Origin of the sequence: Mesorhizobium sp. KACC 23794, from assembly GCF_052180275.1 — a bacterium.
In the GTDB taxonomy this organism is placed as follows: Bacteria; Pseudomonadota; Alphaproteobacteria; order Rhizobiales; family Rhizobiaceae; genus Kumtagia.
This window is the reverse complement of record NZ_CP197465.1, coordinates 5,364,353-5,418,988: the sequence shown is the minus strand read 5'-3', so window position 1 is coordinate 5,418,988 and position 54,636 is coordinate 5,364,353. Positions and strand designations below refer to the sequence as shown.

Annotated in this window: 52 protein-coding genes, 1 tRNA gene and 1 pseudogene (2 of these 54 only partly in view); 25 read left to right on the top strand and 29 right to left on the bottom strand. The window is 64.5% G+C overall.

The features are described from left to right. From ACSBOB_RS26560 to ACSBOB_RS26535, 6 genes are all read right to left on the bottom strand, one after another. Window positions 1-1,034, bottom strand: the 5' portion of a protein-coding gene (locus ACSBOB_RS26560; RefSeq protein WP_442579049.1) for an NAD(P)/FAD-dependent oxidoreductase. 253 nt of this gene lie to the left of the window's left edge; 1,034 of the gene's 1,287 nt are visible here — the first part of the coding sequence; its start codon is at window positions 1,032-1,034; its stop codon lies off the left edge, out of view. 28 nt (window positions 1,035-1,062) lie between these two features. Next, window positions 1,063-1,350, bottom strand: coding sequence for a type II toxin-antitoxin system RelE/ParE family toxin (locus ACSBOB_RS26555; RefSeq protein WP_442583836.1), 288 nt, complete (start codon window positions 1,348-1,350; stop codon window positions 1,063-1,065). Next, window positions 1,350-1,586 (bottom strand): CopG family ribbon-helix-helix protein, encoded by a 237-nt coding sequence (locus ACSBOB_RS26550; protein ID WP_442579048.1) that lies wholly within the window; start codon window positions 1,584-1,586, stop codon window positions 1,350-1,352. Before ACSBOB_RS26550 ends, ACSBOB_RS26555 begins: the two co-directional genes overlap by 1 nt. A 58-nt stretch (window positions 1,587-1,644) precedes the next feature. Beyond that, on the bottom strand, window positions 1,645-3,078 hold the full coding sequence (locus ACSBOB_RS26545) for a glutamine synthetase family protein (RefSeq protein ID WP_442579047.1): 1,434 nt from the start codon (window positions 3,076-3,078) through the stop codon (window positions 1,645-1,647). A 63-nt stretch (window positions 3,079-3,141) separates the two neighbouring features. After that, window positions 3,142-3,471, bottom strand: coding sequence for a DMT family transporter (locus tag ACSBOB_RS26540; protein ID WP_442579046.1), 330 nt, complete (start codon window positions 3,469-3,471; stop codon window positions 3,142-3,144). Between the two features lie 7 nt (window positions 3,472-3,478). Further along, window positions 3,479-4,204, bottom strand: a complete 726-nt coding sequence (locus ACSBOB_RS26535) for a glutathione S-transferase family protein (RefSeq protein WP_442579045.1) — start codon at window positions 4,202-4,204, stop codon at window positions 3,479-3,481. A gap of 82 nt (window positions 4,205-4,286) precedes the next feature. Here ACSBOB_RS26535 and ACSBOB_RS26530 point away from each other — a divergent pair, with 82 nt between their 5' ends. Beyond that, entirely contained in the window at window positions 4,287-4,748 is a 462-nt protein-coding gene (locus tag ACSBOB_RS26530; protein WP_442579044.1) for a MarR family winged helix-turn-helix transcriptional regulator, read from the top strand. A 110-nt stretch (window positions 4,749-4,858) separates the two neighbouring features. Here ACSBOB_RS26530 and ACSBOB_RS26525 read toward each other — a convergent pair whose 3' ends face one another. The 3 genes from ACSBOB_RS26525 to aceA form a co-directional block, all read right to left on the bottom strand. Next, the gene (locus ACSBOB_RS26525; RefSeq protein ID WP_442579043.1) at window positions 4,859-5,320 is read right to left on the bottom strand and encodes a response regulator; all 462 of its coding nucleotides are present in this window, start codon (window positions 5,318-5,320) and stop codon (window positions 4,859-4,861) included. Window positions 5,321-5,504: 184 nt separating this feature from the next. Then, on the bottom strand, window positions 5,505-5,771 hold the full coding sequence (locus ACSBOB_RS26520) for an SMc00767 family acetate metabolism repressor (protein ID WP_442579042.1): 267 nt from the start codon (window positions 5,769-5,771) through the stop codon (window positions 5,505-5,507). Window positions 5,772-5,886: 115 nt separating this feature from the next. Beyond that, window positions 5,887-7,176 carry an isocitrate lyase gene (aceA, locus tag ACSBOB_RS26515; RefSeq protein WP_442579041.1) on the bottom strand — a complete coding sequence of 430 codons (1,290 nt, stop codon included), beginning with the start codon at window positions 7,174-7,176 and terminating at the stop codon, window positions 5,887-5,889. Window positions 7,177-7,596: 420 nt separating this feature from the next. On the opposite strand from aceA, the gene ACSBOB_RS26510 reads away from it, so the two are divergent. The 9 genes from ACSBOB_RS26510 to ACSBOB_RS26470 all read left to right on the top strand — a co-directional run bounded on the left by ACSBOB_RS26510 (window position 7,597) and on the right by ACSBOB_RS26470 (window position 18,502). Then, on the top strand, window positions 7,597-9,054 hold the full coding sequence (locus tag ACSBOB_RS26510; RefSeq protein ID WP_442579040.1) for a helix-turn-helix domain-containing protein: 1,458 nt from the start codon (window positions 7,597-7,599) through the stop codon (window positions 9,052-9,054). A 112-nt stretch (window positions 9,055-9,166) separates the two neighbouring features. Beyond that, the gene (locus ACSBOB_RS26505) at window positions 9,167-10,066 is read left to right on the top strand and encodes a DUF2167 domain-containing protein (protein ID WP_442579039.1); all 900 of its coding nucleotides are present in this window, start codon (window positions 9,167-9,169) and stop codon (window positions 10,064-10,066) included. A 201-nt stretch (window positions 10,067-10,267) separates the two neighbouring features. Beyond that, window positions 10,268-12,400, top strand: coding sequence for an adenylate/guanylate cyclase domain-containing protein (locus ACSBOB_RS26500; protein WP_442579038.1), 2,133 nt, complete (start codon window positions 10,268-10,270; stop codon window positions 12,398-12,400). A gap of 356 nt (window positions 12,401-12,756) precedes the next feature. Next, entirely contained in the window at window positions 12,757-12,936 is a 180-nt protein-coding gene (locus ACSBOB_RS26495) for a hypothetical protein (protein ID WP_442579037.1), read from the top strand. Window positions 12,937-13,104: 168 nt separating this feature from the next. Beyond that, the gene (locus tag ACSBOB_RS26490; protein WP_442579036.1) at window positions 13,105-14,058 is read left to right on the top strand and encodes a DMT family transporter; all 954 of its coding nucleotides are present in this window, start codon (window positions 13,105-13,107) and stop codon (window positions 14,056-14,058) included. A gap of 351 nt (window positions 14,059-14,409) precedes the next feature. After that, window positions 14,410-15,507 carry a polyamine ABC transporter substrate-binding protein gene (locus ACSBOB_RS26485; protein WP_442579035.1) on the top strand — a complete coding sequence of 366 codons (1,098 nt, stop codon included), beginning with the start codon at window positions 14,410-14,412 and terminating at the stop codon, window positions 15,505-15,507. Window positions 15,508-15,570: 63 nt separating this feature from the next. Further along, window positions 15,571-16,710: an ABC transporter ATP-binding protein gene (locus ACSBOB_RS26480; protein ID WP_442579034.1), complete on the top strand. Its 1,140-nt coding sequence runs from the start codon at window positions 15,571-15,573 to the stop codon at window positions 16,708-16,710. A gap of 9 nt (window positions 16,711-16,719) precedes the next feature. Beyond that, window positions 16,720-17,682, top strand: a complete 963-nt coding sequence (locus ACSBOB_RS26475) for an ABC transporter permease subunit (RefSeq protein WP_442579033.1) — start codon at window positions 16,720-16,722, stop codon at window positions 17,680-17,682. A 1-nt stretch (window position 17,683) separates the two neighbouring features. Beyond that, a complete protein-coding gene (locus ACSBOB_RS26470) occupies window positions 17,684-18,502 on the top strand; it encodes an ABC transporter permease (RefSeq protein ID WP_442579032.1) in 819 nt (272 codons plus the stop codon). Window positions 18,503-18,507: 5 nt separating this feature from the next. On the opposite strand, the gene ACSBOB_RS26465 is transcribed toward ACSBOB_RS26470, so the two are convergent. The 3 genes from ACSBOB_RS26465 to ACSBOB_RS26455 form a co-directional block, all read right to left on the bottom strand. Continuing rightward, window positions 18,508-20,337: an AsmA family protein gene (locus tag ACSBOB_RS26465; RefSeq protein ID WP_442579031.1), complete on the bottom strand. Its 1,830-nt coding sequence runs from the start codon at window positions 20,335-20,337 to the stop codon at window positions 18,508-18,510. A 381-nt stretch (window positions 20,338-20,718) separates the two neighbouring features. Next, window positions 20,719-21,072 (bottom strand): type II toxin-antitoxin system HicB family antitoxin, encoded by a 354-nt coding sequence (locus ACSBOB_RS26460; protein ID WP_442579030.1) that lies wholly within the window; start codon window positions 21,070-21,072, stop codon window positions 20,719-20,721. Continuing rightward, window positions 21,065-21,310 carry a hypothetical protein gene (locus ACSBOB_RS26455; RefSeq protein WP_442579029.1) on the bottom strand — a complete coding sequence of 82 codons (246 nt, stop codon included), beginning with the start codon at window positions 21,308-21,310 and terminating at the stop codon, window positions 21,065-21,067. Before ACSBOB_RS26455 ends, ACSBOB_RS26460 begins: the two co-directional genes overlap by 8 nt. A gap of 260 nt (window positions 21,311-21,570) precedes the next feature. Here ACSBOB_RS26455 and ACSBOB_RS26450 point away from each other — a divergent pair, with 260 nt between their 5' ends. After that, complete coding sequence (locus ACSBOB_RS26450; protein ID WP_442579028.1) at window positions 21,571-23,529, top strand: acetoacetate--CoA ligase; 1,959 nt, start codon at window positions 21,571-21,573, stop codon at window positions 23,527-23,529. A 576-nt stretch (window positions 23,530-24,105) separates the two neighbouring features. Here ACSBOB_RS26450 and ACSBOB_RS26445 read toward each other — a convergent pair. The 3 genes from ACSBOB_RS26445 to ACSBOB_RS26435 form a co-directional block, all read right to left on the bottom strand. After that, window positions 24,106-25,806: an ABC transporter permease gene (locus tag ACSBOB_RS26445; protein ID WP_442579027.1), complete on the bottom strand. Its 1,701-nt coding sequence runs from the start codon at window positions 25,804-25,806 to the stop codon at window positions 24,106-24,108. Between the two features lie 77 nt (window positions 25,807-25,883). Further along, window positions 25,884-26,933 (bottom strand): Fe(3+) ABC transporter substrate-binding protein, encoded by a 1,050-nt coding sequence (locus tag ACSBOB_RS26440; protein WP_442579026.1) that lies wholly within the window; start codon window positions 26,931-26,933, stop codon window positions 25,884-25,886. A gap of 244 nt (window positions 26,934-27,177) precedes the next feature. After that, window positions 27,178-31,815, bottom strand: a complete 4,638-nt coding sequence (locus tag ACSBOB_RS26435) for an ATP-binding protein (RefSeq protein WP_442579025.1) — start codon at window positions 31,813-31,815, stop codon at window positions 27,178-27,180. 278 nt (window positions 31,816-32,093) lie between these two features. Here ACSBOB_RS26435 and ACSBOB_RS26430 point away from each other — a divergent pair, with 278 nt between their 5' ends. Together ACSBOB_RS26430 and ACSBOB_RS26425 are read left to right on the top strand one after the other, a co-directional pair. Beyond that, the gene (locus tag ACSBOB_RS26430) at window positions 32,094-32,558 is read left to right on the top strand and encodes a phasin (protein WP_442579024.1); all 465 of its coding nucleotides are present in this window, start codon (window positions 32,094-32,096) and stop codon (window positions 32,556-32,558) included. A gap of 232 nt (window positions 32,559-32,790) precedes the next feature. After that, a tRNA-His gene (locus ACSBOB_RS26425) sits at window positions 32,791-32,867 on the top strand. Window positions 32,868-33,079: 212 nt separating this feature from the next. On the opposite strand, the gene ACSBOB_RS26420 is transcribed toward ACSBOB_RS26425, so the two are convergent. Beyond that, window positions 33,080-33,289, bottom strand: coding sequence for a hypothetical protein (locus ACSBOB_RS26420; protein ID WP_442579023.1), 210 nt, complete (start codon window positions 33,287-33,289; stop codon window positions 33,080-33,082). 74 nt (window positions 33,290-33,363) lie between these two features. On the opposite strand from ACSBOB_RS26420, the gene ACSBOB_RS26415 reads away from it, so the two are divergent. Continuing rightward, the gene (locus ACSBOB_RS26415; protein ID WP_442579022.1) at window positions 33,364-33,825 is read left to right on the top strand and encodes a toxin-activating lysine-acyltransferase; all 462 of its coding nucleotides are present in this window, start codon (window positions 33,364-33,366) and stop codon (window positions 33,823-33,825) included. A gap of 126 nt (window positions 33,826-33,951) precedes the next feature. After that, window positions 33,952-35,724, top strand: a complete 1,773-nt coding sequence (locus ACSBOB_RS26410; RefSeq protein ID WP_442579021.1) for a calcium-binding protein — start codon at window positions 33,952-33,954, stop codon at window positions 35,722-35,724. Between the two features lie 105 nt (window positions 35,725-35,829). Here ACSBOB_RS26410 and xseA read toward each other — a convergent pair whose 3' ends face one another. After that, window positions 35,830-37,407: an exodeoxyribonuclease VII large subunit gene (gene xseA / locus ACSBOB_RS26405; RefSeq protein WP_442579020.1), complete on the bottom strand. Its 1,578-nt coding sequence runs from the start codon at window positions 37,405-37,407 to the stop codon at window positions 35,830-35,832. A 269-nt stretch (window positions 37,408-37,676) separates the two neighbouring features. Here xseA and ACSBOB_RS26400 point away from each other — a divergent pair, with 269 nt between their 5' ends. Beyond that, window positions 37,677-38,972: an adenylate/guanylate cyclase domain-containing protein gene (locus ACSBOB_RS26400; protein WP_442579019.1), complete on the top strand. Its 1,296-nt coding sequence runs from the start codon at window positions 37,677-37,679 to the stop codon at window positions 38,970-38,972. Between the two features lie 29 nt (window positions 38,973-39,001). Here ACSBOB_RS26400 and ACSBOB_RS26395 read toward each other — a convergent pair whose 3' ends face one another. Beyond that, window positions 39,002-39,958 (bottom strand): LysR substrate-binding domain-containing protein, encoded by a 957-nt coding sequence (locus ACSBOB_RS26395; protein ID WP_442579018.1) that lies wholly within the window; start codon window positions 39,956-39,958, stop codon window positions 39,002-39,004. Window positions 39,959-40,121: 163 nt separating this feature from the next. Here ACSBOB_RS26395 and ACSBOB_RS26390 point away from each other — a divergent pair, with 163 nt between their 5' ends. Further along, window positions 40,122-40,388, top strand: a complete 267-nt coding sequence (locus ACSBOB_RS26390) for a DUF1127 domain-containing protein (protein WP_442579017.1) — start codon at window positions 40,122-40,124, stop codon at window positions 40,386-40,388. Between the two features lie 130 nt (window positions 40,389-40,518). Here the strand turns inward: ACSBOB_RS26390 and ACSBOB_RS26385 are convergent, their stop codons facing one another. Next, the gene (locus ACSBOB_RS26385; RefSeq protein ID WP_442579016.1) at window positions 40,519-41,283 is read right to left on the bottom strand and encodes a class I SAM-dependent methyltransferase; all 765 of its coding nucleotides are present in this window, start codon (window positions 41,281-41,283) and stop codon (window positions 40,519-40,521) included. 81 nt (window positions 41,284-41,364) lie between these two features. Between ACSBOB_RS26385 and ACSBOB_RS26380 the strand changes: the two genes are divergently transcribed. Beyond that, complete coding sequence (locus ACSBOB_RS26380; RefSeq protein WP_442579015.1) at window positions 41,365-42,135, top strand: helix-turn-helix domain-containing protein; 771 nt, start codon at window positions 41,365-41,367, stop codon at window positions 42,133-42,135. A 47-nt stretch (window positions 42,136-42,182) separates the two neighbouring features. Here the strand turns inward: ACSBOB_RS26380 and ACSBOB_RS26375 are convergent. The 4 genes and pseudogenes from ACSBOB_RS26375 to ACSBOB_RS26360 form a co-directional block, all read right to left on the bottom strand. Beyond that, window positions 42,183-42,347 (bottom strand): annotated as a pseudogene (locus ACSBOB_RS26375) (DUF937 domain-containing protein); the annotation flags it as partial. 45 nt (window positions 42,348-42,392) lie between these two features. Next, window positions 42,393-42,650: a toxin-antitoxin system HicB family antitoxin gene (locus ACSBOB_RS26370; protein WP_442579014.1), complete on the bottom strand. Its 258-nt coding sequence runs from the start codon at window positions 42,648-42,650 to the stop codon at window positions 42,393-42,395. Then, a complete protein-coding gene (locus tag ACSBOB_RS26365) occupies window positions 42,647-43,066 on the bottom strand; it encodes a putative toxin-antitoxin system toxin component, PIN family (RefSeq protein ID WP_442579013.1) in 420 nt (139 codons plus the stop codon). The genes ACSBOB_RS26370 and ACSBOB_RS26365 overlap by 4 nt, the downstream gene beginning before the upstream one ends. A gap of 46 nt (window positions 43,067-43,112) precedes the next feature. Further along, complete coding sequence (locus tag ACSBOB_RS26360; protein WP_442579012.1) at window positions 43,113-44,183, bottom strand: DUF937 domain-containing protein; 1,071 nt, start codon at window positions 44,181-44,183, stop codon at window positions 43,113-43,115. 131 nt (window positions 44,184-44,314) lie between these two features. Between ACSBOB_RS26360 and ACSBOB_RS26355 the strand changes: the two genes are divergently transcribed. The 3 genes from ACSBOB_RS26355 (at window position 44,315) to ACSBOB_RS26345 (ending at window position 45,852) form a co-directional block, all read left to right on the top strand. Then, window positions 44,315-44,560 (top strand): type II toxin-antitoxin system Phd/YefM family antitoxin, encoded by a 246-nt coding sequence (locus ACSBOB_RS26355; RefSeq protein ID WP_442579011.1) that lies wholly within the window; start codon window positions 44,315-44,317, stop codon window positions 44,558-44,560. A 2-nt stretch (window positions 44,561-44,562) separates the two neighbouring features. Further along, entirely contained in the window at window positions 44,563-45,003 is a 441-nt protein-coding gene (locus tag ACSBOB_RS26350; RefSeq protein ID WP_442579010.1) for a type II toxin-antitoxin system VapC family toxin, read from the top strand. Window positions 45,004-45,150: 147 nt separating this feature from the next. Further along, the gene (locus ACSBOB_RS26345; RefSeq protein WP_442579009.1) at window positions 45,151-45,852 is read left to right on the top strand and encodes a TrmH family RNA methyltransferase; all 702 of its coding nucleotides are present in this window, start codon (window positions 45,151-45,153) and stop codon (window positions 45,850-45,852) included. Here the strand turns inward: ACSBOB_RS26345 and ACSBOB_RS26340 are convergent. Next, on the bottom strand, window positions 45,849-47,222 hold the full coding sequence (locus ACSBOB_RS26340) for a glutamate--cysteine ligase (protein ID WP_442579008.1): 1,374 nt from the start codon (window positions 47,220-47,222) through the stop codon (window positions 45,849-45,851). The two genes, ACSBOB_RS26345 and ACSBOB_RS26340, sit on opposite strands and share 4 nt — an antisense overlap. A gap of 161 nt (window positions 47,223-47,383) precedes the next feature. Next, on the bottom strand, window positions 47,384-48,886 hold the full coding sequence (locus tag ACSBOB_RS26335; protein WP_442579007.1) for an arylsulfatase B: 1,503 nt from the start codon (window positions 48,884-48,886) through the stop codon (window positions 47,384-47,386). Window positions 48,887-49,311: 425 nt separating this feature from the next. On the opposite strand from ACSBOB_RS26335, the gene ACSBOB_RS26330 reads away from it, so the two are divergent. Continuing rightward, entirely contained in the window at window positions 49,312-49,965 is a 654-nt protein-coding gene (locus tag ACSBOB_RS26330; protein WP_442579006.1) for a TerC family protein, read from the top strand. Between the two features lie 45 nt (window positions 49,966-50,010). Here ACSBOB_RS26330 and ACSBOB_RS26325 read toward each other — a convergent pair whose 3' ends face one another. Further along, the gene (locus tag ACSBOB_RS26325; RefSeq protein ID WP_442579005.1) at window positions 50,011-50,745 is read right to left on the bottom strand and encodes a 16S rRNA (uracil(1498)-N(3))-methyltransferase; all 735 of its coding nucleotides are present in this window, start codon (window positions 50,743-50,745) and stop codon (window positions 50,011-50,013) included. Between the two features lie 252 nt (window positions 50,746-50,997). On the opposite strand from ACSBOB_RS26325, the gene ACSBOB_RS26320 reads away from it, so the two are divergent. Together ACSBOB_RS26320 and ACSBOB_RS26315 are read left to right on the top strand one after the other, a co-directional pair. Beyond that, the gene (locus ACSBOB_RS26320; protein ID WP_442579004.1) at window positions 50,998-51,702 is read left to right on the top strand and encodes a PspA/IM30 family protein; all 705 of its coding nucleotides are present in this window, start codon (window positions 50,998-51,000) and stop codon (window positions 51,700-51,702) included. Window positions 51,703-51,739: 37 nt separating this feature from the next. Next, complete coding sequence (locus ACSBOB_RS26315) at window positions 51,740-52,027, top strand: YiaA/YiaB family inner membrane protein (RefSeq protein ID WP_442579003.1); 288 nt, start codon at window positions 51,740-51,742, stop codon at window positions 52,025-52,027. Between the two features lie 91 nt (window positions 52,028-52,118). Here the strand turns inward: ACSBOB_RS26315 and ACSBOB_RS26310 are convergent, their stop codons facing one another. From ACSBOB_RS26310 to ACSBOB_RS26300, 3 genes are read right to left on the bottom strand one after another with little or no spacing between them, the layout of a single operon-like run. Next, window positions 52,119-53,009, bottom strand: a complete 891-nt coding sequence (locus ACSBOB_RS26310; RefSeq protein WP_442579002.1) for an NAD(P)/FAD-dependent oxidoreductase — start codon at window positions 53,007-53,009, stop codon at window positions 52,119-52,121. Continuing rightward, the gene (locus ACSBOB_RS26305) at window positions 53,006-53,458 is read right to left on the bottom strand and encodes an RrF2 family transcriptional regulator (RefSeq protein WP_442579001.1); all 453 of its coding nucleotides are present in this window, start codon (window positions 53,456-53,458) and stop codon (window positions 53,006-53,008) included. The genes ACSBOB_RS26310 and ACSBOB_RS26305 overlap by 4 nt, the downstream gene beginning before the upstream one ends. Before the next feature lie 55 nt (window positions 53,459-53,513). After that, entirely contained in the window at window positions 53,514-54,152 is a 639-nt protein-coding gene (locus ACSBOB_RS26300; RefSeq protein ID WP_442583835.1) for a hypothetical protein, read from the bottom strand. 87 nt (window positions 54,153-54,239) lie between these two features. On the opposite strand from ACSBOB_RS26300, the gene ACSBOB_RS26295 reads away from it, so the two are divergent. Beyond that, window positions 54,240-54,636: the 5' portion of a type 1 glutamine amidotransferase gene (locus tag ACSBOB_RS26295; RefSeq protein WP_442579000.1), read on the top strand. It continues 302 nt past the right edge of the window; 397 of the gene's 699 nt are visible here — the first part of the coding sequence; its start codon is at window positions 54,240-54,242; its stop codon lies beyond the right edge, outside the window.

Genomic DNA, 54,636 nt, shown 5'->3' with positions numbered 1-54,636 from the left:
CCGACATAGCCGCCCCAGCCATGGGTGATCTCGACGTCGCTCAGCGCCGGGTAGAGTTCGGTGATCTGCTTGCGGATGTGGATGTGGATATCCTTCGGATCCTGGACCGAATAGATCTCCCGCCCGCCGAACAGCAACTCGCCGGTCTTTGCCCGGCGGAAGTAGCGCACGACGAAACGCGAATCCGCGACCGATTCGCCGCCCGGCAGCACCGGACTGTCTTCGCCGAGCGGCACGGTTGCAGCGATGAACGAGCCGATCGGCATGATATGCGAGGCGGTCGATTTTTCCAGGTCGCCGGAATAGGCGTCGATCGCCAGCAGGCATTTCTGCGCCGTCACGGTGCCGCGTGCGGTCGAAACGATCACCTTGCCGCCATTGGTCGCGACGCTGTTGACCTTGCTGTTCTCGAACAGTTTTGCGCCGGCCTCCGCCGCGACCCGCGCCGTGCCGGCCACCAGTTTCAGCGGATGGATATGGCCGGTTCCGGTGTCGCGCACCCCGCCGAAATAATGCGTCGACCCCAGCCGCTCGGCGGTTTCGGCGGCGTCCATGTAGGTCATGTGCGGATAGTTGAAACGCGTCGTCATCGCTTCCGCGTGTTCGAGGAATTCCGGCAGTTCGCGCTTCTTGTGGGCGACGTTCATGTGGCCGGGACGGAAGTCGATGTCGATATCGTTGACCGAGGCGAACTCCAGCAGGTGCGCCTTGGCTTCCTCGGCGAGGTCGAACAGCACCTTGGCGCGCTCGAATCCATACTCGGCCTCAAGCTCCTCGGCACCCGCCCGCTGCCCGGTGCCGAGTTGCCCGCCATTGCGGCCGGACGCCCCGTCGCCGAAGCGGCAGGCTTCCAGAAGCACGACATTCGTACCCGTTTTGGCAAGATGCACGGCCGCCGACAGCCCGGTGAACCCGCCGCCGACGATGACCACGTCGCACGTCCGGTCGCCGTCGAGCGCCGGATATTCGGTCCGCCGGCCGGCCGTCGCCTCGTACCAGGAATAGCCGGGGGAAATGGGGGATTGGTAGGTCATTGCGGGGTCTTGCTTGAAGGGTGCATGGCTAATCGAATTTCTCTGGCCATTCGCGCGCGGCGTGAACAACGGCAAGAATTTCGACGCTGTCGAGTATCCGATAGACGACGATGTAGGATGTGCAAGCAACCACCAGTTCGCGCGTGCCCGCCACACGCCCCGTGCGACCGATGTTGGGATTTATCGACAGCATCTGTTCCGTGCGATCGATCAGGCTGTTGACGAACCGGTGGGCTGCTTTTGGACTTTCCTTGGCAATGTGATCCTGGACGTCGTCGAGATGGTTGAGTGCCGGAAGCGTCCAGACGACCAGCATCACGACGGGCGATATTTGTTTCGTATCCTCTGGACATCGGCGGGCGCAGCAAATTCCCCACGTTCGGCCGCAGCGATCCCCTCGGCCACCTTGTCCAGGAACTGCTCCTGCCAATCGAGCGAGTGACCGTGCTCCAAAGCGTCGGCGATCACTTCTGCCGCGGTCAGATTGGATCGAGCAGCGATCGTATCGACGCGAGCACGCAGTTCGGGTGCGATTTCGAGCTTGGATGCCATTAATAATCTATCGCATTATCTGTTCGGTTTGGGAATAACGTCACGGGCTCAGGCATTCTCACACATTCAGCAATAGATACTCCCGCTCCCACGGGCTGATCACTTCCATGAACGTCTCGAACTCGGCGCGCTTGATCGCCGCGTAGGTCGCGCCGAAGGCGGCGCCCAGCATCTCGCGCAGATCCTCGTCCGCCTCGAACAGGTCGACGGCTTCCAGCAGTCCGCGCGGCAGGTCGATCTCGTCCTCGTTGGCGGTGGTGAGGATCGGCGCGTCGGGCTCGATCTTCTTGGTCATGCCGATCAGCCCGCAGGCGAGCGATGCGGCGAGCGCCAGATAGGGATTGGCGTCGGACGACGGGATGCGGTTCTCGACGCGCCGCGCCGCCGGATCGGAGCGCGGCACGCGGAACGCCGTGGTGCGGTTGTCGTAGCCCCATTTCGTATTGACCGGCGCTGAGGCGGCCTGCGTCAGCCGGCGGTACGAGTTCACATAGGGCGCAAACATCACCAGCGCACTCGGCACGTGCTTCTGCATGCCGCCGATGAAATGGCGGAAGGCTTCGGTTTCGCTGCCGTCCTCGCCGGTGAAGATGTTCCTGCCGGTCTTCTTGTCGACGATCGACTGGTGGATGTGCATGGCCGACCCCGGCTGGCCCTGGATCGGCTTGGCCATGAAGGTGGCGTACATGTCGTGCTTCAGCGCCGCCTCGCGCAGCGTGCGCTTGAACAGGAATACCTGGTCGGCAAGCTCGATCGGATCGCCGTGGCGCAGGTTGATCTCCAACTGCCCCGCACCTTCCTCATGGATCAGCGTGTCGATCTCCAGCCCTTGCGCCTCGGAGAAATGGTAGATGTCGTCGATCAGCTCGTCATATTCGTTGACGCCGGCGATGGAATAGCCGGAGCCGCCGGCGATCGGCCGACCCGAGCGACCGACCGGCGGCTGAAGCGGGTAGTCCGGGTCCGGGTTCTTGCGCACGAGGTAGAACTCGATCTCCGGCGCCACCACCGCCTTCAGGCCCTTGGCGTTGTAGGCGGCGAGCACCTTGCGCAGCACGTTGCGCGGCGTGAACTCGACATAGCGGCCGTCCTGGTGGACGAGGTCGCAAATGACCTGGGCCGTCTGGTCTTCCTCCCACGGCACGCGGCAGAGCGTCGACAGGTCCGGCACCAGCTTCAGGTCGCCATCGTCCTCGGGATACTCGAAGCCGTTGCCGTCCTCCGGATAATCGCCGGAGATCGTCATCATGAACGGCGCCGAAGGCAGCGCCAGCGACGTGTTGGAGGTGAATTTGCTCGACGGCATCATCTTGCCGCGGGCGACGCCCGCCTGGTCGGGCGTGATGCACTCGATGTCCTCGATGCCGCGCCACTCAAGCCATTCGCTGACCTGTTTCCAGTTGTTCACGCCACGGAGGTTCTTCACGTAAGCGGGTATGCGAGCGCGACCCGCGCGACCGGAGGGGCGGGCTTCCTTTTTTTCAGGCGGCATCAATCACCAGAGGGTTGCGAAGACCGAAGTATAGCCGCGCGCAATTCATAAAGGAAAGGGGGCTTATCCCGGCACGCTCTTGAGCACGACGATGCCGGCGACGACCAGTGCAATTCCGGCGATGCGCGCCGGCGCAAGGGCCTCGCCGAAAAGGAGGATGCCGAGCATCACCGTCCCGGCCGCCCCGATGCCGGACCAGACGGCGTAGGCCGTGCCGACGGGCAGGACCGTCAGCGTCCTGCCGAGCAGATAGACGAAAGCCGCCAGAAGCAGCAGCGACACCGCGGTCCAGCCGGGCCTCGTATAGCCGTCGGCATATTTCATGGACACGGCCCAGGCGGCGTCGAGCACTCCGGCCGTGATCAACAGGAGCCATGCCGTGCCTTGGGTCATCGCAGCCTCATGCGGCCAGCTGCAGGAGGTGGGCGTCATGGTCGGCGAGGAATTTGCGGAGCCGCTCGGGATAGTCGCGATCCACCGCCTGGATGACGCTCGGCCGATCGGCGAGCGCGGCCCGCCAGCGGCCGACCTTCGGCAGGCCGCGGAAGAGCGTCGGCATTCCGATCGCCTCGAACACGTCGAAATAGCGGAAGATCGGCGCGAAGACGGCGTCGACGAGCGAGAAGTCATTGCCGCCGAAGAACGGACCGCCGCCAAATTCAGCCTCGACGCGCACGAATTTTTCGATCAAGGCCGCGCGTTTCGTCTCGTAGCCGCCAGCCTCCCTCGCGGTCTCCAGGCCCCAGAGGTCGGCCAGGATGGACGACCCGAATTCGATCCAGCCGCGGTGGCGCGCCCGCGTCAGCGGATCGGCGGGATGAAGACGCGCACCAGCCTGCGTCTCCTCCAGATATTCGCAGATCACCGCGCTTTCGAACAGCACGGAATCTGTGTTGTCGTCTTGCCGCTCGATCAGCAGGGGCACCTTGCCGAGCGGCGAGATCGCCAGGAACCAGTCGGGTTTGGCTGCGAGATCGACATGGACCCGGTCGAAGGCAACGCCTTTTTCGGCGAGCGCGATGGCGGCGCGCTGGACATAGGGGCAGAGGTGATGGCTGACTAGCGTCAGCGCAGGCTTACGTTCGGGGACTTCATCTGTGCTCGCAAGCGGATTTTCTCGGGTCATGATCATATCCTATTTAGATGCATGTAAATGCATCTAAATAGGATGGGTTGCGAGCTCTGTCAATATAGATGTAAATGCATCTATGGTGCATCGCTCGTTTTCCTCCCGCGAACCGCCGCTTCTGACCGAAGCGGTGGAACTCGGCTGGGTGCGGCTGATGCGCAGCCAGCGCAGGGTCTTCGAATCGATCGAGCGCGACCTCGACGCGGCCGGCTGTCCGCCGCTTGCCTGGTACGACGTCCTGCTGGAACTTGACCGCGCGGAAGAGGGGCGGCTGCGCCCGATGGAGATCGAGAAGCGGACGCTGTTCGCGCAGCCCAACCTGTCGCGGATGATCGGCCGGCTGGAGCGGGAAGGACTGGTGCGGCGCGAGGCGTTCAGCGACGACGGCCGCGGCCAGTGGGTTGTAATCACCGAAAAGGGCCGCAGCCAGCGCGCCGCCATGTGGGAAGTCTATGGCGCGGCGATCCAGCGGCATCTCGGCGCGAAGCTGAGCGAGGACCAGGCGGCGCAGCTTGCCGACCTGCTTGGAAAACTCGTCTGATACCGGCGGCCGCGAGTTCTGGTGGCCGCTGGAAAGGCTGGCGACTTATGCGCCCAAACGCGGTGCGCGCACAAAGGATTTTGTCGAGTTGAGACTCGACCGCAAGAAGGTCAGGCGCGGCCCCAGCCGACCAGCCTGTCGACGACCGGCTGCAGCAATTCCGGCAGGATCGGTTTCGACACGACGGCGTCGACGATGCCGGCATGGGCGGCATCGACTTCGGTGAAATTACCGGTCGACAGCAGGATCACCGCCGGGATCTGCCGGCCGACGCTCTGCCGGATCTCGCCGAGCGGCGACATCAGGGCTTCGCAATCGCCATTGGCGGCGCCGCCGTCGAGGATGACCAGCGCCGGCAAGGTGCCGCGCAGCGCCGCCCAGGCCCTTTCAGGCAACTCGGTCACCGAATGCAGGCCGGACCGCTCGACGATCCTGGAAACCACCACCGCGTTGATTCGCGACCGGCCGACGACCAGCACCAACAGCGGATCGACGGAGACGCCATCCGTCTCGAATACTTGGTGTCTCAGAGTTTCCGGCCCGGTCTCGGATCCGGGGCTCCCAATAGCCATGCACAAAACCAGATATTTTTGACTTTCCCCGCCTATACTTCCGGCGAGACAAAATCAAACCCCGACGAAGACTAGCTTAGAACGTCCGGTCCGGTTCCGCCAGTCTAATCGTCGCATGCGCCGCTGTGGCGCAGCAGGGCAAGAGCCGCGCCCGGAAGCCCGCGCGCGGCCCGCAATCCTCGCTTCATCGGCCGGCTTGCGTCACCACCACCGGGATCAGCAGGTCGCCCCAGTTGCCGTCGCCGCCGTGATGGCGGGCCGAGCGCACCAGTTCGACCGACACGCCGGCCTCCACTGCCTTCATCACCGACTGGTTGAGCCTGTGCAGGTCGTTGGCGAGCATGCGGATCGCAGTCTGCTGCGATGCCGACATCGTGGTCGACTGCTCCTCCGCCCGCTCCTTGACTCTGGTCTTCGGGGTCTTGGTCGGGTTTTCGGGTGTATCCAGCATTTTCTTTCTCCTCGCTGTAGGTTGGTGCTGGGGACATTTTACTTTTTTCCGCCCGCGTGAACCTTCAGGCGTCACGGTCTTTCCGCGGAAAGAAAGTAAACTGTCCCCGGAAGTATCACTCCGCCGCCGGCCGGAACTGCGCGTGCTCGGTCGATTCATGCATGGCGGTGGTCGACGACCGTCCGCCGGTAATCGCCATCGACACCGCGTCGAAATAGCCGGTGCCGACCTCGCGCTGGTGCTTCGTGGCGGTATAGCCGTTGGCCTCGGAAGCGAACTCCGCCTCCTGCAGTTCCGAATAGGCCGCCATCTGGCGGTCCTTGTAGCCGCGCGCCAGTTCGAACATGCCGTAGTTGAGCTGGTGGAAGCCGGCCAGCGTGATGAACTGGAACTTGTAGCCCATCGCGCCAAGCTCCCGCTGGAACTTTGCGATCGTCGCGTCGTCGAGGTTCTTCTTCCAGTTGAACGACGGCGAGCAATTGTAGGCGAGCAGTTTTTCCGGATGATGCCGGCGTACGCCTTCCGCGAATTTCCGCGCCTGCGCCAGGTCCGGCTTCGAGGTCTCGCACCAGATGAGGTCGCAGGACGGCGCATAGGCGACGGCGCGTGCGATACACGGCTCGATGCCGTTCTTCACTTGGTAAAAACCTTCGACGGTGCGTCCCGCGTCATAATCGACGAAGGGCTGGTCGCGTTCGTCGATGTCGGAGGTCAGCAGCTTCGCCGCCTCGGCGTCGGTGCGGGCGATGACCAGCGTCGGCGTACCCATCACGTCGGCGGCGAGCCGCGCGGCGTTGAGGTTCCGGATATGCGCCGCCGTCGGGATCAGCACTTTTCCGCCGAGATGGCCGCACTTCTTCTCCGACGCCAGTTGGTCCTCGTAGTGAACGCCGGCAGCGCCCGCCTCGATGAAGGCCTTCATGATCTCGAAGGCGTTGAGCGGCCCGCCGAAGCCGGCCTCCGCGTCGGCGACGATCGGCGCGAACCAGGTGTCGACCGACAGGCCGTTGCCTTCCGACGTCTCGATCTGGTCGGCGCGCTGCAGGGTCCGGTTGATGCGCCGGCAAAGCTCGGGTGCGGCGTTGGCCGGATAGAGCGACTGGTCCGGATACATCGACGACGCCGTGTTGGAATCCGCCGCCACCTGCCAGCCCGAGAGGTAGATCGCCTTCAGCCCGGCGCGCACCTGCTGCATGGCCTGGTTGCCGGTCATGGCGCCAAGCGCGTTGACGAAATCCTCCTCGTGGATGAGCTTCCACAGCCGGTTCGCGCCATTCTCCGCCAGCGAATGGCGGATGGCGACGGAGCCGCGCAGCCGCTTCACGTCTTCCGCCGAATAGGGCCGCTCGATGCCGTCGTAGCGGCCTTCCGGCGCGGAAGGAACGAGGTTGTAAAAATCGGTCATTGTCTGCTCCGTCTTGCGATGCGTGCGCTGGCCGACGGCTGAAAACACCGTCACTTGCCTGTCATCGGATTTACATTGCAGTGCAGAAATGACGAGGGAAATCGCCAAAATGATCGCTGAAAAAGGGAAAACCGGTGTTGAGCTTGACAGGGGAGTGATGTAAATTTGTCAAGATTGTAAAAGCGGATGATGTTTTTCGAATGCCGTTTGGTTTGTCAAAGGGTGTAAAAGGAAGGGGCGGGTCGGCGCTCTACGTTGCCCCCCTCTGTGCTGCCGGACATCTCCCCCGCAAGGGGGGAGATTGGCTGGCCGCAACGTCGAAGCTGCCAATCTCCCCCCTTGCGGGGGAGATGTCCGGCAGGACAGAGGGGGGCGCTGTCCCGCCAGCCTGTCCGCGTTCCAATCGGCCAGGTGTCTCCCATGGCTGAGCAGAAAATCTTCGCCGGCCCGCGCATCCGCCGCATCCGCAACGCCAAGGGTCTGACCCAGACCGCGATGGCGGAAGGGCTCGGCATCTCGCCCTCCTATCTCAACCTGATCGAACGCAACCAGCGGCCGCTGACGGTGCAACTCATCCTGAAACTCGCCACCGTCTACAAGGTCGATCCGGAGGAATTGCAGGGCGAGGCGCGCGGCTCCATCGCCGGGCTGCGCGAGGTGTTCGCCGACCCGCTGCTCGCCGCCGAACTGCCGGGCGAGCAGGAGTTGGTCGAGATGGCGGAGGCCGCGCCCAACATGTCGGCCGGCGTGATAAAACTCTACCGCGCGTACCGCGAGCAGGCGGCGCGGCTGTCCGACCTCAACGACCTCATGGCCCATGAGGGCAGGGCGGGAGCGATTTCCGCCGCGCGCATGCCGCTCGACGCGGTGCGCGACGCGCTGGAGCGGCGGCCGAACCATTTTGCTACGCTGGAAGGCGAGGCCGAGGCCTTTTCGGCCCTGCTCGATCCGGGCGAGGATCTCAGGGCCGCACTGAAAGCCTGGCTGAAGCGCGAACATGGCATCGTCGTGCGCGTGCTGCCGGCGGCGGTCATGCCCAACTGGCGCCGCCGCTACGACCGCCACTCGCAGCGCCTGTTCATCTCGGAGCGCTTGTCGCCCTTCGACCAGCTTTACGAGATTGCCGTCGAAGCCTGCCTGCTGCGCATGTCGGTGGCGGTCGCCGCCGAGATCCAGGCGCTGAAACTGTCGTCCGACGAGGCGCGGCGGCTGGCGCGGTTCGAGCTTGGCCGCTACGCCGCCCACGCGCTGATGATGCCCTACGCGGCTTTCCACACCGCCGCCGTCCGCGCCCGCTACGATATCGAAGTCCTGCGCTCGCGCTTCGGCGTGTCCTTCGAACAGGCGGCGCACCGGCTGACCACCTTGCAGCGTCCGAACGCCTCCGGTGTGCCGTTCTTCATGATGGAGGTCGACCACGCCGGCAACCGGTTCCGCAGGGCAGGGGGCCAGGGTTTTCCGCACGGCCGCTTCGGCGGCGGCTGTCCAAAACTGCCGGTCCATGCGGCCTTCGCCCAGCCCGGGCAGATCCTGGTCGAGGCGGTGGAGATGCCGGACGGGGCCGAGTTCCTGACCGTCGCCCGCACGCTGGAAGGACCGCAGGGCGGCTTCGGCGAGCGGCCGCGCCGCACCGCGATGCTGCTTGGCTGCGACATCGCCTTTCGCGACGAGATCGTCTACGCCGCCGCACTGCCCGCCAGTCCGCCCGCCTCCGGCGCGGCACCGGGCAAGCCCGGCCGGATTGGCGCCACGCCCATCGGCCCCGCCTGCCGGCTCTGCGAGCGCTCGGGCTGCCTGTCGCGTGCCGAACCGCCGATCACCCGCCCGCTCGGCCTGGACGAGATGGTGACGGGGCTAAGCGCTTTCGATTACCGGTGAGCGATGTTTGACAAGGTATCCCCTGCTTTCGTTGCGTAAATATCGATTGTATTGACTCCTGTATGTTGAAGTTCGAAAAATACTGCCGAATGCGGGGACGACGGCAGTGATAATGAAAAAGAGTGCATATTTCGCGTCAATATTGAGCGCGATTTCTATTTTTCCCGCGTTTGCGGAGAAGTCGTCCGAATTCTTTCCGACCTATGCTCAGTATGGCGATGAGGGAAAAGCCCTTCTCGACAAGATCGAGCCAAGGACCGGCCAAGTCGACCTGCCGGACGGCGTTCATCTCGATTTGAAGGGGAAATTCTATTTCCTCGACAAGGAAGATGCCGGCATCGTTCTTACCGAAGCCTGGGGAAATCCGCCGAGTTCGCTCGTCGGCACGCTCGGCATGCTCTTTCCCATCAAATACGATCCCCTGGCGAGCGACGGCTGGGGCGTGCTGCTCAGCGCGGACAAGATCGGCTATGTCGACGACAAGGACGCGGCATCGATCAACTACAACGACATGCTCCTGACCATGCGGGAGGACACTCTGGCCGCCAATGAGGCGAGGACCAAGGACGGGTTCGACCCGATAACCCTGATCGGCTGGGCCGCGCCTCCCGTCTACGACGCCGAGAACAAGCGGTTGCACTGGGCGAAGGAGCTGCAGTTCGGCACCGCCGAAAAACACACGCTGAACTACGATGTCCGCTTCCTCGGCCGCGAGGGGGTGCTGATAATGAGCTACATCGCCGCGATCGACCAGTTGCCGGAGATACAGGCCAGCCTGCCCGACGTGCTCACCACCGCCAGCTTCGCACCCGGCAAGCGTTATTCCGATTTCATCCCCGGCGCCGACACGGTCGCGGCGGTTGGCGTCGGCGGCCTCATCGCCGGCAAGGTGGCGGCCAAGGCGGGGCTGTTGGCCGTCGCCCTCATCGCGCTGAAGAAATTCGGCATCCTGCTGATCGTGCCGCTTGCCTGGCTGTGGCGCGTCATCCGCGGGAAATCCTCCACGTCCTGAGCCCGCTCGGCCGCCGCCTGCCAGCCTGCTCCCGCCCCACGTCCATGCCAAAAGCCGCCTGCCGACAGATTGCGCTGCCCATCGTCCGGCGAATGCGGTAGCATCCGCCGCCCGTCCGGACTGGACGGTTTTGAGCCGGGGGTTGTCATCATCATCACCGACCATATCCGCCTGGCGCATCTTATCGGTCAGGCTTGAGCCATGTCCTCCGCGGATACGACAGGCTCGTCCCGCCCCGTGCGATGGGGCCTCGCCGCAAAACTGTTCACGACGCTGTTGCTGCTCGGCGCGACGGCGGTGCTGGTGACCGGCGTGCTCGGCTACTTCCGCGCCAAGGACGCGCTTGAAAAAGCGGTGTTCGACCAGCTCACCGCCGCGCGCCAGGCCAAGACGCATCAGGTTGAAACCTATTTCCGCACGATCCAGGCAGAACTGCGCCTGCTTGCCAGTTCCAAGATGGTGGTCGACGCGACACGCGAGTTCAAGATCGCGGTTGACCAGCACGACCGCAATGGCGCGCCACCCGCACTGCGCCAGAAGGTCGGCGACTGGTACGCCGCGAACTTCATCCCGGAGATGACGGCCGTCCTCGGCCGCGAACCGCCCGTGTCGGACTACCTGCCGGTCGGCGGCGCCCCTTATTATCTGCAGTACCACTACATCGTGAAGAACCCGAACCCGGGTGAGCGGCGCAAGCTCCTGGACGACGCCGGCGACGGGAGCGACTACACGAAACTGCACGCCGTCTATCATCCCCTCATGCGGGCGGCGGCCACGACGGTCGGCTTTTTCGACTTCATGATCGCCGATCCGAAGTCGGGCCGCCTGATCTACACGGTCCAGAAGGAGGTGGATTTCGCCACCTCCCTCCAGTTCGGTCCGTACCGCCGCTCCAACGTCGCCGCCGCCGTGGCGCGCTGCGCCGAGACGGCCGACCGTTCCGCCATCTGCATCGAGGATTTTGCGCCATACGCACCGTCGGGGGGCGCGCCGATCGCCTTCATGGGAGCGCCGATCATCGAGAACGGGGCCGTCACCGGCGTGCTGATCGCGCAATTGTCGAACGAAGAGATCGACAATGTGGTCACCAGCGGCCGCCGCTGGCGGCAGGACGGTTTCGGCGAGACGGGCGAGGCCTATCTCGTCGGGCCTGACCATCTGGTGCGCTCGGCCCCGCGCGCCTTCTACGAGAATCCCGAGGGCTACTTCGCCGAACTCAAATCCGTCGGCACCTCGCAGGATGAGATCGACGCCATTCGGCGTTACGGAACGCCGGTGCTGCATCAGCGCATCGATACGAAGGCGACACTTGCAGCGCTCGCGGGCGTCGAGGGCACTGGCGAGACCGTCGGATATCGTGGCGTCCCGACGCTCGCGTCCTGGGGGCCGCTGGCGATTGACGGGGTAAAATGGGCGCTCGTCGCCAAAATCGACAGCGCCGAGGCTTTCGCCCCGATCGTCCAGCTCCGCCGCGATCTCCTGCTGGTCGGCGGGCTGGCGCTGCTGATCGTGGCGGCCGTCGCCGCGTGGCTGTCGAGCGCCCTGCTCGGCCCGCTGCGCGAGCTAACCGCCGGGGTGAAACGTTTTGCCGCCGGCGACTATGCAGCCACCGTGCCGGTGCGCACGCATGACGAGATCGGCCAGCTCTGCGAGGCCTTCAACGGCATGGTCGGCGAATTGAGCGAGCAGAACGTCGTGATCCAGAACAAGAACCGCGAGAACGAGCAACTGCTGCTCAACGTCCTGCCGGCGCCGATCGCCAACCGGCTGCGCGGCGGCGAGGCGAGGATCGCCGACGGTTTCGCCGAGGTCACCGTGGCGTTCGCCGACATCGTCGGCTTCACCCAGTTGTCGTCCGACATGCCGCCGCAGGATGTCGTGAACCTGCTGAACGGCCTGTTCACGCGCTTCGACGTCGCCGCCCAGGATCTCGGCATCGAGAAGATCAAGACGGTGGGCGATGCCTATATGGCGGTGTGCGGCCTGCCCGAGCCGGTGGCCGACCATGCCGAGCGCATGGTGCGCATGGCGATCCGCATGGTCCACATCACCCGCGAGCACGCCATGGAAAACGGTGTCTCGATGCGGCTGCGGGTCGGCGTCAACAGCGGGCCGGTGGTGGCCGGGGTGATCGGCAAGAGCAAGTACATCTACGATTTGTGGGGCGACACGGTGAACCTCGCGAGCCGCATGGAATCCGGCGGCATCCCGGACTCCGTCCAGGTGACGCGCCCGGTCTACGACAAGCTCAAGGACCATTTCGTCTTCGAGTATCGAGGCGAGATCGAGGTCAAGGGCAAGGGCAAGGTGGAGGCCTGGCTGCTGCGCTTGTGAAAAACCGAGGGTATCGCAAGCGGACGCCACGCCGGGGCTATGCGGCGTCCCTGCGGTCGGGTCTGCGAGCGCGCGGGACATGCTTGCCGCGCGCAGTCGGTCGTCGACCGCGCGGCCTGACAGGCACGGTGCATTCGACGATCGCTGATTTTTATCTTGCCAGACGATGAGAAGTCCGAGTTGGTTGTAGCCGGCCCCCCTGCCAGTGCCGCGAACAATATTGGGCCGCCGACGGCGTCGCCGCTGATGTCATAGAACAGTTGACGGGCCGATCGACGCCTTTGCGGTAGACCTTGGTCCATGTTGCCGGAAGGACGATTTTTCCGTCTTATTCGCCTCGTGGTGAGGAGGAAGCCATGACGAAGAAAGCAGCCAGGTCGGATATCCGGCCGCACTCTCCTGCTGAATATGATTTCTGGTATTTCGATGCCGATGCGGCGAGGAAAATTCCCGTGCCAGCCGAAGTGCCTCTGCTGGCTCTTCCGGGCGGGCGGGTCGGGGCGATGCATGCTGAAGGAGACCGGCGCCGGCTTTAGCTGCGAGCAGCGGGGGCGGAGGTTCTCCATGCCGATTTCCTTTGGAGCCCGCCCCGGATTGCCCTAACCGGATGCCCGGCCTGGATCACGCCAGCGGGATCGTGATCGGCTAGGCGCGGACCGTGCCGGCATTGACCGGCTGCACTCTTGCGACGGGCTTTCCCGCCGATGACGGATACCTCGACACCAGGCCCTGCGGCGGCGATGGCGACATCCGACCGCGACGAGAGGCTTGGCGCGCTGCTGGTCTTCCTCTCTGCCTTCGCCTGGAGCACCGGCGGCACCATCGCGCGGTTCCTCGAGGCCGACGATAGCTGGACCGTGGTGTTCTGGCGTTCGGTCTTCGCCGCCCTTTTCCTCATCGTCTTCCTGGTGTTCCGCGACGGCGCGCGGGGCGCCGCGGTCCAGTTCCGCGCGATGGGCATGCCGGGCATCCTGGTCGGCCTGTGCTTCGCCTCCGCCTCGACCTGCTTCGTGCTGGCGATTGCCCACACGACGATCGCCAACGTCATGCTGATCAACGCCGGCGTGCCGTTGTTCGCGGCGCTGCTGGGGTGGCTGCTGTTTCGCGACACCGTGTCGCGAACCACCTGGGCTGCCATCGCCGCCGTGCTCGCCGGCGTGGCGATCATGGTTTCCGGCTCGTTCGACGGCCGCATCTCGCCGGTCGGCGACATGCTGGCGATGACGATCGCCGTCTCCTTCGCGCTTGCCACTGTCATCACGCGGCATTTCTCCGGCGTTAGGATGACATCAGCCGTCTGCTTCGGCACGCTGGTCGCAGCGGCGGTCGCCTTCCCGATGTCCGGTTCGCTGGCCGTGTCGTGGGCGGATTTCGGCCTGCTCTTTGCCTTCGGCGCGCTCAATCTCGGCCTCGGCATGGCCCTGTTCGCCAGCGGCGCCCGGCTGGTGCCTGCGTCGATGGCGGCCCTGCTTGGCACGTTCGAGACCATAGCGGGCCCGGTCTGGGTCTGGCTGGTGCATGGCGAGGTTCCGTCGTCGCGCACCTTGCTCGGCGGCGCGGTGGTCTTCGCCGCTCTGCTGCTCCATATCGGCATGCAGTTTCGCCGGTCGTCGAAGCCCGTGCGGCCCGGCGTCACCGGAATTCCAGCCCCCCATTGACAGGTTTGCGGGCGAGGGCGCACCTTGCCTTCATCGGCAACCAACAAGCAGGCGTATCTTGCCAGGTACCGCAGCGGGCCACGCAGAGGGCCGTGCAGGTTTCACGACAGAGAGCCGGTCGCATCCGCTGCGACGGCAGGGCGCACATCAACGGCGGCGACGGACGCGGCCGCCCTTTCACACCTTGCTCCAGCGTTGTTTCATGCAGCCGTCCCGCGGCTGCGGTCTGCCGGTTTCTCTATTCGAAATCGGTGCTTGTCGCACTGCGGCAATGCCAATAGTCTTTCAAGAAAAGCAGCGCCGGCCGATGCGATCGGCCGACCGCCGGGAACACTGGAAAAGGAGAGTAGCATGATCCGCAGGGCGCTGTTGACGTCCGTTGCCACAGCCCTTCTGGCGCTCGTCGCCGGGGGCGCCGGCGCACAGGAAAGGGTGGTGAACGTCTACAACTGGTCCGACTATATCGACCAGTCGATCATCGAGGACTTCACCAAGGAGACCGGCATCAAGGTCGTCTACGACGTCTTCGATTCCAACGAGATCCTCGAGACGAAACTGCTGGCAGGCGGCAGCGGTTATGACATCGTCGTTCCGACCAGCAACTTCCTGGTCCGGCAGATTGCCGCCGGCGTGTATCAGAAGCTCGACAAGTCGAAGCTGCCGAACCTCGTCAATGAATGGGACGTGGTGACCAGCCGCGTCCAGAAATACGATCCCGACAACGCCTATTCGGTCAACTGGATGTGGGGCACCGTCGGCATCGGCTACAATGTCGACAAGGTGAAGGCCGCCCTCGGCATCGACAAGGTCGACAGTTGGGACGTCGTCTTCAAGCCGGAAAACCTGGCCAAACTCAAGGATTGCGGCGTCTACGTGCTGGATTCGCCCAGCGACATCGTTCCGACCGCGCTGAACTATCTCGGCCTTGATCCGCAAAGCACCTCTGCGGAGGACTTCGCCAAGGTAGAGGAGACGCTGCTGGCGATCCGCCCCTCCATCCGCAAATTCCACTCGTCGGAATACATCAACGCGCTCGCCAATGGCGACATCTGTCTGGCTGTCGGATGGTCGGGCGACGTGTTCCAGGCGCGCGACCGTGCCGCCGAGGCCAACCAGGGCGTCGTCGTCGATTATGTCGTGCCGAAGGAAGGCGCCGAGATGTGGTTCGACCAGATGGCGATCCCGGCCGATGCGCCGCATGTCGCCGAAGCCCACGAATTCCTCAACTTCATCCTGAAGCCGGAGATCGCGGCGAAGGCGACGAACTACGTGTATTTCGCCAACGGCAACAAGGCCTCGCAGGAATTCATCGACAAGGAGATTCTGGACAATCCGGCGATCTATCCCGATGCCGCGACGCTGGAGAAGCTGTTCACCGTGTCGCCCTACGATTCGAAGAACCAGCGCGTCGTGACGCGGCTCTGGACGAAAGTCGTCACCGGTCAGTGAGACGACAGGATCCCGGCGGCGACCCCGTCGGGATTTTTTCTGGGGCAAGCGAGGGGACCGATCATGCAGTCTTTGGGTAGCATTCGCCGCGATTTTTCGCCTTGGACCAATCCCGACGCGAAACCCTACATCACCGTCGAGAACGTCACCAAGCGCTTCGGGGACTTCACCGCGGTCAACAACCTGTCCCTGAAGATCTACGAGCGCGAATTCTTCGCGCTGCTGGGGGCGTCGGGCTGCGGCAAGTCCACGCTCCTGCGCATGCTGGCCGGCTTCGACGATCCGACATCCGGCCGCATCCTGCTCGACGGCCAGGATCTGCGCGGCATCCCGCCCTACAAGCGGCCCGTCAACATGATGTTCCAGTCCTACGCCCTGTTCCCGCACATGACGGTCGAGCAGAACATCGCCTTCGGCCTCAAGCAGGAAGGCATGCCCAAGCCCGACATCGAGAAGCGCGTCGCCGAGATGCTGAAGCTGGTGAAGCTGACGCAGTTCGCCAAGCGCAAGCCGCACCAGCTTTCCGGCGGCCAGCGCCAGCGCGTGGCGCTGGCCCGCTCCGTGGCCAAGCGGCCGAAGGTGCTGCTGCTCGACGAACCGCTCGGCGCGCTCGACAAGAAGCTGCGCGAGGAAACCCAGTTCGAGTTGATGGACCTGCAGCAGAGCCTCGGCCTCACCTTCGTCGTCGTCACCCACGACCAGGAGGAGGCGATGACCATGGCCGACCGCATCGCCATATTGGACAAGGGCCAGGTCATGCAGGTGGCGACGCCCGCCGAAGTTTACGAGGCGCCGACATCGCGCTTCGTCGCCGGCTTCGTCGGCAACATCAACATGTTCGAGGGCACGGTGGCGGCGCGCGACGCCAACACCGCGCGCATCACCGGCGCCAGCGGCGCCGAGATCACCGTCGAGAATGCCGGCGAGGCGGTGGCGGGGAATACCGTCGCCTTCGCCATCCGCCCGGAGAAGATCAAGGTCTCGTCGCGGAAGCCCGAAGGCGCCGCCAATGCCATGGAAGGGGAGGTGTTCGACCTCGCCTATCTCGGCGACATGACCGTCTACCACGTCAAGCTCGACGACGGTCAGGTGGTCAAGGCCAGCGCCCTCAACGCCTCGCGCCTCACCGACGACCCGCTGACCTGGAACGACCGCGCCTGGATATCCTTCCGGCCGGACGCCGGCGTCGTGCTGACGCGATAGGGGGCAGCGATGGCGACCACGACCGCCCTGTCTCCATCCGACGCCGCGGCCGCTGCGCCGCCCGCGGCAAAACCGTTTTCGCTGGTTGGCTGGGTGGCGAACCGCGTCGTCATCGCGGTGCCCTATCTCTGGCTGCTCGTCTTCTTCCTCGTCCCGTTCGCCATCGTCTTCAAGATATCGCTGTCGCAGACCGCGATCGCCATGCCGCCCTATACGCCGGTCTTCGGGCTAGACACGTTCTGGGAGGGCATCCGCCAGCTCTCCTTCGACAATTATGTCTGGCTGACCGACGATCCGCTGTATTTCAACGCCTACATCTCCAGCGTTCTGATCGCCGGCGTCTCGACCTTCCTGACCCTGCTGGTCGGCTATCCCATCGCCTATGGCATGGCGCGGGCGCCGTCGAGCATCCGCCCCACCTTGCTGATGCTGGTCATCCTGCCGTTCTGGACGAGCTTCCTGATCCGCGTCTACGCCTGGATCGGCATCTTGAAGCCGGAAGGCCTGCTGAACCAGCTCCTGCTGACGCTCGGCATCATCGACGAACCCCTCGTCATCCTCAACACGCATACCGCGATCTTCATCGGCATCGTCTATTCCTACCTGCCGTTCATGATCCTGCCGCTCTATTCGGCGCTGGAGAAGATGGACTATTCGCTGATCGAGGCGGCCAAGGACCTCGGCTGCCCGCCGATCAGCGCCTTCTGGAAGATCACCTTCCCGCTGTCGCTGCCGGGCGTCGTCGCCGGCTGCATGCTGGTCTTCATCCCGGCCGTCGGCGAGTTCGTCATCCCCGACCTGCTCGGCGGATCGCAGACGCTGATGATCGGCAAGACCTTGTGGAACGAATTTTTCAACAACCGGGACTGGCCCGTCTCGTCGGCGGTGGCGGTGATCCTGCTGCTGCTGCTGATCGTGCCCATCATGATCTTCCAGAACGCGCAGGCCCGCGCCCAGGAACAGGGGCGTTGACATGAGCAGCAACTGGTCCCGCTTCAACATCAGTTCGATCGTCCTCGGCTTCGCCTTCCTCTATCTGCCGATCGTGCTCTTGGTCATCTTCTCGTTCAACGAATCGAAGCTGGTCACAGTCTGGGGCGGCTTCTCGACCAAATGGTACGTGTCGCTGTTCAACAACAAGGGCCTGATGGACGCCGCCTGGGTGACGCTCCGGGTCGGCGTCATCTCCGCCACCTTCGCCACCGTCCTCGGCACGATGGCGGCCCTGGCGCTCACCCGCTACACGCGCTTTCGCGGGCGCATCCTATTCTCCGGCATGGTGTTCGCGCCGCTGGTCATGCCGGAGGTCATCACCGGCCTGTCGCTGCTGCTGCTGTTCGTCGCCATCGGCTTCGACCGCGGCTTCATGACGGTGACGCTCGCCCACATAACCTTCACCATGTGCTTCGTCGCCGTGGTGGTGCAGTCGCGCCTGATGACCTTCGACCGGTCGATCGAGGAGGCGGCGATGGACCTCGGCGCGACGCCGACGCGGACCTTCTTCCAGGTCACGCTGCCGGTCATCGCGCCCGCCATCGTCTCCGGCTGGATGCTGGCCTTCACGCTGTCGCTCGACGACCTCGTCATCGCCAGCTTCACCTCCGGGCCAGGCGCCACGACGCTGCCGATGAAGATCTACAGCCAGGTCCGCCTCGGCGTGACGCCGGAGATCAACGCCGCCTGCACGCTGCTGATCGCCGTGGTGGCGCTCGGCGTCATCGCCGCTTCCGTCGCCAACAAGCGCCGCGAGGTGCAGCGCGTTCGCGACGAACAGGCAGCGCAGCGGGGGTAGCTGCCTCAGTTCCCGCTTTCTCCCGCCTTCACCGGCGAGATGAATGGCGCGCTCCACGAGCCGCCGACGAAGAATCTTGCCTCATCCCGCGGCTGGACGCTCGATCCGGCGGCCGCTTCGAGCGGGCCGACGCCGCCGGTTAGCGCAAGGCTGCGGTCGGCGTAGGAAGCCAGACCCGACAGCCAGATCCGGCGTTCGCCGAAGCGCGCCTCCATCCTGCCGATTTCGGCAACGCCGTCGGTGATTGTCGCCTTGATGTCGAGGCCGTCGATGCCGAGGCTGCCGCCGGCCGCCTCGTCGAGCGGGAAGAAGCCGCCTTGCCTGCAGCGCTCCAGAAACGCCGCCAGATCCAGTTCCGACAGCGCTCCCGCGCCGAAACGCGCCGAGAAACTGCCGTCGCCATTCTCCATGACCGAGCGCATATTTGTGCCGCGGCCCTTCAGCTCGAGCGCCAGCGAGCCGCTTCCGGCAGGCGCCAGCCGCGTCATGCCGGCCGCCGTGCCGAGGGCGCTGCCTTCGATGCTCGAACCCGACAGCTTGATAGCCATGACCGTCCCGTCCGCCTCGCGGTCGAAGCGGATGTCGGCCCGCCAGTCGCCGCCCAGCGCCGTCGCGTCGAGCAGGTCGAAGGACGCGGACCGGTCCTGGATCTCCACCGTCGCGGCCATGTCGGCCAGGTCGATCCCGACTGCGCTAGCATGCGCCGCGGAAAGCCGCAGGTCGAGCTGCAGCGACGGAAGCCAGCCCTTCGCGGATGCGGCAGTCCCTCTGTCGGAGGCGAGCATCGGCAACGCCTTGAACAAGCCGTCCAGCGGCAGCGTGTCGAAGGCCAGCGATCCGGACACCGATGCCTTGCCCTGAGCAAGAACCAGCTCGATCGCGCCGTCCGCCTTGCTGCCGTTCACCTGCAGCGCCGCGCCGTCAAGTTTCAGGTGGCCGGCGTCGCCCGAGACGGCGCCTGAGAGCGTGACGGCCTGCAGCCTCTCCGGTCCAGGCAAATCCATGCCCGTCCAGCGCAGCAGGCGATCCAGGGAGGGGGTCGTAAGCGTCGCCTTCCCGTCGACGAAGGGGTTGGCGGAGAGCGTTGCGGTGCCGGTGAACGAGGCGTTTCCCGGCGCCGCCTCCACCGTCAGCCGCAACGGCGCGGCGGCGCCGGCAAACAGCCGCAACGGATCGGCGCTCTCGATGTCGAGCTTGACCGGCTCGCCGCGCCAGATGCCGTTGGCGCTGACGCTACCGGCGCTGTTCAGCGCCGGCCAGTCGATATCCGCGGCGATGCCGGTCACCAGCGGCGGGTCGTCCGCCCCGTCTCCGTCGAGGAGGATCTTTCCGTCCTCGATCCGCACGCTGCCGAACGAATCGGCAGGCAGGCCCGCGGACGTCGCCTTGTCCGCCGCCCCGGTGACGACAGCCCGCGCCCGGTCGATGGCCGAGCGCAGGCGCCCCTTGCCCAGCAGCGTCGGCAGAAATCCTTGCTCTGCGTCGGCGCGCACCAGCAGCGTCGGCCGCACCAGCCGCGCCGACGTGAACACGGCGTCGCCGCGCATCGCGGCCAGCGCCGAAAGTTCGATGTCCATGCGCTCGGCGGTGCCGATCGGCCTGCCGCCAGCCGCACTTGCGTCGGAGAACGATACGTCATGCAGCACGGCCCGGAGGCGCGGCCAGACGTCGATGCGCGGCGGGGCGCCGATCTCGACCCGATACCCGCTCCAGGCGCCGATCTCCTGCGCGATGCGGTCGCGCACGATCCGCGTGGAGGCGATGTAGGGGACGGCAATGACGAGCACGAGGATGAGCGCGGCCAGCAAGACCAGCGCGCAGATGCCCCTCCTCATGCTCCTTGCCGGCATTCACCCCGTCCGATCGCATTGCCACTTGACCCGTTCCGGGGCCGTCCCCGGTTTAGCGGACCGGCAAGCCATTTCAAGCCATTGTGGCCCGGCGATGACGACGTGCGTGAAGGCCCGGCGATGAAAGCCCGGTGCCCGAGGCCCCGCCGAAGGGCCGCTCGTCAGCCCGTTGCGGGCGCGCGGGAAAACCGGCACAGTCGCTGCATGAGCGAGCGAAGTTATATCCTGGTCCGGTGGCTGCAGTCAGTTTCGGACGTTCCGGCCGAGCCCCCATCATTCCATCGCGGACAATAGAATACACGAAGCGGAGCAGGGCCGGTTCGATTCCCGCATTCGATCCGTTGCGGCAGATCAGGCGCGATCCGTTCAACCACCGATGCGGCGCCCGATGCCTTCGGCCAGCAATGTGGTCACGAGCATGTTGAGCGATACGCCCTCGTGCTCCGCGCGCCGCGCCAAAGCCGCGTGCAAGGATTTTGGAACACGCTGTCGCCATTGCCCGCCGAACGCCTCTCCGCTCGACGGCATGGTCCGGCCAATCTCGGCCAGCGTGTTGACATAGGAGGCAAAGGCATCGCGCCCTTCCTGCACTGCTTCTTCCGGCGTCTCGCCGTCGGCGATGCAGCCCGGATAATCGGGAAACTCTATCAGATAGCCGCCGCCTTCCTCCACCGTAAGCGGGCGGATTTCAAAGCGCGGGAGAACAATTGCATCAGTCATCGTCAGCCACTCCGATACGATCGAGTAGAGCTACAAACCGCATGATGTAGATCGGCTTGACCGGCTTGTGCGCAGGAACGGTCAATGGGGTCAGCCCCGGATAGCTGAACGTCACATGGCTCGTGCCCGGTTGACGCCACTCGATGCCATGCCGTTTTGCCAGTACCTTCAAATCCTCTATCGTTCGGTCGCGCGGATTGTTCCGCATCCGAGCGAGGATTTTGTCAGCCTTCGTCATCTATGAGTGGTATCACCTGCGATACCAAAAAGTCAAGCTCAGCGTGGTGTCTTGGGGTTATGCCCTCCTTTGGCGTGGCCCTTTTCCAGCGTCTGTTGGCGGATCCCTATGACCGAGTGCAAGCCGATGATTGACAGCGCAATGTCGAGGAGAGGGCGCATGGCGGCGGTTTCAAACTCGACACTTCGTCCAGGCGCCCGTGCTTCTTGCGCTTGTGCAGCGCAATATGCATAAACGCCGGATCGCTGGGAGAGATGAGCATGGCCACCACGCAACCGCTTTGGAAGCCCTCCGCCGAGCGTATCGCCGAGTCGCCGCTGACCGCCTTCAGGCGCCGGGCCGAACAGGTTTCCGGCCGCGGCTTCGCCAACTATGCCGATCTCCACCGCTGGTCGATCGACGAGCGAGAAGCATTCTGGAATCTCGTCTGGGATTATTGCGGCGTGGTCGGCGACAAGGGCGGCCGCGTCTTGGCCGACGGCGACCACATGCCGGGCGCCGCCTTCTTTCCCGACGCCACGCTGAACTTCGCCGAAAACCTGTTGCGCAAGCGCGGGCAGGGCGACGCGCTGGTGTTCCGCGGCGAGAACAAGGCCGAGCAACGCCTGTCATGGGACGAATTGCAGGCGCTGGTCTCAAAGCTCCAGCAGCTATTCGTCTCGCTGGGCGTGAAGCGCGGCGACCGGGTGGCGGCGATGATGCCGAACATGCCCGAAACCGTCGCCTGCATGCTCGCCGCCGCCTCGATCGGCGCGGTGTGGTCGTCCTGCTCGCCGGATTTCGGCGAGAAGGGCGTGCTCGACCGCTTCGGCCAGATCGAACCGACGATTTTCATCGCGACGGATGGCTACTGGTACAACGGCAAGGCGATCGACGTCTCGGCCAAGGTAGCGGCAATCGCCGCGCAATTGTCCACCTTGCGCAAGGTGCTGATCGCCGACTATCTCGGCAACGCGGCCGTGGCTGCCGCCGCGATCCCGGGCGCCGCCTCGATCGCTTCGGCGGTGGCCGGCATCGAGGCTGCTCCGCTTGCTTTCGAGCGGCTGCCGTTCTCGCATCCGCTCTACATCCTCTATTCCTCGGGCACGACCGGTATTCCGAAATGCATCGTTCATTCGGCCGGGGGCACGCTGCTGCAGCATCTGAAGGAGCAGCAACTGCACGGCGGCATCATGGATGGCGACCGCGTCTTCTACTTCAGCACCTGCGGCTGGATGATGTGGAACTGGCTGGTCTCTGGCCTCGCCTCTGGTGCGACGCTGCTGCTCTATGACGGCTCGCCCTTCTACCCCGATGGTAACGTGCTCTTCGACTACGCCGACCAGGAGGCGATGACCTATTTCGGCACCTCGGCGAAATTCATCGATTCGGTGCGCAAGGCCGGCCTGCGCCCCATCGATACCCACGATTTGTCGACGGTGCGGACCCTCTCCTCGACTGGGTCGCCCCTGTCGCCCGAGGATTTCCAGTTCGTCTATGACGGCATCAGGAAGGATGTCCATCTCGCCTCGATCTCCGGCGGCACCGACATCGTGTCCTGCTTCGTGCTCGGCGTGCCGACCGAACCGGTATGGGCCGGCGAGATTCAGGGCGCCGGCCTCGGCATGGCCGTCGATGTCTGGGACGACGACGGAAAACACATTGAGGGCGAAAAGGGCGAACTCGTCTGCACCAAAGCCTTCCCGTCCATGCCGGTCGCCTTCTGGAACGATCCGGACGGGAAGAAATACCATGCCGCCTATTTCGAGCGCTTCGACAACATCTGGTGCCATGGCGATTTCGCCGAATGGACGGCGCATGGCGGCATGATCATCCACGGCCGCTCGGATGCGACCCTCAACCCTGGCGGCGTGCGCATCGGCACAGCCGAAATCTACAACCAGGTCGAGCAATTGCCGGAGATTGCCGAGGCTCTGTGCATCGGCCAGGATTTCGACGGCGACGTGCGGGTGGTGCTGTTCGTGCGGCCCGCGGCCGGGATTATCCTGGACGAGGATCTGGAAAAACGCATCCGCGCCAAGATCCGCACCGGCGCCAGCCCGCGCCATGTTCCGGCCCGGATCGTAGCGGTCGCCGACATTCCGCGCACCAAATCCGGCAAGATCACCGAACTCGCCGTGCGCGAGGTGGTGCATGGCCGCACGGTCAAGAACCAGGAGGCGCTTGCCAACCCGGAAGCCCTCGACCTCTATCGTGATCTGCCGCAGCTTCGGACCTGAGATGGTTTGGCCGATATGGTAAACCAACGCTGAATGCCGAATTTACCTCGTTTTCACAGGTGGAACGTTTCGGTAAACTTTTTCGGGCTTGGCAAGGTTTTGTTAACGAACGGCGGCGATAGTCGTATGCAACTTGAGGGAGAGATCCCTGTCCTCCACGCCCTCGGAGGACTCTTGCTTGCTCAAGCCCCCGTTGTGACAGCATCCTAAATCTCAGGCGTCCGAAAGGGCGCCTTTTTCTTGTGCTCTCATTCCGGCGTGCCCGACCGGCATCGGACGCACGGGACCGAACGTTTCCGGACGACCGTCGACAGGCAAGCCCGAATCGGGGATCGTGGCGTGAATCAAGCGCATCGGCCGGTTCGGCAAGCCGGAAACGCCGAAAGAACAGTGCGGAGGGCCTTTTTCAGGGGTAGATTGAAGCCCGTTGCGCGATTTCCGCGACAGCATCCGGATAAAATATTGGAATCGTTTGAACTTCCGGACTTCGCGCAAATGGCGTGAGGGTGCCCAGCCGAGCCAGGAGCCGTGCTCCCGGCGGCCCGCCCTCGCTAAAAACTATTCACGATCAGGTGCTTACAAGGAGGCTTCCTGATCGCCAGCCAGCGCCCGCGACAGAAGGATGACAGGCACCGTTGCGGTGGCGATGATCAGCAGGGCGGCGATCGCGCCGTCCTCCACCACCGCCCGCGAGGCGTTCTCGTAGACCAGGGTCGCCAGCGTGTTGAAACCGAACGGCCTGAGCAGGATGGTCGCCGAAAGCTCCTTCACCGTGTCGACGAAAACCAGCACCAAAGCCGTCAGGATCGCCGGCTTGAGCAGCGGCGCGAGGATGAGCATGGCACTTGCCAGCGGCGGCTTGCCGAGGCTGCGCGCTGCCTCGTCGAGGCTCGCCGGCAGCTTCTCCAGCCCGGAGCGCACAGCGCCTTCCGCCAGTGCCAGGAAGCGGATCGTGCAGGCGAGGATGACCGCCGCCGCTGATCCGGTCAGCAGCAGCCCCGTCGAAAAGCTAAAATATTCTCGGAAGATAGCGTCCACCCGGTTGTCGAACTGCGCCAGCGCGAACAGCAGTCCGAGGCCGAGGATCGTGCCGGGCAGGGCGTATCCGAGCGACGCGACGCGGACCACCAGCCGCATCGGGCCGGAACGCGATACCCGCACCGCATAGATCAGGAACAGCGCCAGCGAGACGGTCAGCAGCGCGGTGATGCTGGCCGTCAGCACGGTGTTGACGAAGGCTTTTCCGAGATCGGCATTGACCAGGTAATCCAGCCGCCGCGACGCATAGCGGCCGAACACAAAGAGCGGCACGCCGAAGCCGAGAACGACCGGCGCGGCGACGGCCAGCGTGGCCAGGGCGGCCCGTAACCCTTTGATTCGTATGCGCGGCGGCCTCGCCTTGAGTTGGGTCGCCCGCGTATTGTGGAAGCGCTGCAGGCGCCGCGCGAACTGCTCGCAGGCAAGAAGCATCAGCACCAGAACCAGCATCAGCATCGCCAGTTGCGCGGCGCCTTCCAGGCTACTGCGATTGATCCAAGTCGTGTAGATCGCTGACGTCAACGTCCGCACGCCCAAATATTCGGCGACGCCGATGTCGTTGATCGTCTCCATCAGCACCAGCACGACACCCGCCGCGATCGCCGGTCGCGCCACGGGAAGCAGCACCTTGAAGAAGACGCGGGACGGCCGCGCGCCAAGCGTGCGCGCCACGTCACCGATGTTGCGGCCCTGCATCAGGAAGACCACGCGGCTGGTCAGGTAGACATAGGGGTAAAGCACCGAGGTCAGCACGAACGCAGCCCCCGGAGTCGAGCGCAGGTCGGGAAACCAGTAGTCCTGTGGCGTGTGGAACCCGAAGACCGCTCGCAAAGCGGTCTGCACCGGCCCGGTGAACAGGAAGAACTCGCCGAAGGCGTAGGCGGCCAGATAGGGCGGCACGGCCAGCGGCAGCACCAGCATCCACGAGAACTGTTTTCGCAGCGGAAAATCGAAGCCGACCACCAGCCACGCCGCCGTGACGCCGATCACGGCGGTGCCGGCCGACACCATGGCGATCAGCGCCGCCGTGGTGACGGCCGCGGTCGGCAGCACGTTGGCGGCGAGATGCGGCCAGTCCTCGCCCGTGCCGGAAAGCGCGATGATGGTCAGCGCGACGATCGGGGTCAGCACGACCGCCGAAACGGCCAGTGCCGCCGCCAGCATCAGCGGATGGCGGGCGCGCCGAACCGGGAGCCGGTTCACCCCCACGCCTGTCCCTCCGGATGCCGTGATATCCATGTTTCCAGGTGGTCGCCTTATCGACGAAAGCCGGACCGCTCTCGCGGCCCGGCTCGTTTGCCAAGCTATTTCAATGATCAGCTGCTCGGGCCGTCATCCAGGCCGACGCGGTCGACCATCTCGGAAGCAGCCTTGCGGTTCTTGGCGATCTCGGCCAGCGGCAGCGTGTCGGCGTTCAGCGTGCCGAACGACTTGACGATCTCGGACGGCTCCAGACCGGGCTCGACCGGATATTCGAAGGTCTGCTCGGCATAGACCTGCTGCGCCTTATGGCTGGACAGGAACTGGATCAGCTTGACGCCATTGTCGCGGTTCGGCGCGTTCTTGGCGAGAGCGGCGCCCGAAATGTTCACATGCGTGCCGCCATTCTCGAAGGTCGGGAAGATGACGTTGACGGCGTTGCCCCAGTCCTTCTCCGCCGGATCCTTCTCGTTGGTGCGCATCAGGCCGACATAATAGGTGTTGCCCAGCGCGATGTCGCATTCGCCGGCGAAGATCGCCTTGGCCTGCGGACGGTCGCCGCCGTCCGGCTTGCGCGCCAGATTGGCCTTCAGGCCCTTCATCCACTCTTCGGTCTTCTCCGGCCCCCAATGCGCGATTGCCGCCGAGAACAGGGCGAGATTATAGTCGTGCTGGCCGGAGCGCATGCAGATCTTGCCCTTCCACTTCGGGTCGGCCAGGTCGGCATAGGTGATGGCGGTGTCCTTCACCCGCTCCTTGGACGCATAGAGCACGCGGGCACGCTTGGTGACGCCGAACCAGTGGCCTTCGGGATCGCGGTATTCGGCCGGCAGGTTGCCGTTGACGGCGGCGTCGTCCAGCGCCTGCGTCACGCCCTTGTCCTTGGCATTGGTCAGGCGGGCGATGTCGACGGTCAGGATCACGTCGGCCGGCGAGTTCTGGCCCTCGGCGAGGATACGGTCCTCAAGACCCTTGTCGAGGAAAAGAACCTCGGTCTTGATTCCGGTTTCCGCCGTGAAGGCGTCGAGCACCGGCTTGATGATGTCGGGCTGGCGATACGAATAGATGTTGACCGTGCCGTCGGCCAATGCCGAACCGGCAAACAGCGTGGCGATTGCAAGCGCGGCATAGCCGGCGATCTTCGACCGGGCATTTCCCTTGGTCATCGTTCTCTCCTGATCAGCGAGGGGGTGAAGGCCCCGGGGACGGATTTTCTGTGGTTCCCATGCGGGAACGAAAAGACCTATTGGCGATACACGACGCGCCGTCAATACAAATGCCAACAAATTCAATAGTTTAGAAGAATTCTAAACTGGATGAATTCTGACAGCTTTTCAATAAGTTGAGCAAAACAATCCGGCTTTCCGCCAGCGCCTGCGACGGATCGTCCACAAAATCATCACGAAGATTTCAGTTGGCGAGCACGCGCGTGGACGGAAAAGTCACCTCGACCAGGGTTCCTTCGCCGGGTGTCGAGTTGATGGTGAAGCGGGCGCGGTTGGCCTCCACCATGGCCTTGGTCAACGGCAGGCCGAGGCCCGTCCCGTCGCCGCGCGAGCGCTTCAGCGCGTTGATCTGCTTGAACGGCTTCAGCGCCTGCTCGATCTCCGCCTGGGTCATGCCGATGCCGGTGTCGCGCACCCGCATGACGACGTCGCCCGAAGGCTCGTAGGCGGTGGAGACGATGACCTGGCCGCCCGCCTGCGTGTAGCGCACGGCGTTGGAGAGCAGGTTGAGCGCGATCTGCCTGACGCTGCGGGCGTCGGCCACGATGTCGGGCAGGCGCGAGGCGAAGCTGGAGCGGATGATCACCCGCTCGCGGTTGGCCTGCGGCTGCATCATCGCCACCGTCTGACCGAGCGTCTCGTTGAGCGACACGGCCTCATAGGCCATCTCCTGCTCCCCGGCCTCGATCTTCGAGATGTCCAGCAGGTCGTTGACCAGTTCGAGCACATGGTTCCCGGACCGGTTTATGTCGCGCAGATAATCGCGATAACGGTCGTTGCCGATCGCGCCGAAACGCTCGTCGATCATCAGTTCGGAAAAGCCTATGATGGCGTTGAGCGGCGTGCGGATCTCATGGCTGATGCGCGCCAGAAAATCCGACTTCTGCGAGGAGGCGCGTTCGGCCACCGAGCGCGCCTGGGTGAGTTCCTCCTCGGCGCGCTTCCACTGGGTGATGTCGCGCACCACCGCGCAAAAACCGCTGTCGTTGGGCAGCTTGCCGATGGTCATGAACAGCGGGATGAAGCGGCCCTGCGACTCGCGGCCGATCACCTCGCGCCCGTCATTGAGCACGCTGGCGACGCCATGGTCGGAAAGACCGTTCAAATAGTCGCGCGCCGCCCGCTGGCTCTCCATGGCGAACAGCGAGATGAAGGGTTTCCCGCTGATCTCGTCCGTCTCGAAGCCGAAAAGCGCTTCCGCCGGGCGGCTGATCGAGCGGATCATGCCGTCATGGGTGATCAGGATGACGCCGTCGGTCGCTGTGTCGATGATCGCCCGCATTTCCGAGACGCGGGCCTTCAGCGCCTCGACGTCCGGTTGCTGGGGCTGCGGCGCCTCCTCGTTGGACACCTCCACCGCATCGCCGGTGCGGCGCACGACCAGCATCAGCGCATGGCCGCCGCTCCACGGAACGGAGCGCAGCAGCGCCTCGATGGGAAACTCCATACCGTCGGCGGTCCGCATCCTCAGTGACCGGCCTGCCTCGTCCTTCGCTTCCTCATAGCGGTCGGAAAACAGTGCGCCCAGCCCGCCCGCATCGCGGATATCGTCGAGCGACGCATAGCCGGTCAGGGTCAGGAATTCGTCATTGGCATAATGCAGCACGTCGCCGGAATGGATCAGCAGCGGCACCGGCAGGCGCGAAAGGATCGCCGTGTCCTGGAAGCGCTTGCCGCTGTCGGGCGAAGACGAGAAGGCAGAGGGCATGAAGCCGGCGGTCTTGAGCTCGGCAATCGCCGCTCGCGCCGCCGCAACCGGCGAAATCGCCCGAACGTCCGCCTCGACGGCGTCGGAGACCGGAGCCGGCTCCGGCGTCGGTTCCTCGTCATCGACGATTTTCGTCACCGAGGCGGGCAGGTTTGAGGGTTCCGCCAAGCTGTCGCCGATCGAAATCGTATCGGCGTCGGCATAAGCTTCGTGTGCAAAAATCTCCTGCGGCGCCGGCGCGGCATCGAGCGACGGTTCATCACCGCCTGCGATTTTCGTCACCGATACGGGCAGATCCGATGGGGTAGCCGTGCCGCCGTCGATCGAAACCGTATCGGCGTCGGCCGGAGCGTCGTGCGCAAAAATCTCCTGCGGCGGCGCGGCACCGAGCGAGGGCTTATTGCCGTCGACGATTTCCACCGTCGATGCAGGCTGTTCGGAGGGTTCGGCCCGGCTGGCGTCGACCAAAACCGTATCGGCGCCGGCCTCATGCGCAGGCGCTTCCTGCCAGGCCGGTTGTGCCGGTTCCACACCAAATGACGCTTCGGTGCTGGCGACAAGCCCCGCCGCCGATGCGGACGATCCAGCCTGGCTGCCGCCGACCGAAACCGTGTCCGCGCCGGCATGCGCTTCCTGCGCGCGCAGTTCTTGCCAGGCCGGATCGGTTCCGGGCTGGAACCTGCCCGTATCGGGAAGCGGCACCGATGGCTCGCCGGCCTTCACCACGATCGTATCGGGCGCCACCGCTTCAGGCGCCTCCTGAGGCCGCGTCGTGAGGTCCGGCAACTGCTCCGGGTGGGCCGGATGCTCGGAACCTGCCTCGGCGGTAATCCCATCCGTCGCCACCAGGTCGGTGGTCGGCTCCTCCGTCGATTCGGCAATCGCATGGGCGACAGCCGTTTGAGACGGATGCAGCCCGGGTGAGGTGGGTGCGCCAGTCTCTTCCGTCGTCAGGTCGACCGTAGCCTCGATGGCCGCCGCCTCGGCGGATACGGTTTCGGGCAGGGTGGCATGAAGCTCGCTCTCCGCCCCTTCGACGGCAACTGTCTCCCCGGCCTTGACGGATGCTTTCTCCGCCGCGGCAACGCTATCGTTCGCCGCCGTCACCGCGGTCTCGACGTCGGCCGCGATATCCGACTGGCGGGCGCCGTTGGCATTGCCGGCTTGCGGCAGGTCTTCGATGCCGCCGGACTTCTTCAGCCTTTCGCCGATTTCGCGAAACGCGCTGCGCTCGACATTGGACAGGCTTTTTTCGACGGAAGCCGGCCTGTGCTCCGCCAGCCGGATGATCTTGTCGCTGGACCGGCGATCCTGCCGGGGCGAGACGCTCAGCGCCGGCACCTCGCCCTGGAAGGGGTCGTCGCCGCGCGGCTCCTCGGCCTTGGGCTCGGCCTGCGGCCCGGCGATTTCAACGGGCGGTTCCGCCGGCTTCGTGACGACAGGGGCCGGCGCGGCGGCGGCGCCGAGCGTCAGCCCGACGGCGTCGAGGTCGACCACGCTGTCGGCCAGCCGCGCCACGCCAAAACCGCGAAAACCCTCGAAAGTCCGGTCGCGCGAATAACTCGGCAGCGCGGCGAGGTCTACCGGCACCTTCAGGTCGGTGCCGGCGATCGGCCAGAACACCGAGCGTCCGGACCAGGTGTCGCGGCGCTCCAGCAGGCCGGCGATCTCCCTTTGCGGATCCAACCTCAGCGCATCGGAGATTTGCGAGAACGGCCGCCCGAGCACGTCGCCGGAGGTTGCGCCGACGGACTCCAGAAATTCGGGCGACACGGCGCTGAAGCGCCCGGCGGCGTCGGTCTTCCAGACGAAGCGGACCGGCGCGGCATTGCGGTCGACCGTCACGGTTTTTGCGACCACCGGCTCGCGCGGCGCGGCCGATTCCTCTTCGGCGGCGTCTACCGCCGGTCGGAACTCCGCCTCCGCGTCCGAGGCGGCGCGCAATTCTTCCGCAGCGACTTGCTCTTGCGGCTCCCGCGCCATGGCCTCGAAGATTGGTTCCGGCGTCACGCCGTCCGCAGCCGCGTCGATCGCCGCGGGCGTCAAAAGCTGGGCCGGTTCCGCTGGTAGGTTCGGATCCTGCGGTTCCCGGATATCGTCGATGGAGGGGACGGGATGGTCGTCTGCAGCGGCGTCGGCCGCAGTCTCCTCGACGGCCGTGGCTTCCTCGGCAACCTCGGCGTTCACAGGCCCGGCTGCCGGTTCGGCGGGCTGGGCCGCGTCAAGGATTGTTAGGTCCGTGTCGACGACTGTCGCAGCGGGTTCGGCTGCTTCAAGCACCGGCTCGGCGGGAGCGGTCGTCTCGGCGGCATCCGCTTGCGATGCGACCGCCTGAGCATCGTCAATGCCTGCGTCGGGCAGCTCGGTTGCAGTCGTTTCCGCAGCGGCAGGCTCTGCCTGTGCCATTGCGGCCGGCGTCTCACCCGCCGTTGCCGATACTTCCTCGGCGACGGTATCCTCGTCGATCATGACCAGCAGGTGTCGCGCCGGATGGTCGCGCAGGCGGGCGATCCCCGCGGGCAGCCGAGAAGGCCCGGTGGAGATGATCTTCTTGACTAGGCGATCGTCTTCGCCGGCAACGTCCGCCACCAGGGCGGCAAGCACCTCCGCGGGAACGCCGCGTGCGAAAAAGTCGGGAGAGGCGGCCTCGACCTTGCCCTGGCCGTCGAGGAACGCGACCATATGGCCGGGCTCGGTGAAGCCGCTTATGGCACGCGCCGCGATCTCGGTTTCCGGCGCGCCCGCCAGGCCGGCCGGCACCGCCAGCAGGATCGCCTCCTCGCCATCGGGCAGCGCGATGGCGCTCGCCGCAAACGCCACCGCCCGGCTGCTCATCCCTTGCGCCAGCCGCACCATGATCGTCCGGTCGCGGCCGATATCCGGAAAACCCTTCGTCGCCATGATCTGCCGCCGGGCGGCGAAACCCAGCCCGCTTTCGGCGCCGACGATCTGCTCTATGTCGGCATGGCCGAAAAGTGCCGCGCCCGGTCCGTTAGCCCACACCACCTCGGTTAGGTCGGCCGACAGGATGACGATGGCGTCGCCAGCGGCGAATCGCTCGCGCACGCCGTCGAGGACGGCGACATCGATGAACGAATAAGCGGCCGATGGCATGTTGGACCTTTGCCCTCCGCGGCGCGGAATCCTTGAGGGTTAACGCATTATTAATAAAAGTTGGGCGCTTCCGCGTCCACTGCGCCGCGATGGGAAGCCCGAATTTCTGGGCATTTGGTTAATCGCCAAGGGGTTCTCAACCGGAATTTTCGCTTCGTTAACAGGGATTTATGCTGCGTCGCAATATTTATGTTGCAATGCAGCATAAATCCCGCTATATGCTGGCTACGCATGAAACGAGACGGCGACTTCAGCCGTCCCCCGAAAAGGATGGAAAAATGTCCAAGACCGCAACCAAGACTGCCGAATTCATCGAGAACGTCGAATTCCCGACCTTCGACGCCTCCAAGGCCACCGACCAGTTCCGCGCTTTCGCCGAGAAGGGCGTCGAGCAGTCGAAGGAAGCCTACGCCAAGCTGAAGACCGGCGCCGAGAGCACCCAGAAGGCTGTTGAGACGACTGTCGAGACCGCCAAGGCTGCCGGCAGCGACCTGTCGCTGAAGACCATCGCCGCGCTGCGCAGCAATGCCGAGCTAGGCTTCTCGCACCTCGAAGCGCTGGTCGGCGCCAAGTCGATCTCCGAGCTGATCGAGCTGCAGACCGCTTTCGTCCGCAAGGGCGTCGAGACCGCCGTCGCCCAGGTCAAGGACCTGCAGGCTGCCAGCACCAAGGCCGCCGAGGACGTCTCCAAGCCGCTGAAGGACGTCTTCGAGAAGACCTTCAAGGACCTCAAGGTCGCCTGATTTGGCTGACCGGAGTTACCCGCGGGGCGGTTCCTCCTCCCTCCGTCCTGCGGGATATGCCGCCAGAACCTCCTCCCTCTGGCGCGACATAGGAAAAGGCCGGCACCTCCTCCCGCCGGCCTTTTCTTTTGCGGCTTGAAATGCCGCGCGTTTGCTCTTATTCACACCTCGCAAGCGACGCACCGCCGTTCGGCGATGTCGCAGGCATCGCAATTCGCCCGATGGCGCATGTGCGGTTGTAGCTCAGTTGGTTAGAGCGCCGGATTGTGGATCCGGAGGTCGGTGGTTCGAGCCCACCCAACCGTACCATTCTTCTTTCAATGATTTCCGTTGCTTATGGCGGGACATCGCGCCTTTCGCCGCGTGCCCGTGCCGCAAGCGGGTTCCCTTGATTGCCAACGGTTCTCGCGCGCACTCGGCTAGCCGACGCCACAGGAAACGCGACATGGTGGAGGGAGAAATGGTCGGCCCGGCCGTGGCATGAATCCGCCACGGCTTTCGAAGGACGCCAGATCGGGGCCTTACTCGCCGATAGCAGGAATTTGCCCCCGCGACCGCGCGATGATGCCGGCGTGGCCCTCCCGAAAACTCTGGACCGTCGCGAGCCGAAACGCGTCGCCGCCGTTCAGGAACTTCATACGGGCGACGAGACTGGCCTTGACCCATTCGGCCTTCTCCGCGGTAAAGCCGGAAACGCTGTCGCGCCATCTTCCGACCAGCCCTGTTTCCATGCTCAAGCCGATCGAAGTTGTTTACTCGGGTGGGAAGTCGTGTTGGTGTACCGCCCCGAGATGAGACGACTGGCATGACGGCACCGCAACCTCCCTCTCTGGCGCTGTATCGACCTGAATGGCGGGCCTTGGCGTTGGGTCTTGCGGTCAATCATCTGATGACGAAGCCCTCATTTATGAGGATGCGTTTCGGAGAGCTGTCGCAGCTATTGGCTGGGATCGTTAATCGCGACCAATACTTTTTCGTGGTTGATCAGACCCGTCAAATTCAAGGGTTTGCGGGATGGGCACTGACCAGCCGCAGCAATGCAGAAGACTGGCTTGGCGGGCGACGCGCATTGGCGTCCAAAGATTGCATCGCGGGTGAATGCATTGTCATGAACGCCTGGTCCGCAAACACTATGACAACACATCGCTACATGGTACGAGAGGCGAGAAAGGTCTTGGGGGACAAGGACGCCATTTTCTTCAGGCGTTTCTACGGGGATGGCAGGATGCGCCCGGTTCGCATCAGCAAGCACGGACTTTCTCTTTAACGAGAACACGCCTTTTGTGGGTGATGTGCCTCGCCGTCGGCGGCTGCAACTCCCCGTCTGTATTCCAGCCCATTTTCGGATGAGAGATCGAACGCGCGGTTCGACAAGAGCGAGGCGACGGGGATAATGACAGAGTTTGTCGGGACGACAGGTGTCGATAAGGCCGACGCTACGGACTCTGTCCTTAGCGGTTTTACCGGGGGCACGATCGCCGATTTGATCGATGCCAACGGCGACGTCTTTCGGGGGCTCGAGGGCGACGACGCTATCGAGAGCGGCGCCGGCATTGATACTCTCTACGGCGGCGCCGGCAATGACCTCCTGAACGGTGGCGCTGGCTCTGACGAACTTGTCGGCGGTATCGGCGACGACAGCTACGAAGTCGACAGCTTGGGCGATACCATCATTGAAGGAACGGATGAAGGAACAGATTCTATTTTTGCCGTCCTGACGGATTATCTTGCCTATTCTCTCGCGTCACTGCCCACAGTTGAAAATTTAACTGTTGGCGCACTGAGTGAAATGGATGGGGTCGCTGCGGCCGGGACAGGCAACGACCTTGACAACGTTTTGACTGAGCGATGTGTGGGAGGAGTGGTCACTCTCTCCGGGGGGATTGGAAACGACACATTCTTGGGAGGGTACGGGCAAGACTTATGTTATGGGGGTGTAGGAGATGATGTTTATGTCTTCGAAGAAGGCATCAAAGGAACCGGTCTCGCAATCAGCGTTTTCGAAAATGCAAATGAAGGAATTGATACACAGCTTTACGTTAACTTAAACTTTGAACGGGCTGATCTCGCCGACAATGTCGAGAATCTGTTGCTTCAGGATAACAGGGCTCTTGGGCAATTTAGTGGAAACTCGCTGGATAATTTGATAAATGTAGAAATAGCCCAAATCTATGATACAAGCGTGCCAGCATTGTTCAATACAATTCGGGGCTTTGCGGGCAACGATAAGATTGTCGGCAGCCGTCTTGTCGATCATATATCTGGCGACGCGGGAAACGACATCCTTGATGGTGGCGGGGGTGCGGACGAAATGTCGGGTGGAGACGACGACGACATCTTCTACGTAGACGATGCCGGCGACAAGGTAATCGAAGCATCCGGCGGCGGCAACGATCGCGTCGCGGCACAGGCCAGCTTCGCGCTCGACGCCGGCCAGGAAATCGAACTGCTGACGACCACCAACTCCAACGCGGTGCGCTCCATCGACATCAGGGGCAATGAGCTTGCCCAAACCATCGTCGGCAATAACGGCAACAACTGGCTGCACGATGGCGGAGTAGGCGGGGCCGATACGCTGGCGGGTCGTGGTGGCAACGATTATTACACGGTCTACAATTCCCTCGCGGTGATCATCGAAGGCGGGGGCCAGGGCGACCTCGACCGCGTCGCGGCAGGTGTGGATTATACGCTCGGGGCTGGTGTTGCGGTCGAGTCCCTTCGCACCACCAGCCAGCACGCCACATACGCCATCAACCTGACCGGTAACGAGTTCAGCCAGCAGATAATCGGCAGTGATGGCGACAACCGGATCGACGGCAAGGGCGGCAGCGATACTATCCAGACAGGCCTCGGCAGCGACACGGTGATGTTCTCAACCGTGCTTGGCGCGGGCAACATCGACAAGATCGCCGACTTCGACGTTGCCAACGATCGAATAGCACTGGACGACGCAATCTTCACCGCGCTTGGTCTTGGGGCGCTCGATGCATCGGCCTTCAAGGACAATTTCCTGTCGCCAAGAGATGCCGACGACCACATTATCTACAACTCCAACACCGGGTCGTTGTTCTACGATGCGGATGGGCTTGGCGGGACGGCGGCGATCAAGTTCGCGTTGCTGGCGACGGGGCTGGCTCTGACCGCGGCCGATTTCGTGGTCGTTTGAGGCAGTTCGCTCCCGCCGCGATGCCACAGCACTTTACCGACATGGCCAGCGCAGTCGCCCCGGCCATGTCGAAAAAATCCTGCTGGTTCGCATCGGGAACGGGGCTCAGAACAAAGACCCTTGCCCGCCCGGCGCAGGCTTCTTGTCGGAAGTTTTAGCCCGCGAAGGCCTTGCAGCCGGCGCATCCCCCGAAGTCGCCACCGCCTGGGCCTCGCCGTCGGCGAAGCGCAGCGACAGCGCCGCGCCGGACAACACTTCCGCCGCGCGCCTGATCACCGCGCCGTCGCTGTCCAGCACCAGCGCATAGCCGCGGTCGAGGATCGCCTGGTCGGAAAGTTTCAGCGTCGACAGCAGCCTGTCCGCCTGGTTCAGCTTGGCGCGGGCGCGTTCGAGCTGCACGGTCATCGCCTTGTCGTGACGGCTGGCGAAGGCTGAAAAAGCCTGCCGGGCCAAGGTGTTGCTGCGTGCGATGGGCGCCGGCGTCACCCTCGCCGCGGCCCGGGAAAAGTCGATTCGCCGCTGGCGGAGCAAGCTCCGAAACGCCGCGAACGCGCGTGAAAAGTCGCGGTCCAGATGTCTTCTGGTCTCGCCGATCCGCCTGGACAGCGTCGCCGGCGTCAGCCGGATGGCGGCGAGCCTCGCCCGCTTGCGGTCGGTGCTGACCGTAAGCGCCCGGCCGAGCCGGCTGGTCGCCTCGTCGAAATGCCGGCGCGGCAGCGCCAGAAGCTGGTCGGGCGAGGGCAGGGCGCGCGACGCCGCCCGCAGCGCCGTTCGCTTGCGCTCCGTCGAGCGGGCTACGCAGCCGCGCAACCGGACGGCAAGGTTGGCGAGCCGCGCCGCGAGCTCGTCGCGCACCGGCACGGCAATCTCGGCCGCGCCGGTCGGCGTCGGCGCGCGCACGTCGGCGGCAAGGTCGATCAGCGTCCAGTCGGTTTCGTGGCCGACCGCCGAAATCACCGGCAGGTCGGATGCCGCCACCGCGCGCGCCAAAGCCTCGTCGTTGAAGCCCCACAGGTCTTCCAGGCTCCCGCCGCCGCGCGCCACGATGATCAGGTCGGGGCGCGGGATCGGCCCGCCCAGCGGCAGGGCGTTGAACCCCTGCACCGCATTGGTCACCTCGGCGGCGCAACTATCCCCTTGCACGCGCACCGGCCAGACCAGGACATGCAGCGGGAACCGGTCTTTTATGCGGTGGACGATGTCGCGGATGACCGCACCGGTCGGCGACGTCACCACGCCGATGACGCGGGGCATATGGGGCAGAAGCTGTTTTCTCGCCGGGTCGAACAGGCCTTCCGCCGCCAGCCGCCGCTTGCGTTCCTCCAGCAGCGCCATCAGGGCGCCGGCGCCCGCCGGCTCCAGGTTTTCGATGACGATCTGGTATTTCGACGAGCCGGGATAGGTGGTCAGCTTGCCGGTGGCTATCACCTCCATCCCCTCCTCGGGACGGAATTTGAGGCGGCTCATCGTGCCTTTCCAGATGACCGCCTCCAGCCGGGCGCGGTCGTCCTTCAGGCTGAAATAGGCGTGGCCCGACGAATGCGGCCCGCGATAGCCGGAAATCTCGCCGCGCACCCGTACATTGCCGAACGCATCCTCGACGGTGCGCTTCAGCGCATTCGATATCTCGCTGACCGTGAATTCGGCGGCGTTGGTTTTCGATTCGCTCAAAAGGTCTTCCATCGAAAGATTGATCCGCTTTCGCGCGCCGGGGTCAAGGGCCTGGCCGCCCGCTCCCGCGCCGATTGCCCGAACTTCGCTGCTGTCGGCAGATCACGACCATCCGCCTGGCGCAGGGAATCTTAACGGAGGGGATGGCGACACGTAATCGCTCGGCAGCCATCCTTGTCAGGTTCGAGCGATTGCCCCGAACTCCCTTGAACCGGCTGAACAAGCTCGTCGCTTCGCAGCATTGTCTCGGCTATGACTGTTTTGGGCGAAGGGAGAAAACCGTGTCCGCCAACAGTCTCGCAGCGCGCTTGCAGGGCATCGTCGCCTCTTATGTGAAGACGGGCGTCAGCAGCGTCGACGGCAAGCGCCGCCGCGGCCGCGAGATCGTCAACTTCGTGGCGCTGGCGACGGTCGTCTCCAACACCGGTTTCGCCATCCTGTTTTCACTGCTGGATTTCCGCGGCTTCCTGCCGTTCGTGCTGACCCTGCTCTTCTTCTCCCTCGTCTGGCTGGCGACGCCGCTGCTGCACCGCTTCGGCGAACTGGCGGCCGGCACCTATCTGTGGGCGACGGCCATGGCCGGCGACGCGGCCTATGCCTGGATCGCCGGCACCGACGCCGGCTTCCAGTATTTCCTGCTTGCCGGCCCGGCGACGCTGGTCATGGTGATGGGCTCGCGCCGGCTGAAACTTGTCGCTTTCTATTTCTCGATCCTGCTCCTGGTTTTTGCCGCGATCGAACTGACGTTCCCGGCAAAATCCGCCTACATGACCATGTCGGAGGGCATGACCACCTTCTCCTTCCTGCTGTCGGTGTGCATGTCCGCCGCCTTCAACCTGCTTGCCGCGCTCTACACCTTCCGCCGCGCCGAGGAATATGAGGACGCCTTCGAGGCCGAGCACGAGCGCTCCGAAAAGCTGCTGCTCAACCTGATGCCGGCCTCCATCGCCGAGCGGTTGAAGCACGACCCCGACGGGCTGATCGCCGACGACCTGCCGTCGGTGACCATCCTGTTCGCCGATATCGTCGGCTTCACCGCGCGCGCCGCCGCGCTGCCGGCGGGGCGGCTGGTGCGTTTCCTCAACCGCATCTTCCTCGAATTCGACCGGCTGGCCGAGGAGCATGGGCTGGAGAAGATCAAGACGATCGGCGACGCCTACATGGTGGCTGGCGGCATGCCCGAGCCGCGCCCGGACCATGCCGGCGCGGTGGCCGCGATGGCGCTCGACATGCTCGACGTGATGCGCAAGGTGTCGGAGGAATATGGCGAGGATGTCGCCGTGCGCATCGGCATCCACAGCGGCCCGGCGGTGGCCGGCGTCATCGGCGAACGCAAGCAGTTCTACGATGTCTGGGGCGACACGGTGAACGTCGCCGCCCGCATGGAATCGCATGGCGAGCCGGGCTGGATCCAGGTCAGCGCCGAGGCCAGGCAGGCGATCGGCCCGGCCTTCGGTTTCGTCGAGCGCGGCATCGTCGAGGTCAAGGGCAAGGGGCCGATGGAACTGTTTTTCCTCGCCCCCCGCACCGATGGTTTCGCCGCGCCGCCTCTCGGCCCGTCGGCTTTCGCCCCGTAGCGCCGAACCCCGGCCCTACAGGATACTCTCTACCATCCGGAGAGAACTGAGTTGGGCTTCGTGCGCTTGACGCGCGCAAAGGCCATGGCCGCGAAATCGAACGAGCCGTTCTCCTCGATTGCCGGCACGGAAATATTGTCGAGGCTTTCGGAAATATGACGGGCAAGCGCGTCGACGAGGTCCGGGCGCGTGGTGTGGCCGCGCATGATGCCGATCTTGCATTCGGGCAGGGCGCCGAATCCGTCGGCCTCGCCAAGCACGCGCATGCCAGGCCTGAGCGCACATTCCGGCAGCACCGAGATCGCAAGGCCGGACAGCACCGCCGCCGTGATGACGGTCGCCGAGAAACTGGAGAACAGCACCCGGTATTCGCGGTTCATGTCGTCGAGCAGGTCGCAGGCGGCGCGCCGCCAGATGCAGGTCGGCCGGCCGAATGCCATCGGCAGGATTTCCTGCTCATGCGTCGCGTGGTTGGCCGAACTGACCCACAGCAGCGGCTCGCGCCGCACCACCTCCGACTGCCCGCGCGTGTCATTGTGGGTGACCAGCGCCAGGTCGAGATTGCCGCGCTTGATGTGCTCGGCCAGCCCCGGCGTCGGCTCGCAGATCACGGTCAACTCCACCTTCGGGTTGGAACGCGAGAACCGCGCCATGATCTCGGGCAGGAAGCGGTCGGCATAGTCGTCGGGCGTGCCGATGCGGATGACGCCTTCAAGCCGCGCGTCGTCGAAGGCCGACAGCGTCTCGCGGTTGAGATGGATCATGCGGCGGGCATAGCCGAGCAGCCGCTCGCCCTCCTCCGAAAGCTTGTTGAGCCGCCCCTCCTTCTCGAACAGCGGCTTGCCGATCCGTTCCTCCAGCCGCCGCATCTGCATCGACACCGCCGACTGCGTGCGATGAACCTCGTCGGCGGCGCGTGTAAAGCTGCCGGTGTCGGCGATCATGATGAAGGTCTGCAACTGATCGAGGTCGAGCGGCGCTTTCATCGACGTCATCCATCACTGTTGTTGATCCTAAAGATTAAAAACATTCGTTGGATTAATCAATCTCCTTATGGGATTGTGAGGGTGTCCACGAAAGCGGCTGAAAGCTGACACGGCGGGAATGGGTCCCGCCGCATCGATCGCGCGCGGATGTAAGGAGACTGCCATGGCTGCCCTCGATTTTGCTCCCGAGACCACGAGGATCACGCGCAGTCCGTCCGCCTTGGCGCTCGGGTTCAACGCCGTCTCGAAATTCTACAATGCCTGGCGAAACCGCCGCGCCTTCTATCGCCTCGGCGAGATGACCGATGCGGAGCTTCGCGATATCGGCCTGACCCGCGCCGACCTGCATGTCGCCGTGGCCGTGCCGTTCGGCGTCGACCCGACGACGCGCCTGCGCGGCCTCGTCGAATCCCGCGGCGAGCATCTCTGAGCCGCCGGATTCACTCAAACGCCTTTTCAGCAGGCGCTCCCCCTTCCCGGCACACCCCGCCGGATGCCTGCATGCTGCCCGGTCCGCCCCACGGACCGGGCATTTTCCATTCCGGGTGGCGTGACCGGCTTCAGCCGGCCGTTGCCTCGATCATCAGGACGTCGAGCAGGAACGAGCCGTCGGCCTCGATGGCGAAATAGGCCCTGGTCTCGGCCGACGCCGCCGATTGCAGGATGCGGATCGCCCGCGCATTCTCGTCGGGCGTCCGCATGCGGGCGGTCCATGTCGGAAAATCCATGCGAAGCCGCCAGGTCCGGCAGCCGGCAAGCGCGAAGCCCGCGCGCCCCAGCGCGCCGATCCATTCCGCGGCCGTGTAGTCGCGCACATGCGAGGTGTCGCGCAGCAGTTCCACAGCTTGCAGATGGGTGTCGAACAGCGCCTGCCCGGATGCGAATGCATCGATAAACACCGCGCGACCGCCGGACTTGAGGACACGGCGCGCCTGGCGCAGCCCGCCCACGAAATCCCGCCAGTGATGGGCCGAATAGCGGCACCCGAGGAAATCGAAGCTGGCATCGTCGAAAGGCAGCTTCTCGGCCGGAGCCTGCACGGTCTCGATGTTGCCCAGCCCTTTCTGCAGGGCCGTCGCCCTGACCGCCGCCAGCATCTCGCTCGACAGGTCCGCGGCGGTGACGCGCGCGGCATGCCGCGCCATCACATAGGAGACGTGACCGCCGCCGGCGCCGAGGTCGAGCGCATGCGGGGGACGCGCCGCCTGGACGATGCCGTCTAGCGCTTCCAGGTCCGCTCCCTGGGCGTGAACGGCGCTTTCGACATAGGCTCTTGCGCGCGGGCCGAACTGCGCTTCGACGGCCTTCTCGTGGACTTTGTTCATGATCGCTTCCCTTTCGGCGATCACATTGCGCCGTATTTAACCTGTTACAAGGCAGAATGTTATTCTAGTATAAAAGATACCATGCTCGAATCCGATCAGAGGCGCCTTCTGGGGGAATTTGTCCGCGCTCATCGCGAGCGCCTGCCGCAGCAAGGCGTGGCGCGGCGGCGACGAACGCCGGGCTTGCGTCGCGAGGAGCTTGCGGCGCGCGCCGGCATCAGCGCGACCTGGTGCGCCTGGATCGAGCAGGGCCGCGACGTCAGCGCCTCCCCGGAGGCGCTCGGCCGGCTGGCGGAGGCGCTTGAATTGTCGCCTCCCGAACGCTCCTATCTGTTCGAGCTTGCCGGGCGCCTCGATCCGCGCTTGCCGCCGGACGCGCGGGCCGGAGCGCCGACCGCCTTGCTGGCGGCCGTGGCCACCGTCGACCATCCCGCCTACGGGCTCGATCTCGTCTGGAATGCCTGCTGCTGGAACGCCGCCGCCGCCCGCCTGTTCGCCGGCTGGCTCGACGGCCCGGAACGCAACCTGTTGCGCTTCGTTTTCCTGGATCCCGCCGCCCGAAGTTTGATCCCGGAGTGGCAGGAGCGGGCACGCCGGCTGCTGGCGGAGTTCCGTGCCGACTACGGCCACGGTTTTCGCGACGGTCGTGTGCGCGCGCTGGTCGAGTCGCTGCGCGTCGAAAGCGACCTGTTCGCAGCCGCCTGGGACGAGCAGGGCGTACGCCACCGCGACGGCGGCCTGCGCGTCTTCGATCACCCGCGCGACGGGCGGCTGACCTTCGCGCAGCACACCTTCAACCCCGCGGAACGCCCCGACTACAAGCTGGTGATGCTGGTTCCGCAAGGCCGTTGAACGCCACGCCGGGACGCGTGATGGTCGGCCTGCCTGAGGCGCGTCTTTTACCGCTGCCGGTCCATGCCTCGCTTGAACTGCTCGAAGATCGACTCGACGCCCTTCTGATAATCGTGGCGCTGTTTCGCGCCCGTCTCGAACATCTTTCCAAAAATGTCGTCGTAGGGATTGCTCGGCCGGCCGCTCGGATTGGCGCGCGGCTGCGGCGCAGGATCGGGCTCCAATGGTGTATGGGAAGCGCTTCCGGCGGGGCCGCTCTATGAGTTCTTCGGCTCGAGAACATCGCCAGCGCGAGGGGGCTCGTTTCCGGCCTCGTCGAGGAAACGCAGGAACACCTCACGATCACCGCGCGCCGCCCGGGCACGGAAAAATGCTTCGGTCTCCAATGCCGAAAGCTTTTCGGCGACCGCGACATTGATGAACTGATTGAGGCTCGTGCCCTCCGCCGCCGCCAGACGCTCGGCAGCGCTTTTCAGCGAAGGCTGAAGACGAAGCGCGTAGTTGGCCTTGCTCATTGAAGTCTCCTCATCAATTCAGCGGAGGTGATGATCTCGACGCCAAAACGCCCTGCTGGCATGAAGTGCCCGACATTGAAGGTCACAATGCAGTCCGCTCGACCATTGATTGCCGTTTCCAGCACCATCTCGTCCGCCACATCGCCAAGCTGTGGCCGCCATAGATAATGCAACTTCACCGGTTTGATCAGACCTGCCAGGTAGTCAAGGAATCCCGCGACGGCATGGGTGGTCAGTCCCGTTGCGAGCAGATGTTCCGGTCGCGTTAAAACAGCCTCATATTCCAGAAACAGCGGGACGCTTGCCAACATCTGGAATGCGTTCCTGTCCGCTGCCCGAAGAAGCGCGTTTGACGCACCAGCCTGACTTCGCCTTGCGGAAATCAGAATGTTGGTATCGACAACCACTCGAACCATTCCCTACGATATCATATCGCGGGGAATATACAAGTTCACCTGTGTGTCAGCGTCCCCGGTCCATGCCTTTCTTGAACTGGTCGAAGATAGACTCGACGCCCTTCTGATAATCGTCGCGCTGTTTCGCGCCGGTCTCGAACATTTTTCCGAAAATGTCGTCATAGGGATTGCTCGGCCGGCCGCTCGGATTGGCGCGCGGCTGCGGCGCAGGATCGGGCTCCGGTGCAGGCGCCTGCGGGCTCTGCGCGCCGCCCAGCATGTCCTGGAGAATCTTGCCCCACGGATTGTCGCCCATCGGGTTGTTAGGCGCCTGCCGGGGTTGCTGCTGCTGGGGTTGCGATTGCGGCTGCTGGGCGCCACCGCCGAGCATGTCTTCCAGCATCTTGCCGAACGGATTGTCACCCGTCGGATTGGGGGCCTGCCGGGACTGTGGCTGCTGCGCGCCGCCGCCCAGCATGTCTTCGATCATCTTGCCGAGCGGATTGTCACCCGCCGGGTTGGGTGACTGCCCGGACTGCGGCTGGCGGCCGCTGCCGCCGAACATGTCCTGCAAGATCTTTCCAAACGGATTATCCAATGGATTCTGGGGCGCCTGGCGCGGCTGCCCGCCTCCGCCACCTTGGCGCATCATCTGCTCGATGATCTCGCCGAGCGGATTGCCCCCGCCGCCAAAACCGCCGGCCTGCGCGCCAAGCTGGTTCGTCGACTGCTTGAACAGGCCGCCCATGACCATCGAGGCGATGACCGGCAGCATCTGCTTCAGCACGTCCTGGCCGATGCCGGTGGCCTGCGCCGCCTGGCTCGCGACTGCACGTGAAAGGTCCTTGGAACCAAAGAGTTGGCCAAGAATGTCGTTGCCTTCCGCCATGCCTTGCGGCGAGAAGGCGGCCTGCGGGTTGTCGAAATATTTGGCGTGTTGGCTGTTCGCCAGTGTGCTCATGAAGTTGGCTATGCCGTAAGGGTCGGAGGTGTTGCGTCTCAGCCCCTGGCTGAACGCCGGCATCAGCGCCTCCACCGCCTGCTGCGCCTGCTGCTGGGAAAGGCCGAACTGGCGGGCGAGCTGGTCGATGCCCTGGCCGTTCTGCGATTGGTTGAGCATGTCGAACAGGTTGAGCATGGCGGTTCCCTCCTCCTGAAAGGTTGTTGCAAGGCTAGCCGAAACTTGTCCGTGCTGCCACAGACATGTTGGCGGTTGCCCGGTTCGGCGCGTGGCATTATATATGACTACTCTGGTCATAAGGAGGCGGCATGAAAGAACTGCAGCTAAAGGATGCGAAAGCGCGGTTTTCGCAGGTCGTCGACGAGGCCGTGGCGGGTGAGACGTCGGTAATCACACGGCACGGCCGCAGGCAGGCCGTGGTGATGGGCTGGGAAGAATATGAACGGCTGAGCAAGGTGCCGTCGCTCGGCTGGCTGCTTGCCAATTCTCCCTTGGAAGATGAGGATTTGGTCGAACGGAGGCCGGCCCGCGCCTTGGGCGAAAATCCCTTCTGATCATGTATCTCCTCGACACCAACGTCGTCGCCGCCATCTCGCCACGGGCGCAACGGTTTCCGGCCGACGATCTGGTCGCGGCCTGGATCGAGTCGAACTCCGACGAACTCTGGCTGTCCGTCATAACGGCAGCCGAGATCGAGGACGGGATTGCGAAAGCCTCTCGAACCGGCGCGACGCGCAAGGCGCAAGACCTTTCGGAATGGTGGCAGGCGATCGCGCATTACTACGCGAACCGCATCCTGCCCGTCGATCTGGAGGCAGCAAGCATCGCCGGCAGGTTGATGGACGTTGCACGCGCCGCCGGCATCAGTCCGGGCTTCGAGGACATCGCCATCGCCGCGACCGCGAAGTGTCACGGGCTGACGGTGCTTACCCGCAACGTCAAGGATTTCAGGCCGCTCGGCGTTGCCTTTATCGATCCGTTCGAGGGGTTGCCCTGATCGGGCGTTCAACCCGGCGATAAAAGCCGCCGCCGGTCTCGTTCAATACGCATACTCCAAAACGCCGGCTCGGCGCGTTGAGCGCGGCCTCCGGGATTGCATCCTTGGAATAAAACAGGCATGCCCGCGGAAGTATTGGGTGTGGCCATGGAAGAGATCGTCGAATCTAAAAAATCCGTCCGCAAGCGCGCCGACGAAATCCGCTCGTTTCGCTGCAAGAACCTGATCGCCGTCCTTGAGCACCCGACCGATATCAAGAACATCGGAACGGTTGTCCGCAACGTGAATGCGCTGGGCGTAGAGAAGGTCTATGTCGTCGATCCTCGCCATTCTCTCCCCGACGACTGGCAGGACCTGCGCGAGAAACGGTCGATCTCGAAAACCTCCGTCTCGGCGGTGAAATGGACGTTCGTGAGGCGCTTCGACAGTACCGACGCGTGTTTCGACCACCTCGAAAAGAAGGGGTTCACGTCGATCGTCACGTCGCCGCATGTGAAAGGCAAAGCCAGCATTTTCCTTCACGAAGGCGACTATACCGCCCACACCAAACTCGCGGTCTGGTTCGGCAGCGAAGCGATAGGGATCAGCGATCGCGCCGTGGAAAGAAGCGAGATGTGCGTCTCAATTCCGATGTTCGGAATGATCGAGAGCCTGAACCTCGGGACAAGCTCGGGGATCGTTCTGTACGAAGTCGCAAAGCAGAGGCGCGAATATCAAAGCAAATACAGGTGGCGCAACAAAAAGGGCGAGCGCTCGAAACCGTTGCCGACCATAATCACCCCGGCCGCCCTAATCGACCAAAATCCGCCGGGCGAGGGCGCCCCAAATTCGGCAACCGACGCGCCCTAATAAGCATACTCCAGAAACGCCGGCTCGATCGAGCCGCCCCAGCGCGTGTGGTAGGCGCTGAGCATCTCGTCGGCGCTGGTGGTGCCGCGTGCCACCACCTCGTCCAGCGTCGACAGGAACGTGCTCTCGTCATAGCCGTCGCGGTTTTTGCGCCCGCGGCCCCTTAGACCCTCGCGCGAGATGTCGAGCACCTCGCGGCCGATATCGCGCAGGCTCTTTCCCCGGAACGTCGCGGCGATGCCTTCGGCCGGCACGGCGGCGCGCATGTCGCGCACCTCCTCGAATGTCCAGTCGGCGGTTAGCGTCTCGGCGGCGTCGAGTGCCGCCTCGTCATAGAGCAGCCCGACCCAGAAGGCCGGCAGCGCGCAGATGCGCCGCCACGGACCGCCGTCGGCCCCGCGCATTTCGAGGAAGCGCTTCAGCCGCACGTCGGGGAACAGCGTCGACAAATGGTTCGTCCAGTCGCCCATGGTCGGCACGCCGTCGGGGATGGAATTGTGCGCGGCGCCGTCCATGAACTGGCGGAAGGTGATGTGCGTCATGTCCTGGTAGCGGCCGTCGCGGATGACGAAATACATCGGCACGTCGAGCGCCCATTCGACATAGTCGGCAAACCCGAAGGTTTCGGAAAAACAGATCGGCAGCAGGCCGGAGCGCTGGTTGTCGGTGTCCGTCCAGATCTCGCCGCGCCAGGATTTCAGCCCGTTCGGCCGGCCTTCGGTGAAGGGCGAGTTGGCGAACAGCGCGGTCGCAAGCGGCTGCAGCTTCAGCGACACCTGCATCTTGCGCCGCATGTCCGCTTCGCTCTCGAAGTCGAGATTCACCTGGATCGTGCAGGTGCGGTACATCATGTCGAGTCCCTTGGTGCCGACCTTCGGCATGTAGCGGGTCATGATCTCGTAGCGCGATTTCGGCATTTTCGGCGTTTCGCCGAGCGTCCATTTCGGGCTGCCGCCGAGGCCGAGGAAGCGTATGCCGAGCGGTTCGGCGATCTCGCGCAACTGCGCCAGATGCGCGTTGCCCTCGCGGCAGGTCTGGTGGATCGTCTCCAGCGGCGCGCCGGAAAGCTCGAACTGTCCGCCGGGCTCAAGCGAGATGGCGCCCTGGCCGGTCGGCTCGACCAGGCCGATGATGCGACCTTCGTCGAGGATGGGTTCCCAGCCAAGCGTGCGCTGCATGCCTTCAAGCAGGGCGCGGATGCCGCGCTCGCCGCCATAGGGCACGGGCGCGTGGCCGTCGACATAGAAGGGGAATTTTTCGTGCTCGGTGCCGATCCGCCATTTGTCGCGCGGCTTGTTGCCGGCCGCGAGATAGTCGACGAGTTCGTCCTTGCTTTCGATCGGCCGGAAGTCGGTGGTGTCGCGGGCCATGCTGGTCGTCTCCGGCGGCCCTATGGCCGCGCGGCTTGATGGCCGAATTTGCCATGGCCGATCAAGCGAAAAATCCTGACCCGTTTGTCAGGAGAGTTGATTGTCCTATACCCCAACGGAGCCTCTCCGGGGAAAAGCGTTCGGTTTTCCGCAGCCGCGTGCTAATCGCCTTGATTGAACAGGGCAGAAGGATCGCCGCTGACCATCGGCGCAAAGAAGGTGAGCCGCACCGCGTCCATCAGCAGCAGCGGCGGCGCCATTTCGGTAGCGAGTTCGATGATCCGGTCCTGCAGCTCGGAGACCTTCTCAGGGTTGGAGCCGGACAGGTCATCGGCTTCGGATTGATCCTTCGCCAGGTCGAACAACTCGATCTTTGGCGGGAGCGCGGCTTTCCACACGAGTTTCCAGTCGCCGCGCCGCACCGCGCCCGCCATCGGATCGACGTTGTAGACCAGTTCGGTGCGTGGAGACGGCTTGCTTTCGGCAATCGCCTGCCAGACGTCCATGCCGTCCAGCGGCTTGTTTCTGCCCAGCGGCGCGCCGGCAAGTCCGGCGATCGTGGGATACATGTCGACGACATGCATCATCCCGCCGGCCACCCCCTGATTTATCTTGCCGGGCCAGTTGACCAGTGCCGCAACGCGCGTGCCGCCTTCATACAACGTGCCCTTGCCGTCCCGGTACGGGTCGTTGTCGGCTGGAAGTCCGCCCGAGACCTTTGAATCGCCGGCAAAAAGCGAGCTTTTCACACCGCCATTGTCGCTCTGGAAGATGATGAGGGTGTTGTCGCGCATGCCGCGCGCCGTCAGGGTCTCGACCAGTCTGCCGATGCCGTCGTCCATGACCGATATCATGGCGGCATAGGTTCGGCGATTTTCGTCGGGGATGTGCTTGAAACGATCGAGATAGTCCTGCGGCGCCTGGAACGGCGTGTGCGGGGCGGTAAAGGCGAGATAGAGGAACAGCGGCTTTTCCTGGTCGTGAGTGGTGACCACCCGCACCGCCTCGTCGCCGAACAGGGTGTTATCAAAACCTTCCTCTTCCAGCGGCGTGTTGTCGCGATACCAGTCGGGCACGCCGTGCGAAGCATGCTTGAAATGGTCGATTTCGCCGACCAGCGCCCCATAGAAGCTGTCGAACCCGCGCTGCCGAGGCCAGTATTCGGCCTTGGCATGGCCGAGATGCCATTTGCCGACCATCGCCGTCCTGTAGCCGGCATCTTTCAGAAGCTGCGGAAGAAGGTATTCGTCCGTCGGCAGGCCATAGGCGCCGGCGCCGGGGATCACGCCGGTCTGAAGGCCGTAGCGCAGCGGATAACGGCCGGTCATCAGCGCGGCGCGCGTGGGCGTGCACATCGGCTGCGCATAAAACTGGTCCAGCGGCGCACCTTCCGCCGCCAGCCTGTCGAGATGCGGCGTAGCGATATCCGATCCGTGAAAGCCGACATCTGCCCAGCCCAGGTCGTCGGCGACGATGTAGACGATGTTGGGACGAGACGGCTCAGCCACCGCCTGCCCAGCGCCAGCGGTTCCCGCGACCAAGGCGGAAAGCCCTGCGGTCCCTGCTATGCGCAATCCTGCAATCGCCGCGCTGCCTTTAAGGACATCGCGGCGCGTAACGTCGGCATTGTCCGTCGTCGACGGTTCGATAGTGGCCGTGCTCAAGATTCTTTCCCCCTGGACGACCAGGTCCGCCAGTGGGTGCAGGCGGCTTATCTGCTTGTCGGCCGGATTTATCGAGCAGAAGATCGCCGGAAACAAGGCCGGAAAAGCATGTATTCGCAGCAACGATCAAGGTTTGGCGCTGTCTGAAGCGTCGCGGGCCGCAGGACGCTTTCCACCCTTGTATTGAGCGCCGACGCTCTTGAATTCTGTGAGCCCGATCGCTACAAGAGCGCCACCAGACCGGGCCCCTCTGACAGCTCTCTCAGCTGTGATGTCGGACTGGAAGTCCAACCGGGGTCTGGTGTTCGTGGAATTCAGCTGACGACAGCCTGTCTTTTTTATCCGGGGCGAAACGCCGCCGGAGCCGCTGCCCGCTGCTCTTCACTCATGCCGGCACCCCCATTTTTTGAAAATGGGTGCCAAAAATGATGGAATATTTCACCGCGGACGCACTGTCCGCGCTTCTCCAGGTCATCATGATCGACCTGGTGCTGGCCGGCGACAATGCGATCGTCATCGGCCTTGCCGCCGCCGGCCTGCCGAAGGAGCAGCGGGGCAAGGCGATCCTGATCGGCATTATCGCCGCCACCGTGCTGCGCATCGGCTTTGCCGCTGCCACCACGCAGCTCTTGCAGATCGTGGGTCTTCTGCTGGCGGGCGGCGTGCTGCTGCTGTGGGTCTGCTGGAAGATGTGGCGCGAACTTCGCACCTCGCATGCCGAGGAGGTCGAGGGCGCCGAGGCGCTTGAAGGCAAGGACTTGAACAAGGACGGGACGGTGGCCGGCGGCGCGCCGAAAAAGACGTTCGCGCAGGCCGCCTGGCAGATCGTCATCGCCGACGTGTCGATGTCGCTCGACAACGTGCTGGCCGTAGCGGGTGCTGCGCGCGAGCATCCGGAGATCCTGGTGTTCGGCCTGATCCTGTCGATCGCCCTGATGGGCATTGCCGCAAGCTTCATCGCCCGCCTGCTGCAGCGCCACCGCTGGATCGCCTATGTCGGCCTGGTCATCATCCTCTACGTGTCGGTCGAAATGATCTGGCGCGGCGGCCATGAGGTACTGGCGGTCATGAACGGCTAAGCTGGAAGCCATGCGGCGGTCCTTTTCCGGGCCGCCGCAAGGCTGTTACCAATCCCCGATCGTCGCCTGCACCAGCGCGAGGGCCGCCACCCCCGCTGTGTCGGCGCGCAGGATGCGTGGGCCGAGCGGGATCGCGGTCACGAAGGGCAGGGCGCGCAGCATCTTGCGCTCGTCGTCGGAAAAGCCGCCCTCCGGGCCGATCAGCAAGCCGAGCTTTTTCTCGGTGACCGCCTGCAATGCGGGCAGGGGATTGTTGGTCGAAGAATCCTCGTCGCAGAAGATCAGCCGCCGGTGCTTGTCCCAGCCGGCCAGCAGCCGGTCGAGTTTCTGTGCTTCGGCGACTTCGGGCACGGCAAGCACGCCGCATTGCTCGGCAGCCTCGATCGCATTCGCCAGAAGCCGGTCGATGCCGGGTTTGGCCACCTGCGTGTGCTGGGTGACGACGGGTTGCAGCAGCCCGGCGCCCATCTCCACCGCCTTCTGCACGAGATAGTCGAGCCGCCCCTGCTTCAGCGGCGCGAAGCAATAGACCAGATCCGGCATCGGCGGCTGCGGGCGCGTCTGCGCGACAGGCCTCAGCCGCGCCGCCTTCTTCGACGCCGCCTCCACTGTCGCCCGCCACTCGCCGTCGCGGCCGTTGAACACCAGCACCTCGCCGCCCTCGGCCATGCGCAGGACATTGAGCAGATAGTGGCTGTGCTCCCGCCCGGCATCGAAGGCGCCGCCGGCCACAAGGTCGTCGGTGACGAAAAGCCGCTGCATCTTGTAATTGGCACGCATGGCCGAGGAATGCGGCAGGGCGGGATGCGGGTCAAGGGGCCGGCGCGACCGCATTCGTCGTGCCGCAACAGGCGGATGACAGTGCGGACACCGGATGCCAGCCGTTTCCCGTTGTTCTGGCTGCGAGTTCTGCGCTCCAAAGTTGGGGCCTTCAATCAAAAAAAATTGAACGACGTTCATTTTCTGTCTTGAACGTCGTTCATGGTTATGTAGGATGCATCTCGTGAACAGTGTTCATGAGGAGCAAACGGCATGTGGAAGCAGCTATTCGCGCTGGCAAGGGGCACGACGCATGAGGCCGGGCAAAACATCGTCGACCGCAATGCGCTGATCATCCTGCGCCAGCAGATCCGTGACTGCGCCGAGGCGATCGCCGCGGCGCGCAAGGCGATTGCCATCGCGGTCGCCCAGAACGAGCAGGAGGCCCAGCAATACGGAAAACTGGTGGCGCGCATCGAGAACCTCGAATCCCGCACCGTCGCGGCGCTCGACCAGGGCAGGAACGAGCTTGCCCGCGAGGCGGCCGAGGCGATTGGCCTTCTGGAGGCGGAGCGCACCGCGTCGGAGGAAGCGCAGAAGAATTTCGGCAGCGAGATCGCCCGGCTGAAGCGCATCGTCACCGCTTCCGAGGTCCGGCTGCGCGACCTTCAGCGCGGCCAGCGCATCGCCTCGGCGGCGGACAAGACGCAGCGCCTGCGCGAGACCGGCCCGGGCACGGCCTTGTCCAGCCTGCGCGACGCCGAGGAAACGCTGTCGCGACTGCGGGCGCGGCAGACGCAAATCGACGCGGCGGCCAATGCGCTGGATGGGATGGAGCAGTTCGGCGATCCCGCCATGCTGACCGAGAAGCTGGCCGCCGCGGGCTGCGGCGCGCCGCTCAGGACCAGCGCCGACGCCGTCCTCGAAAGGCTGGCGAAACGCATGAACGGCGCGGCCGGCGAGCGCCCGGAATCTTGAGCCCAACCCGACCGATCAACCGAGAGGAGCCACGAAAATGTCCGTCAATTCCTACACCCCAAAAGACTCCAGCGCCTGGAAGACTTTTACCATGCTGAGTTTTGGCGTTGCCGCCGCGATGATGGCCAGCGGCATCTACTTCCTCGAGGCCAGTTTCGCCGCCAAGGGTTTTTACGCGATGGCCGCGATCATGCTGGTGCACACCTCGGTCACCATCACCAAGACGCTGCGCGATGCGGAAGAGGCTTCGCGCTTCATCAACCGGGTCGAGGACGCCAAGACCGAGCGCCTGCTGATGGACATCCAGCGCGGCGACGGCGCGTGAGGCAGTGCTTGCAGAAATCGGCGCAATCGGACTCTCGCTATGCTGTGGGCGGGGCCCGGATTGGTTCGGCGAGTTGGGATAGTTCGAGGTGCTACGCTCCCCGAAAAATCAGCGACTGGTGCGTTCCGGCGCCGCCCATTGCGCCATCGCCGACCGCCAGCGCGACGTTGCCCGCGCCGCGCGCCGCGTCGCCGACGGCGAAGACGCCGGTTACCGTCGTTTCCTTGACGGCGTCGGTCCGGATGAACGGTCCCATCGGGCCGTCTTCCAGCGCACAGCCGAGCTGCTCCACGAGCGTGCCGGCCGGGCGGGTGCGGGTGGCGGTGAACAGGCCGGCGACCGGCACGATGCGTCCGCCGGCGAGTTCGACATCGGCGCCGCCGGAAATGCCGACCACCTTGCCACGTTCGACGGTCACGTTCCGCCGCTTCAAATCGTCGAGGCGATCCTCGTCCAGATCGAAGGCGTCGTTGACGAAAAACGTCGTCCTTCCCCAGTCCGGCAGCATCATCGCGTGGTGCATCGAGGCCGCCGACACGCCGAGCACGCCAATCGGCCCGTTCCCCAGCTCGTAGCCGTGGCAATACGGGCAGTGGAACACTTTTTTGCCCCAGCGCTCGGCAAGACCGGGGATTTCCGGCAGCTCGTCGCTCACCCCGATCGCCAGCACGATACGCCTTGCCTCCAAGCTCTCGCCGTCCTCGGTCTCCACCGCAAATACCGGCCCTGTTGCCTCCGCGGTCTTCGCCATACCGTCGATCCAGTCGACCGTCGGATAGGCCATGAGCTGCGCTCTGGCATCGGCGACGATGTCGCCGGGCGCGCGGCCATCCTGCCCGAGGAACCCGTGCGAGGCAGCGGCGAAGCGGTTGCGGCGCTGGCCGCCGTCGATTACCAGCACTTTGCGCCGCGCGCGGGCGAGCTGCAGCGCGGCGGAAAGGCCGGCATAGCTGCCGCCAATGACGATCGCATCGAACATCAAGCTTTCTCCTGTCCGGGAAACCTGTGGGCAGCGGCGTGGCGGGAAAAATCCTCGGCCAGCGCGGCCAGCGTCACGGTGCCGAGGCGGCCGATCAGCAGCGACTCCGCCTCTGCGAAGGCGGGCTTCAGCGCCCGGTTCACCGCCTGCTCGACCAGGCAGGATGGGCTTTCCAGATGGATGCCGATCGCCAGCAGGGTCGGCGCGCCCAGCGCGTCGTAGACGTCCTTCAGCGTCACCGCCGACAGGTCGCAGGCGATCTCCCAGCCGCCGCCATGGCCCTTTTCGGAGCTGACGAAACCGGCCTCGCGCAGCCCCGCCATGGTGCGGCGAACGACGACCGGATTGGTGCCCATGCAGGCGGCCAGTTCGCCCGAGGTCATCGGCCGCTCGTGTTCCGCCATGTGCAGCAGCGCGTGCAGCGTTGCCGAAAGCCTGCTGTCATGTCTCATGTAACTTCATATGATACATGAAGCGGCAGGCGTCAAGCCGGACAGTTCGGGCGGCCTATAATCTCCTGGCTCCCCACAGCGGCTCGTATCCGCGCCGCAGGGCGGCCACCGTCGCCGGCGGGGTGAGCAGCAGAGGTGTGCCGAGCGTTTCAAGCAGGCTCGCATCGGCGTAGCCCTCGAACGACCAGCGCAGCGCCCGTCCCTCGCGCACTGCGAATGCCCGTCCGTCCACGCCGACCATCGTCCCATCCGGCAATCCGGCCGCCTCGTCCGCCGTCAGCCGCCCCGGCTTCCCGCCCGATGCCAGCCGCTCCGCATGCAGGATCGCGTCGATCTCAGTCACTTTCGGCCGCGCAAGCCCGTTCCCGGCGGCGAAACAGTCGGAGAATTCCGTCGCCCGCTCGCGCCGGCAGTAGAAGCAGGGGCGGTGGCCGGCAGCCAGCGCCGTCACCTCGTCGAGGAAGAAAAGCTCCGTCCAGCCGGCATTGCCGGAGGGTGCGTTGCGGCCCATCACTTCGCGCTTGCGGCCGCGAAAATCGCATTCGCAGATCAGCCACGCCTTTGTCGTCCAGCGGCGGCTGAGCAGCGTCTTCGTCGCCGGGTCGTGGATGACGCCGCGGTTTCCCGTGAACAGGCCGCGCGCCGCCACCGCATGGATCTCGCCGAACGGGTCGACGCGGTTCTGCAGCGGCATGGCAAGGTCCCGTTCTGGTCTATTCATTCCGATCCCGCCGCATGATATCGAACGCCGGAAACGATGCATTCCGAAACAGGCAGACCGATGCGGGTTCTTGTCATCCAGAATTACGACGGCAGCGGCTTGGGGCAGGTGGCGACCGCGCTCGACGAGGCGGGCGCCGAGATCGACCTGCGCATGGCGCATCATGGCGAGGCGCTGCCGGAAAATTCCGACGGCTACGATGCCGCGGTGATCCTCGGCGGCGGCCAGAACGCGCTGGCCGACGACGAGTACCCCTACATCCCGCCCTTGCTGGAACTGGCCCGCGATTTCTCGAACAAGGACAAGGCGGTGCTCGGCATCTGCCTCGGCAGCCAGCTTCTCGCCCGCGCCTTCGGCGGAAAAAACCAGATCGGTGGCGCGCGAGAGTTCGGCTGGTGTCCGGTGAGCCTGACCGACGCGGGCGCGGCCGATCCCGTGCTGCGGCATGCGCCGCGCG

What these genes read in the sequence shown, in the direction of transcription:
- ACSBOB_RS26420 (WP_442579023.1), bottom strand. Translation starts at nt 33,289, where the DNA reads ATGGAAACAGGGCTGGTCGGAAGATGGCGCGACAGCGTTTCCGGCTTT.
- ACSBOB_RS26345 (WP_442579009.1), top strand. Translation starts at nt 45,151, where the DNA reads ATGGAAGAGATCGTCGAATCTAAAAAATCCGTCCGCAAGCGCGCCGAC.
- ACSBOB_RS26550 (WP_442579048.1), bottom strand. Translation starts at nt 1,586, where the DNA reads ATGGCATCCAAGCTCGAAATCGCACCCGAACTGCGTGCTCGCGTCGAT.
- ACSBOB_RS26480 (WP_442579034.1), top strand. Translation starts at nt 15,571, where the DNA reads ATGCAGTCTTTGGGTAGCATTCGCCGCGATTTTTCGCCTTGGACCAAT.
- ACSBOB_RS26495 (WP_442579037.1), top strand. Translation starts at nt 12,757, where the DNA reads ATGACGAAGAAAGCAGCCAGGTCGGATATCCGGCCGCACTCTCCTGCT.
- ACSBOB_RS26505 (WP_442579039.1), top strand. Translation starts at nt 9,167, where the DNA reads ATGAAAAAGAGTGCATATTTCGCGTCAATATTGAGCGCGATTTCTATT.
- ACSBOB_RS26315 (WP_442579003.1), top strand. Translation starts at nt 51,740, where the DNA reads ATGTCCGTCAATTCCTACACCCCAAAAGACTCCAGCGCCTGGAAGACT.
- ACSBOB_RS26470 (WP_442579032.1), top strand. Translation starts at nt 17,684, where the DNA reads ATGAGCAGCAACTGGTCCCGCTTCAACATCAGTTCGATCGTCCTCGGC.
- ACSBOB_RS26365 (WP_442579013.1), bottom strand. Translation starts at nt 43,066, where the DNA reads ATGGTTCGAGTGGTTGTCGATACCAACATTCTGATTTCCGCAAGGCGA.
- xseA (WP_442579020.1), bottom strand. Translation starts at nt 37,407, where the DNA reads ATGGAAGACCTTTTGAGCGAATCGAAAACCAACGCCGCCGAATTCACG.
- ACSBOB_RS26525 (WP_442579043.1), bottom strand. Translation starts at nt 5,320, where the DNA reads ATGGCTATTGGGAGCCCCGGATCCGAGACCGGGCCGGAAACTCTGAGA.
- ACSBOB_RS26415 (WP_442579022.1), top strand. Translation starts at nt 33,364, where the DNA reads ATGACGGCACCGCAACCTCCCTCTCTGGCGCTGTATCGACCTGAATGG.
- ACSBOB_RS26465 (WP_442579031.1), bottom strand. Translation starts at nt 20,337, where the DNA reads ATGAGGAGGGGCATCTGCGCGCTGGTCTTGCTGGCCGCGCTCATCCTC.
- ACSBOB_RS26340 (WP_442579008.1), bottom strand. Translation starts at nt 47,222, where the DNA reads ATGGCCCGCGACACCACCGACTTCCGGCCGATCGAAAGCAAGGACGAA.
- ACSBOB_RS26360 (WP_442579012.1), bottom strand. Translation starts at nt 44,183, where the DNA reads ATGCTCAACCTGTTCGACATGCTCAACCAATCGCAGAACGGCCAGGGC.
- ACSBOB_RS26320 (WP_442579004.1), top strand. Translation starts at nt 50,998, where the DNA reads ATGTGGAAGCAGCTATTCGCGCTGGCAAGGGGCACGACGCATGAGGCC.
- ACSBOB_RS26380 (WP_442579015.1), top strand. Translation starts at nt 41,365, where the DNA reads ATGCTCGAATCCGATCAGAGGCGCCTTCTGGGGGAATTTGTCCGCGCT.
- ACSBOB_RS26410 (WP_442579021.1), top strand. Translation starts at nt 33,952, where the DNA reads ATGACAGAGTTTGTCGGGACGACAGGTGTCGATAAGGCCGACGCTACG.
- ACSBOB_RS26530 (WP_442579044.1), top strand. Translation starts at nt 4,287, where the DNA reads ATGGTGCATCGCTCGTTTTCCTCCCGCGAACCGCCGCTTCTGACCGAA.
- ACSBOB_RS26370 (WP_442579014.1), bottom strand. Translation starts at nt 42,650, where the DNA reads ATGAGCAAGGCCAACTACGCGCTTCGTCTTCAGCCTTCGCTGAAAAGC.
- ACSBOB_RS26520 (WP_442579042.1), bottom strand. Translation starts at nt 5,771, where the DNA reads ATGCTGGATACACCCGAAAACCCGACCAAGACCCCGAAGACCAGAGTC.
- ACSBOB_RS26355 (WP_442579011.1), top strand. Translation starts at nt 44,315, where the DNA reads ATGAAAGAACTGCAGCTAAAGGATGCGAAAGCGCGGTTTTCGCAGGTC.
- ACSBOB_RS26535 (WP_442579045.1), bottom strand. Translation starts at nt 4,204, where the DNA reads ATGACCCGAGAAAATCCGCTTGCGAGCACAGATGAAGTCCCCGAACGT.
- ACSBOB_RS26510 (WP_442579040.1), top strand. Translation starts at nt 7,597, where the DNA reads ATGGCTGAGCAGAAAATCTTCGCCGGCCCGCGCATCCGCCGCATCCGC.
- ACSBOB_RS26350 (WP_442579010.1), top strand. Translation starts at nt 44,563, where the DNA reads ATGTATCTCCTCGACACCAACGTCGTCGCCGCCATCTCGCCACGGGCG.
- ACSBOB_RS26385 (WP_442579016.1), bottom strand. Translation starts at nt 41,283, where the DNA reads ATGAACAAAGTCCACGAGAAGGCCGTCGAAGCGCAGTTCGGCCCGCGC.
- ACSBOB_RS26455 (WP_442579029.1), bottom strand. Translation starts at nt 21,310, where the DNA reads ATGACGAAGGCTGACAAAATCCTCGCTCGGATGCGGAACAATCCGCGC.
- ACSBOB_RS26445 (WP_442579027.1), bottom strand. Translation starts at nt 25,806, where the DNA reads ATGGATATCACGGCATCCGGAGGGACAGGCGTGGGGGTGAACCGGCTC.
- ACSBOB_RS26325 (WP_442579005.1), bottom strand. Translation starts at nt 50,745, where the DNA reads ATGCGTGCCAATTACAAGATGCAGCGGCTTTTCGTCACCGACGACCTT.
- ACSBOB_RS26460 (WP_442579030.1), bottom strand. Translation starts at nt 21,072, where the DNA reads ATGACTGATGCAATTGTTCTCCCGCGCTTTGAAATCCGCCCGCTTACG.
- ACSBOB_RS26430 (WP_442579024.1), top strand. Translation starts at nt 32,094, where the DNA reads ATGTCCAAGACCGCAACCAAGACTGCCGAATTCATCGAGAACGTCGAA.
- ACSBOB_RS26490 (WP_442579036.1), top strand. Translation starts at nt 13,105, where the DNA reads ATGACGGATACCTCGACACCAGGCCCTGCGGCGGCGATGGCGACATCC.
- ACSBOB_RS26475 (WP_442579033.1), top strand. Translation starts at nt 16,720, where the DNA reads ATGGCGACCACGACCGCCCTGTCTCCATCCGACGCCGCGGCCGCTGCG.
- ACSBOB_RS26305 (WP_442579001.1), bottom strand. Translation starts at nt 53,458, where the DNA reads ATGAGACATGACAGCAGGCTTTCGGCAACGCTGCACGCGCTGCTGCAC.
- ACSBOB_RS26545 (WP_442579047.1), bottom strand. Translation starts at nt 3,078, where the DNA reads ATGCCGCCTGAAAAAAAGGAAGCCCGCCCCTCCGGTCGCGCGGGTCGC.
- ACSBOB_RS26390 (WP_442579017.1), top strand. Translation starts at nt 40,122, where the DNA reads ATGGCTGCCCTCGATTTTGCTCCCGAGACCACGAGGATCACGCGCAGT.
- aceA (WP_442579041.1), bottom strand. Translation starts at nt 7,176, where the DNA reads ATGACCGATTTTTACAACCTCGTTCCTTCCGCGCCGGAAGGCCGCTAC.
- ACSBOB_RS26540 (WP_442579046.1), bottom strand. Translation starts at nt 3,471, where the DNA reads ATGACCCAAGGCACGGCATGGCTCCTGTTGATCACGGCCGGAGTGCTC.
- ACSBOB_RS26485 (WP_442579035.1), top strand. Translation starts at nt 14,410, where the DNA reads ATGATCCGCAGGGCGCTGTTGACGTCCGTTGCCACAGCCCTTCTGGCG.
- ACSBOB_RS26395 (WP_442579018.1), bottom strand. Translation starts at nt 39,958, where the DNA reads ATGAAAGCGCCGCTCGACCTCGATCAGTTGCAGACCTTCATCATGATC.
- ACSBOB_RS26450 (WP_442579028.1), top strand. Translation starts at nt 21,571, where the DNA reads ATGGCCACCACGCAACCGCTTTGGAAGCCCTCCGCCGAGCGTATCGCC.
- ACSBOB_RS26500 (WP_442579038.1), top strand. Translation starts at nt 10,268, where the DNA reads ATGTCCTCCGCGGATACGACAGGCTCGTCCCGCCCCGTGCGATGGGGC.
- ACSBOB_RS26440 (WP_442579026.1), bottom strand. Translation starts at nt 26,933, where the DNA reads ATGACCAAGGGAAATGCCCGGTCGAAGATCGCCGGCTATGCCGCGCTT.
- ACSBOB_RS26555 (WP_442583836.1), bottom strand. Translation starts at nt 1,350, where the DNA reads ATGCTGGTCGTCTGGACGCTTCCGGCACTCAACCATCTCGACGACGTC.
- ACSBOB_RS26435 (WP_442579025.1), bottom strand. Translation starts at nt 31,815, where the DNA reads ATGCCATCGGCCGCTTATTCGTTCATCGATGTCGCCGTCCTCGACGGC.
- ACSBOB_RS26300 (WP_442583835.1), bottom strand. Translation starts at nt 54,152, where the DNA reads ATGCCGCTGCAGAACCGCGTCGACCCGTTCGGCGAGATCCATGCGGTG.
- ACSBOB_RS26330 (WP_442579006.1), top strand. Translation starts at nt 49,312, where the DNA reads ATGATGGAATATTTCACCGCGGACGCACTGTCCGCGCTTCTCCAGGTC.